The sequence below is a fragment of the Gilliamella sp. ESL0232 genome (assembly GCF_013346885.1).
Taxonomy (GTDB): Bacteria; Pseudomonadota; Gammaproteobacteria; order Enterobacterales; family Orbaceae; genus Gilliamella; species Gilliamella bombi.
The window spans coordinates 402939-459572 of record NZ_JAAEDW010000001.1 but is presented as its reverse complement, the minus strand read 5'-3'; the positions used below and the strand labels follow the sequence as shown (position 1 = coordinate 459572).

At 34.9% G+C, this 56634-nt stretch carries 69 protein-coding genes, 3 tRNA genes and 1 pseudogene (1 of these 73 cut by a window edge); 32 read left to right on the top strand and 41 right to left on the bottom strand.

The genetic code is table 11. The features are described 5' to 3' along the window. The 20 genes from GYW75_RS02260 to GYW75_RS02165 form a co-directional block, all read right to left on the bottom strand. Positions 1-64: the 5' portion of a phage tail protein gene (locus GYW75_RS02260; RefSeq protein WP_174798260.1), read on the bottom strand. It extends 266 nt beyond the left edge of the window; 64 of the gene's 330 nt are visible here — the first part of the coding sequence; its start codon is at positions 62-64; the stop codon falls past the left edge of the window. Between the two features lie 59 nt (positions 65-123). Beyond that, a complete protein-coding gene (locus GYW75_RS02255; protein ID WP_174798259.1) occupies positions 124-366 on the bottom strand; it encodes a hypothetical protein in 243 nt (80 codons plus the stop codon). A 39-nt stretch (positions 367-405) separates the two neighbouring features. After that, positions 406-1422 (bottom strand): hypothetical protein, encoded by a 1017-nt coding sequence (locus tag GYW75_RS02250; protein ID WP_174798258.1) that lies wholly within the window; start codon positions 1420-1422, stop codon positions 406-408. Positions 1423-1450: 28 nt separating this feature from the next. Continuing rightward, on the bottom strand, positions 1451-1867 hold the full coding sequence (locus tag GYW75_RS02245) for a hypothetical protein (RefSeq protein ID WP_174798257.1): 417 nt from the start codon (positions 1865-1867) through the stop codon (positions 1451-1453). Between the two features lie 57 nt (positions 1868-1924). Continuing rightward, positions 1925-5191: a tape measure protein gene (locus GYW75_RS02240; RefSeq protein ID WP_174798256.1), complete on the bottom strand. Its 3267-nt coding sequence runs from the start codon at positions 5189-5191 to the stop codon at positions 1925-1927. Between the two features lie 5 nt (positions 5192-5196). Beyond that, on the bottom strand, positions 5197-5475 hold the full coding sequence (locus GYW75_RS12680; RefSeq protein ID WP_174798337.1) for a phage tail assembly protein T: 279 nt from the start codon (positions 5473-5475) through the stop codon (positions 5197-5199). A gap of 14 nt (positions 5476-5489) precedes the next feature. Continuing rightward, a complete protein-coding gene (locus GYW75_RS02230; protein WP_174798255.1) occupies positions 5490-5861 on the bottom strand; it encodes a phage tail assembly chaperone in 372 nt (123 codons plus the stop codon). Next, on the bottom strand, positions 5861-6382 hold the full coding sequence (locus GYW75_RS02225) for a phage tail tube protein (RefSeq protein ID WP_174798254.1): 522 nt from the start codon (positions 6380-6382) through the stop codon (positions 5861-5863). Before GYW75_RS02225 ends, GYW75_RS02230 begins: the two co-directional genes overlap by 1 nt. Positions 6383-6400: 18 nt before the next feature. Beyond that, entirely contained in the window at positions 6401-6727 is a 327-nt protein-coding gene (locus tag GYW75_RS02220) for a DUF3168 domain-containing protein (protein ID WP_065606395.1), read from the bottom strand. Next, entirely contained in the window at positions 6724-7152 is a 429-nt protein-coding gene (locus GYW75_RS02215; protein WP_065606393.1) for an HK97-gp10 family putative phage morphogenesis protein, read from the bottom strand. Before GYW75_RS02215 ends, GYW75_RS02220 begins: the two co-directional genes overlap by 4 nt. Next, positions 7118-7468, bottom strand: coding sequence for a phage head closure protein (locus GYW75_RS02210; RefSeq protein WP_174798253.1), 351 nt, complete (start codon positions 7466-7468; stop codon positions 7118-7120). Before GYW75_RS02210 ends, GYW75_RS02215 begins: the two co-directional genes overlap by 35 nt. A 2-nt stretch (positions 7469-7470) precedes the next feature. Further along, a complete protein-coding gene (locus tag GYW75_RS02205) occupies positions 7471-7797 on the bottom strand; it encodes a head-tail connector protein (protein ID WP_174798252.1) in 327 nt (108 codons plus the stop codon). 7 nt (positions 7798-7804) lie between these two features. After that, the gene (locus GYW75_RS02200) at positions 7805-8014 is read right to left on the bottom strand and encodes a DUF7210 family protein (RefSeq protein WP_174798251.1); all 210 of its coding nucleotides are present in this window, start codon (positions 8012-8014) and stop codon (positions 7805-7807) included. 16 nt (positions 8015-8030) lie between these two features. Then, positions 8031-9242: a phage major capsid protein gene (locus tag GYW75_RS02195; protein ID WP_174798250.1), complete on the bottom strand. Its 1212-nt coding sequence runs from the start codon at positions 9240-9242 to the stop codon at positions 8031-8033. Next, on the bottom strand, positions 9242-10069 hold the full coding sequence (locus GYW75_RS02190; protein WP_174798249.1) for a head maturation protease, ClpP-related: 828 nt from the start codon (positions 10067-10069) through the stop codon (positions 9242-9244). The genes GYW75_RS02195 and GYW75_RS02190 overlap by 1 nt, the downstream gene beginning before the upstream one ends. A 2-nt stretch (positions 10070-10071) precedes the next feature. After that, complete coding sequence (locus tag GYW75_RS02185) at positions 10072-11295, bottom strand: phage portal protein (RefSeq protein ID WP_174798248.1); 1224 nt, start codon at positions 11293-11295, stop codon at positions 10072-10074. Next, entirely contained in the window at positions 11295-12806 is a 1512-nt protein-coding gene (locus GYW75_RS02180) for a terminase large subunit (protein WP_174798247.1), read from the bottom strand. The genes GYW75_RS02185 and GYW75_RS02180 overlap by 1 nt, the downstream gene beginning before the upstream one ends. Before the next feature lie 8 nt (positions 12807-12814). Then, positions 12815-13291 (bottom strand): terminase, encoded by a 477-nt coding sequence (locus GYW75_RS02175; protein WP_174798246.1) that lies wholly within the window; start codon positions 13289-13291, stop codon positions 12815-12817. A 72-nt stretch (positions 13292-13363) separates the two neighbouring features. Continuing rightward, positions 13364-13600, bottom strand: a complete 237-nt coding sequence (locus GYW75_RS02170; protein WP_174798245.1) for a hypothetical protein — start codon at positions 13598-13600, stop codon at positions 13364-13366. Beyond that, positions 13597-13932: an HNH endonuclease signature motif containing protein gene (locus GYW75_RS02165; RefSeq protein ID WP_174798244.1), complete on the bottom strand. Its 336-nt coding sequence runs from the start codon at positions 13930-13932 to the stop codon at positions 13597-13599. Before GYW75_RS02165 ends, GYW75_RS02170 begins: the two co-directional genes overlap by 4 nt. A gap of 124 nt (positions 13933-14056) precedes the next feature. Here GYW75_RS02165 and GYW75_RS02160 point away from each other — a divergent pair, with 124 nt between their 5' ends. Continuing rightward, entirely contained in the window at positions 14057-14305 is a 249-nt protein-coding gene (locus GYW75_RS02160) for a hypothetical protein (RefSeq protein ID WP_174798243.1), read from the top strand. A 47-nt stretch (positions 14306-14352) separates the two neighbouring features. Here the strand turns inward: GYW75_RS02160 and lysC are convergent, their stop codons facing one another. Genes lysC through GYW75_RS02145 form a run of 4 tightly spaced genes read right to left on the bottom strand, consistent with a single transcriptional unit; the run spans position 14353 to position 15508 of the window. Then, a complete protein-coding gene (gene lysC / locus GYW75_RS12675) occupies positions 14353-14571 on the bottom strand; it encodes an Rz1-like lysis system protein LysC (protein WP_446719035.1) in 219 nt (72 codons plus the stop codon). Continuing rightward, positions 14480-14839 carry a hypothetical protein gene (locus GYW75_RS02155; protein WP_174798242.1) on the bottom strand — a complete coding sequence of 120 codons (360 nt, stop codon included), beginning with the start codon at positions 14837-14839 and terminating at the stop codon, positions 14480-14482. Before GYW75_RS02155 ends, lysC begins: the two co-directional genes overlap by 92 nt. Beyond that, positions 14832-15212 (bottom strand): DUF5675 family protein, encoded by a 381-nt coding sequence (locus GYW75_RS02150; RefSeq protein ID WP_174798241.1) that lies wholly within the window; start codon positions 15210-15212, stop codon positions 14832-14834. Before GYW75_RS02150 ends, GYW75_RS02155 begins: the two co-directional genes overlap by 8 nt. Next, a complete protein-coding gene (locus GYW75_RS02145) occupies positions 15209-15508 on the bottom strand; it encodes a hypothetical protein (RefSeq protein WP_174798240.1) in 300 nt (99 codons plus the stop codon). The genes GYW75_RS02150 and GYW75_RS02145 overlap by 4 nt, the downstream gene beginning before the upstream one ends. Positions 15509-15963: 455 nt before the next feature. Between GYW75_RS02145 and GYW75_RS02140 the strand changes: the two genes are divergently transcribed. Further along, entirely contained in the window at positions 15964-16152 is a 189-nt protein-coding gene (locus tag GYW75_RS02140) for a ribbon-helix-helix protein, CopG family (protein ID WP_160413105.1), read from the top strand. A gap of 121 nt (positions 16153-16273) precedes the next feature. Here the strand turns inward: GYW75_RS02140 and GYW75_RS02135 are convergent, their stop codons facing one another. From GYW75_RS02135 to GYW75_RS02105, 7 genes are all read right to left on the bottom strand, one after another. Beyond that, positions 16274-17386, bottom strand: coding sequence for a DUF1133 family protein (locus GYW75_RS02135; protein ID WP_174798239.1), 1113 nt, complete (start codon positions 17384-17386; stop codon positions 16274-16276). A 4-nt stretch (positions 17387-17390) separates the two neighbouring features. Next, entirely contained in the window at positions 17391-17618 is a 228-nt protein-coding gene (locus tag GYW75_RS02130) for a hypothetical protein (protein WP_174798238.1), read from the bottom strand. A gap of 122 nt (positions 17619-17740) precedes the next feature. Continuing rightward, a complete protein-coding gene (locus GYW75_RS02125) occupies positions 17741-18715 on the bottom strand; it encodes a DUF7146 domain-containing protein (protein ID WP_174798237.1) in 975 nt (324 codons plus the stop codon). Then, positions 18712-20277: a DEAD/DEAH box helicase gene (locus GYW75_RS02120; protein ID WP_174798236.1), complete on the bottom strand. Its 1566-nt coding sequence runs from the start codon at positions 20275-20277 to the stop codon at positions 18712-18714. The genes GYW75_RS02125 and GYW75_RS02120 overlap by 4 nt, the downstream gene beginning before the upstream one ends. A gap of 2 nt (positions 20278-20279) precedes the next feature. Beyond that, positions 20280-20627, bottom strand: a complete 348-nt coding sequence (locus GYW75_RS02115) for a hypothetical protein (RefSeq protein WP_160425574.1) — start codon at positions 20625-20627, stop codon at positions 20280-20282. Positions 20628-20799: 172 nt separating this feature from the next. Beyond that, positions 20800-21072 (bottom strand): hypothetical protein, encoded by a 273-nt coding sequence (locus GYW75_RS02110; RefSeq protein WP_174798235.1) that lies wholly within the window; start codon positions 21070-21072, stop codon positions 20800-20802. Positions 21073-21077: 5 nt separating this feature from the next. After that, on the bottom strand, positions 21078-21299 hold the full coding sequence (locus GYW75_RS02105) for a helix-turn-helix domain-containing protein (protein WP_091123774.1): 222 nt from the start codon (positions 21297-21299) through the stop codon (positions 21078-21080). 148 nt (positions 21300-21447) lie between these two features. On the opposite strand from GYW75_RS02105, the gene GYW75_RS02100 reads away from it, so the two are divergent. From GYW75_RS02100 to GYW75_RS02050, 11 genes are all read left to right on the top strand, one after another. Beyond that, the gene (locus GYW75_RS02100; protein ID WP_202113764.1) at positions 21448-22149 is read left to right on the top strand and encodes an XRE family transcriptional regulator; all 702 of its coding nucleotides are present in this window, start codon (positions 21448-21450) and stop codon (positions 22147-22149) included. Between the two features lie 20 nt (positions 22150-22169). Continuing rightward, positions 22170-22814, top strand: a complete 645-nt coding sequence (locus GYW75_RS02095; protein ID WP_174798336.1) for a LexA family protein — start codon at positions 22170-22172, stop codon at positions 22812-22814. A gap of 305 nt (positions 22815-23119) precedes the next feature. Further along, complete coding sequence (locus GYW75_RS02090) at positions 23120-23326, top strand: hypothetical protein (RefSeq protein ID WP_091123782.1); 207 nt, start codon at positions 23120-23122, stop codon at positions 23324-23326. 8 nt (positions 23327-23334) lie between these two features. Then, the gene (locus GYW75_RS02085; protein WP_065590907.1) at positions 23335-23562 is read left to right on the top strand and encodes a hypothetical protein; all 228 of its coding nucleotides are present in this window, start codon (positions 23335-23337) and stop codon (positions 23560-23562) included. 2 nt (positions 23563-23564) lie between these two features. Next, complete coding sequence (locus tag GYW75_RS02080) at positions 23565-23888, top strand: hypothetical protein (protein WP_174798234.1); 324 nt, start codon at positions 23565-23567, stop codon at positions 23886-23888. Further along, positions 23885-24631: a KilA-N domain-containing protein gene (locus GYW75_RS02075; protein ID WP_091123789.1), complete on the top strand. Its 747-nt coding sequence runs from the start codon at positions 23885-23887 to the stop codon at positions 24629-24631. Before GYW75_RS02080 ends, GYW75_RS02075 begins: the two co-directional genes overlap by 4 nt. Positions 24632-24634: 3 nt before the next feature. Beyond that, a complete protein-coding gene (locus GYW75_RS02070) occupies positions 24635-24865 on the top strand; it encodes a hypothetical protein (protein ID WP_174798233.1) in 231 nt (76 codons plus the stop codon). Continuing rightward, positions 24858-25061, top strand: coding sequence for a hypothetical protein (locus GYW75_RS02065; RefSeq protein WP_174798232.1), 204 nt, complete (start codon positions 24858-24860; stop codon positions 25059-25061). The genes GYW75_RS02070 and GYW75_RS02065 overlap by 8 nt, the downstream gene beginning before the upstream one ends. Beyond that, positions 25061-25345 carry a hypothetical protein gene (locus tag GYW75_RS02060; RefSeq protein WP_065575172.1) on the top strand — a complete coding sequence of 95 codons (285 nt, stop codon included), beginning with the start codon at positions 25061-25063 and terminating at the stop codon, positions 25343-25345. The genes GYW75_RS02065 and GYW75_RS02060 overlap by 1 nt, the downstream gene beginning before the upstream one ends. Beyond that, a complete protein-coding gene (locus GYW75_RS02055; RefSeq protein WP_174798231.1) occupies positions 25332-25727 on the top strand; it encodes a hypothetical protein in 396 nt (131 codons plus the stop codon). Before GYW75_RS02060 ends, GYW75_RS02055 begins: the two co-directional genes overlap by 14 nt. A 93-nt stretch (positions 25728-25820) precedes the next feature. Beyond that, positions 25821-26003 (top strand): helix-turn-helix transcriptional regulator, encoded by a 183-nt coding sequence (locus GYW75_RS02050; RefSeq protein ID WP_160425596.1) that lies wholly within the window; start codon positions 25821-25823, stop codon positions 26001-26003. On the opposite strand, the gene GYW75_RS02045 is transcribed toward GYW75_RS02050, so the two are convergent. Beyond that, complete coding sequence (locus GYW75_RS02045; protein ID WP_065575174.1) at positions 25987-27156, bottom strand: tyrosine-type recombinase/integrase; 1170 nt, start codon at positions 27154-27156, stop codon at positions 25987-25989. The genes GYW75_RS02050 and GYW75_RS02045 overlap by 17 nt on opposite strands. Positions 27157-27332: 176 nt before the next feature. Between GYW75_RS02045 and sbcB the strand changes: the two genes are divergently transcribed. From sbcB to GYW75_RS01985, 12 genes and pseudogenes are all read left to right on the top strand, one after another. Further along, positions 27333-28778, top strand: a complete 1446-nt coding sequence (gene sbcB, locus GYW75_RS02040) for an exodeoxyribonuclease I (RefSeq protein ID WP_174798230.1) — start codon at positions 27333-27335, stop codon at positions 28776-28778. Between the two features lie 88 nt (positions 28779-28866). After that, complete coding sequence (locus tag GYW75_RS02035) at positions 28867-29322, top strand: CidA/LrgA family protein (protein WP_174798229.1); 456 nt, start codon at positions 28867-28869, stop codon at positions 29320-29322. After that, positions 29319-30008, top strand: coding sequence for a CidB/LrgB family autolysis modulator (locus GYW75_RS02030; protein WP_174798228.1), 690 nt, complete (start codon positions 29319-29321; stop codon positions 30006-30008). Before GYW75_RS02035 ends, GYW75_RS02030 begins: the two co-directional genes overlap by 4 nt. A 1-nt stretch (position 30009) precedes the next feature. Continuing rightward, positions 30010-30639, top strand: a pseudogene (locus GYW75_RS02025) (ElyC/SanA/YdcF family protein); the annotation flags it as partial. A 180-nt stretch (positions 30640-30819) separates the two neighbouring features. Beyond that, positions 30820-31548: an arginine ABC transporter ATP-binding protein ArtP gene (gene artP, locus GYW75_RS02020; RefSeq protein ID WP_065560281.1), complete on the top strand. Its 729-nt coding sequence runs from the start codon at positions 30820-30822 to the stop codon at positions 31546-31548. Positions 31549-31571: 23 nt separating this feature from the next. Beyond that, positions 31572-32306: a transporter substrate-binding domain-containing protein gene (locus GYW75_RS02015; RefSeq protein WP_065560282.1), complete on the top strand. Its 735-nt coding sequence runs from the start codon at positions 31572-31574 to the stop codon at positions 32304-32306. 132 nt (positions 32307-32438) lie between these two features. After that, entirely contained in the window at positions 32439-33167 is a 729-nt protein-coding gene (gene artQ / locus GYW75_RS02010) for an arginine ABC transporter permease ArtQ (RefSeq protein WP_034913174.1), read from the top strand. Positions 33168-33179: 12 nt separating this feature from the next. Then, on the top strand, positions 33180-33857 hold the full coding sequence (artM, locus tag GYW75_RS02005; protein WP_174798226.1) for an arginine ABC transporter permease ArtM: 678 nt from the start codon (positions 33180-33182) through the stop codon (positions 33855-33857). A gap of 1 nt (position 33858) precedes the next feature. Next, a complete protein-coding gene (gene uvrC / locus GYW75_RS02000) occupies positions 33859-35694 on the top strand; it encodes an excinuclease ABC subunit UvrC (protein WP_065575175.1) in 1836 nt (611 codons plus the stop codon). A 108-nt stretch (positions 35695-35802) separates the two neighbouring features. Continuing rightward, a complete protein-coding gene (pgsA, locus tag GYW75_RS01995) occupies positions 35803-36354 on the top strand; it encodes a CDP-diacylglycerol--glycerol-3-phosphate 3-phosphatidyltransferase (RefSeq protein ID WP_034913104.1) in 552 nt (183 codons plus the stop codon). A gap of 239 nt (positions 36355-36593) precedes the next feature. Further along, positions 36594-36681, top strand: a tRNA-Leu gene (locus GYW75_RS01990). 12 nt (positions 36682-36693) lie between these two features. Beyond that, a tRNA-Gly gene (locus GYW75_RS01985) sits at positions 36694-36769 on the top strand. Between the two features lie 194 nt (positions 36770-36963). Here the strand turns inward: GYW75_RS01985 and GYW75_RS01980 are convergent. After that, positions 36964-37851 carry a LysR family transcriptional regulator gene (locus tag GYW75_RS01980; protein ID WP_081296763.1) on the bottom strand — a complete coding sequence of 296 codons (888 nt, stop codon included), beginning with the start codon at positions 37849-37851 and terminating at the stop codon, positions 36964-36966. Between the two features lie 189 nt (positions 37852-38040). On the opposite strand from GYW75_RS01980, the gene GYW75_RS01975 reads away from it, so the two are divergent. The 3 genes from GYW75_RS01975 (at position 38041) to GYW75_RS01965 (ending at position 41015) form a co-directional block, all read left to right on the top strand. Further along, positions 38041-39132 (top strand): alpha/beta hydrolase, encoded by a 1092-nt coding sequence (locus GYW75_RS01975; RefSeq protein WP_174798335.1) that lies wholly within the window; start codon positions 38041-38043, stop codon positions 39130-39132. 185 nt (positions 39133-39317) lie between these two features. Continuing rightward, positions 39318-40511, top strand: a complete 1194-nt coding sequence (locus tag GYW75_RS01970; protein WP_174798225.1) for an MFS transporter — start codon at positions 39318-39320, stop codon at positions 40509-40511. Positions 40512-40938: 427 nt separating this feature from the next. Next, positions 40939-41015 (top strand) — tRNA-Arg (locus GYW75_RS01965). A gap of 547 nt (positions 41016-41562) precedes the next feature. Here the strand turns inward: GYW75_RS01965 and guaA are convergent. Beyond that, positions 41563-43146 (bottom strand): glutamine-hydrolyzing GMP synthase, encoded by a 1584-nt coding sequence (guaA, locus tag GYW75_RS01960; RefSeq protein WP_174798224.1) that lies wholly within the window; start codon positions 43144-43146, stop codon positions 41563-41565. A 258-nt stretch (positions 43147-43404) separates the two neighbouring features. Here guaA and GYW75_RS01955 point away from each other — a divergent pair, with 258 nt between their 5' ends. Then, a complete protein-coding gene (locus tag GYW75_RS01955; protein WP_174798223.1) occupies positions 43405-43836 on the top strand; it encodes a hypothetical protein in 432 nt (143 codons plus the stop codon). 3 nt (positions 43837-43839) lie between these two features. After that, the gene (locus GYW75_RS01950; protein WP_065589137.1) at positions 43840-44307 is read left to right on the top strand and encodes a MarR family winged helix-turn-helix transcriptional regulator; all 468 of its coding nucleotides are present in this window, start codon (positions 43840-43842) and stop codon (positions 44305-44307) included. A gap of 223 nt (positions 44308-44530) precedes the next feature. On the opposite strand, the gene pta is transcribed toward GYW75_RS01950, so the two are convergent. Together pta and GYW75_RS01940 are read right to left on the bottom strand one after the other, a co-directional pair. After that, positions 44531-46681, bottom strand: a complete 2151-nt coding sequence (gene pta / locus GYW75_RS01945; protein WP_065589138.1) for a phosphate acetyltransferase — start codon at positions 46679-46681, stop codon at positions 44531-44533. 66 nt (positions 46682-46747) lie between these two features. Further along, a complete protein-coding gene (locus tag GYW75_RS01940) occupies positions 46748-47953 on the bottom strand; it encodes an acetate kinase (RefSeq protein ID WP_174798222.1) in 1206 nt (401 codons plus the stop codon). A gap of 195 nt (positions 47954-48148) precedes the next feature. Here GYW75_RS01940 and yfbV point away from each other — a divergent pair, with 195 nt between their 5' ends. Together yfbV and priC are read left to right on the top strand one after the other, a co-directional pair. Continuing rightward, on the top strand, positions 48149-48613 hold the full coding sequence (yfbV, locus tag GYW75_RS01935; RefSeq protein ID WP_167370046.1) for a terminus macrodomain insulation protein YfbV: 465 nt from the start codon (positions 48149-48151) through the stop codon (positions 48611-48613). A 5-nt stretch (positions 48614-48618) separates the two neighbouring features. Continuing rightward, the gene (gene priC, locus GYW75_RS01930) at positions 48619-49122 is read left to right on the top strand and encodes a primosomal replication protein PriC (protein ID WP_065589141.1); all 504 of its coding nucleotides are present in this window, start codon (positions 48619-48621) and stop codon (positions 49120-49122) included. Between the two features lie 91 nt (positions 49123-49213). Here the strand turns inward: priC and GYW75_RS01925 are convergent, their stop codons facing one another. From GYW75_RS01925 to GYW75_RS01905, 5 genes are all read right to left on the bottom strand, one after another. After that, positions 49214-49546, bottom strand: a complete 333-nt coding sequence (locus GYW75_RS01925) for a DMT family transporter (protein WP_034910602.1) — start codon at positions 49544-49546, stop codon at positions 49214-49216. A gap of 367 nt (positions 49547-49913) precedes the next feature. Continuing rightward, entirely contained in the window at positions 49914-50297 is a 384-nt protein-coding gene (locus tag GYW75_RS01920; protein WP_174798221.1) for a hypothetical protein, read from the bottom strand. A gap of 393 nt (positions 50298-50690) precedes the next feature. Further along, positions 50691-52151 (bottom strand): DASS family sodium-coupled anion symporter, encoded by a 1461-nt coding sequence (locus GYW75_RS01915; protein WP_174798220.1) that lies wholly within the window; start codon positions 52149-52151, stop codon positions 50691-50693. 255 nt (positions 52152-52406) lie between these two features. Further along, positions 52407-53324, bottom strand: a complete 918-nt coding sequence (locus tag GYW75_RS01910) for an FAD:protein FMN transferase (RefSeq protein WP_202983900.1) — start codon at positions 53322-53324, stop codon at positions 52407-52409. A gap of 77 nt (positions 53325-53401) precedes the next feature. Further along, complete coding sequence (locus tag GYW75_RS01905; protein WP_174798219.1) at positions 53402-56173, bottom strand: flavocytochrome c; 2772 nt, start codon at positions 56171-56173, stop codon at positions 53402-53404. Positions 56174-56634: the final 461 nt, after the last annotated feature.

The following is a 56634-nucleotide window of genomic DNA, read 5'->3' as shown; positions in this document are numbered from 1 at the left end:
TTTTTATCCTCGGCTCAGCTTTTTCACTCATATTCGGCGAAACTTGCCAGTGAAATGTTTCCATAGTTTTCTCCAGACATAAAAAAACCGCAATTAAGCGGTCTTGTTTATTAATTTTTATGTTTAATTCTTTTTAAATACAATAACGAATTTAATGCAATTTAAATCATAATCTGATGTTATTTTTTCTGCTAATTCAAAATTCATATTAACAATGCTATCAAGATCAGCATCAACATAGATATAAAAAGCATGTATTTCGTTAGCAGATGATTCGGTTTCTGTTCGTACTGGTGTTGCTTGATGCGATCTGCATATATTAACAAACAAATTAAATAACTTATCGAATTGTATTTGTGACAGCATATTTTCTCCAGATAATAAAAATTACACTAACGGTAAATATTATTTATAGTATTTTTCTAAAATCTCATACAACCGAATAACTTTTTTCATTCTATTAATCTTTTTGGAATCTACCGTCTTATCGCTATAGCTGTTTTCACCATAAAATCGTATTAAAGTATCATCTGTATCAGTAAGGCTTTTTATATAATCCACATAATTATTATTTGCTTTAAAATGGTAATATTCCTTTACTCCATATTTAACTTCACGATTAAAATCAATATTACTTTTTATGAATTTTTTATCATTTTGATAAATTAAAAATTTTTTAGAAAAAAGCCAATCTTTTCCTGTATACAAAACTCTTGTTATTAAAAGTAATTCTTTTCCATCTATGATTTTTACAAACATAGAAATAGGTGGTGAATTTACATCCATTGTTAAGAAAAACGTGTTTTCAATCTTATCATATGAGAGAAATATATCATCTGTATTTAATATATTCAAAACCTCATCTTTATCATTTTCATCTGTAATTTTTGATAATAGCATCTGTGCATCTTCTAAACTATTTCCAAAATATTTAGCGCCATTAGATAGAACTACGCTAAATATTTTATCTCCTTCGGTTAGCACTTTATCAACTTTTATTGTATTAGATAATTTTATATTAGAGATTTCTGAAATTTTGCCTTTAAGATTTTTATATACTTCATACTTTGTTATAAACCTATTTAAAGATCCACCAACCTTTTCGGACTCACTAGGAAGTTGCCAGATATAATAATTTTCTCCATTTTGTAAATGCAATTGATAATATATCCAAGGATCACCCTTTATTTCTTTTTGTATATAACTCCGCATACCTTTATATTTATCATAAGGTAGTTTGACTGAAGACTTTGGTTTTGTACTTTTGTTTAGATCCATATAACCATTATTTGCAATTGCATTAGCATTATTTTCATCAAAAATATATTCTTCTTTGCCGTTTGGATTGTAATCTTGAATTTTTGCGTTTGAAAAATTAATACTAGTTATAAAAACTATCAAAATAATGCACAAATTTTTCACACCATTCTCCTATAAATGATTAGTCTATTTAGAACGCCGTTCTATAAATACCATATCCACCATTTAAGGAATGAGCAATCCTATATGTTAAAACTTGACTTTTCTCAACATCCCCTTCAACTTCAACCATTCCTCCGCCACAAACTCCATTTGCCACCATGCTAAAAATTCGTTTCCCTAATAGCGGGTAGATAACAACTTTTTCCGCAGGATTTAAATCAGCAATCTTAACTCCGTCAACAAAAAGAGAATCAGAGCAAGCGCTACTTACAAATCCTTTATCTCTTTTTATAATAACCATTCCTGAATTTTCTTTTTTTACAAAAATATCTTGGTTATATATCCGCTGCACAGGAACGTTTACGGCCGCGTCATTTGACACTGGTGACGATGAGCACCCTATCAACGTAAAACCAATTAACCCCAAAAATACAATTTTTTTCATACCATTCTCCTTAAATAGTTAATTTTCAGTAAATGGTATGAAATTTAAGTTATTAAATCAACGATGATTTATTTTTCCGCCTGGTCGGACTTCTTTTTTGAGAATCTCATAAACAGATGTTTGTATCAAGCCCCCAATCTTATTGATATCATCCTCTGTCCATCCAGAATCCCCAACATTCACAGGCACGTTTACAGTTATATTACCTCCTGATTTATTTGATGTTTGCAAAAAGTCTTTTAAATCAGCATTGGTTCTATCATCTATTACCCGCTCTCCTTTTCTTAGCAGCCAAGTGCCATCTTCGGGAATATGATCAATACCGCTATGCGCCATACCCGTTAGCGTTTGAGCTGCGATCATGCCTACCGACGCATAACCAAGACCTCTAATTAACGACGCAGCAGGAACGCCCATTATTGGACCTAATTCAAGTGCTTTTGCGGCAGCAACTTCTGTGCTAATCATTGCTTGTGCAATAGCAGATGCTTTACTAGCAAGAAACATTACTTTGTATGCAGCAGATGATTCGCCAGCGGTTTCCTTGAACATATCAGCAATCGAGCCTGTTAATGATGAGAATGTGCCGAGTGTTGCGAGTGTATATGCAGACTGAATATCCTTTTGCTTTTGTTGCATAGTTTCTTCAATTTTTACGACGGCATCAGCATATTCTTGCTGACTAATTAGCTTTTGTGCTAATAAGTCGTTTTGAATTTGTAGCTGTTGCTCATTCCAGTCTCGCAGCTTTTTATCATCCTCCGCTACATTCAGTAAATCACTACCTAAACCGTTGTAAGAGTTGTGATAGCTGAATGTTGGTGCTGATTCAGCGGCTTTTTTAGCCATTCTATTAAGCAGTTCTTCACGTTCTTTTAATGACAGATTTGCTTTTTCGATAATCGATAAATGTTGCTTGTAAGTGTCTAGTTGTTGCTCAGCAGGAGTGCGCAAAGAATCCATAATTGATTTATATTCTTTTTGCGCATTTAGCTTATCTAACTCGATAGCTTTTGATTCTAATGCTTTCTTTTGAATATCAGTTAGCTTACTTAATTCCCCTTCCGCTAATTGCCTGCGGATTTTTTGTAGCTCAGTGATATCAGTGTAAGCGTTGATCTGACTATTTAGTTTGTCTAACTGCGACTTATACAGCTCTGCTGCGCTCTTGATCGTTTTTGAGTGTTTGAAGCCCTCTTGTAGCTTGAAGCTTTCACGTAGATTTTTTGTATATAATCTAAGCTTTTCAGTAAGTTCTTCTGACATTTTGCCAGTTAACTCTTGTCCTTTTGCTAATGCAATTAAATCAGCAGCGTGTTCAATAGCTGCATCTCCGGCAGCACGTTGTAAACCAGCAAGCACAAATGCCGCCTCTGCTCCACTTTCTGACTTAACTTTGTTTACATCAAGTTGCTGACTAAGTACGCCAAGTTGATTTTCTAAATTTGGAAAATCAGCTACATCAAGCAACTTTATTTCTGTTGCTGTTTCAGCCGAGGCTTTGCCCACCGCGTCCATTTTTTCTTTGCTTTCTGCCAAAGCATCTATTGATGAATGCACAGCCGATGTCATACTTCCCAATACTGTTTTAAATTCCTGCCCTTTTCCAACCGCATCTGCAAATTTTTCATTAAGCTCACCGACCTTGTTACCAAAATCATGCTTACTTATAGCTCCTTCGTCATATGATTTTTTTAGCGCTTTAAATTGATCAATATAGTCATGTATGGCAGATTGGTCTTCCTTTGTAACAATCCGTTGAACTGAATAATTGCCGTTAGCTTTCCAGGCCGTTTTAAATTTTTTTTCAAGTTGTTTTTGCAGGTTATCTATTTCATCATCAACTCTTTTAGAGTCTGCATCAACTTTTAATGTCAATTCTGATGTTATTGATTGTTGCTTACCTTTATCTAATTCTTTAAATTTAGCGAGAAGTTCGTCAACAGGCAATTGTAATTCTTCAAGCGGCTTTTTGGCTTTTTCTGCGCCGTCGCCCATTGCAAAAAATGCCGCACCGACTGATACCGCTGTAGTCAGCAATCCAACAGGCCCACCGAGTAGACCTAATAAACCACTGCCAGCTCGCGATAACAAATTAAATTTACTAGTTAGTACATTTACTTTTGTTTGTGCGGCAGCTAGCGCATTATTTGCTTGTGTTTGACGATTAATAGCTGCTGTTAAATTATTTTGCGCAACAAGACTGGCTTTTAAACCAACAGCACGTTGCGCTTCAAATCTTGCGGCATTTACTTCGGCAACCGCTTTTAATTGCAAGCTTTTAACTGCTTCTAGTTGTGCTTGAGCTTGAGATATTTGTGCTGTTCGGTTTGCTAGTGTTGTTTTTGTAGCATTGAAAATAGATAGCGAAAGTCCGCTGAAATATCGAGATAGACCAATGCTAACAAGAATTGTGCCAGCACCAGTTATTAAATGAATATTATCTGCAACGAATTTCAAGCCGCTTGCGATATTTTGAGTAACACCGGTACTGCTATTTAGTTCGCCAATTAACGACTTAAAGCTGTTTGATATCTGAGTAAAACCGTCTTTTACGGTATTACCCATGCCATCAGCCATTTCGCCCGTTTCATCTTTAACTTTGATCATGGCATCAGCAAGCTGTCGCATTGATATTTGACCGCTCATACCAAGTTGTTTTATGACCTTTTCGGCTTTACCTGTTGAGTTTGCCAGAGCGGTAACAACATTTGGCGTTGATGCCATGATCGACTTCCAGTCGTTACTACTAACTTTCCCTGTGATCATCGATTTAGTGATTGCGTTAATGCTTGTTGATACTTTATCTGCAGAAGTCGCATTTATGGTATAGCTGTTTGACATTGATTCGATAAAGTCGATCGTGTCATTTGTGCTATAACCCAGATCACGCATTGATGATGCTGTGGCGACGTACAGCTCTTGCGAATCTTCAATCGCTTTAGCATTACGATTACTAATTTCAAGCAAGCGACCTTGCACCTGCTCATAATTATCTGCTGAACCCTCGACAGATGTAATAGCCATTCTAATACGAGCAGCCATTTGCCCCCAGTCGTCCGCCATGTTTACAATGCTAGTAAATGCAAAACCACCTGCAAATGCTGTAGCTACACTTAAAGCCGATGATTTTAGCTGTGTTAATTGCATGTTCATTGCTTGAACTGAGCGATTATTGCTAGCAATGTATGCATCAAACCGCTTTGAGCGATCTTCCATCGTTTTGTAATAATCTGTACCAAGTCGTGATGCGCGGCTCATTTCTCGTTGATATGATGATGAGTCGGCTGTAACTCGGATTGCCAATTCTCGCAATGTTGCCATTTTATTTATTTCCCAAGTAAATTTGATAGCGCGTCAAATATGCTGACAGGCTCTTTCTTTTCTTCTTTGAATTTAAGTAAACAGTCCTCAAACTCGACTTTTGCACCTTGTGACCGATAGATAGCTGATGCGACTTGTGCGGCGTGCCAATCGTGTCTTTCATCACCAATCGGGTTTAATTTGTCGAATGCGACCCAGTAGTAAAATTCCCTTGCTGATAGCGTTTGTTCAAGCTCGGCAAGAGTTTTACCGAGCCTTAATGCAAGCTTTAACTTAAAAAACAGCTCAGGATCGCTTTCTACTTTTTTTCAGCTTCTTTTATCGGCTCGCTTTTCAAGCCAAGCAGATTAAAAGCCTCATTGACTAATCGAGTATGAACAGGACCATAACTTTTTACTAAATCATCAATATCATTGCTGAAAACAAAATCACCGTTATCATCAAGCAAAACCGTTGCAAATAGCGTTGCTTCCGCTTTAATGTTTAGTAAATCTTTTTCGTGATCAGTTAGTTTTTCATTATCTGTGATATCTTTGATTGTCTTAATATACCGATTAAAATCAGTGTGCAAAGGCTCACGAATAGTAACCGCAACGCCCCATTTTTCAACCCGAATCTTTTTTGTACGAAAGCCTGAATTTTTTGCTGTAATAATTTGTTTTAAATTCATTATTTTTGTCCTTGATTAACAGACGGAGCATTAAACACAAATTTCCCTTTCACTTTGAATGAGAAAGAACCTGTTACGACACCATTTTTCGCGCCTTTGAACTCGTAGCTAGTTACACGCGCAATCCAGTCGATTGAACTACCGTCTTCATATTTGATCTGGAATGCGTAGTTATCCCCAGTATCGTACGATTTACGTAATACTTGCTGTGCAGCATTGCCGATCACAAAGTTTGCATTCATTGAAACAGTCGCTTCCGCTGGTAAGCCGCTGATAGTTTCTTTTGTGATTGATGAAAGTGTCGATACGTCAATTTCTTCACCCTCAGGCGCTGTCATTGAGTAATCTGTCACAGTGCATTCTAAGCTGAGTTTTGCTGTTGCTGATACGATAAATTTAAGAGATGGATCTTTACTAACAAAAACACCGACATCCCTTGTTTTTGTGTATTCACTTTGTACTTGTTGAACTTCTGGCATATTAATATCTCCAAAAATAAAAAAACCGCAGTTAAGCGGCATAAATGGTTAAATGGGTTATTATTGAATGTAAAATTCTAACGTTGAGCGATAAAGCTCGGTTTCGGTTTCATAGTCTTGGCGACTAGTGATATTGAATGGTTTTAACAGTTTCAGTTTTTCGTATGACTGTTGTTTAATGGTTTCAGCTTCGAGCAGTGTTTTTGCGTAGATATCAACTTGAAAACAATACTCAACGGATGATTGTCCGCCCATAACATCGTCATAAACTTCTGAAACTTTTGTGTAACACATATATGGCGGACTAGTCCCATACGGTGCAACTAGTGGACTAACACGACCGTCGCACAATGTTTTTAGTGTGTTGTTAATTTTAGCTTCTATCATTTTAAGAAAATCTCATCGATATCTTTTAAATACTGTTTAAATGCTGCATCTTCTGCCTTTTTTACATTTGCATCAAAAGCAGGGCGGACAAAAGGACGTGCTGACATTTTTGACGTTCCGTTTTCGATCATCCACCAGTAAAATGGCAAAGTTTTTTTACTTTTACCTTTTTTTGATTTCTTTGTAACTCGAATTTTTTTAAACTTCACGCCAGCAGTTAGCGAACCTCTTGCTGTATCCACAGAAATAGACCGCCTCAATCGTCCAGTTCGAACAGGCGCACTTGCACGAATAGCGTCACGAAAAACCACTGCTCCAGCACGAACCGCTTTTTTTGATACTTTGCGTTGTTCCGACTTTGAAAGCAACTTAAAATCAGCTTCAAGCTCTTTAAATCCCGCTATTGATAACGAGGGTTTCATCATAACGTACACCCTTTTGACATGGTAATTCAAGCCTTGTCCTTTTTACGTCTTCAAGCACCGCTTTAATGTCGTAATAAGTTCCATTACACAGCGCACGCATATCAGCAGTAATATCGTTTCTATACCGAATTAAGATTTTACAATCTGTTTGCACCTGTTCAGCTTGTGAGCTTTGATACTCTTTCCCCGACACGTCCCGAATTTCTGCTCGTACAGTGCACACATCGACCCATTCATTAACTAGTTGTCCCAGTTCGTCTTTCCGGCTAACTTGCTTTTGAATGGTTATCCGATTTCTTAATCGACCAGCTTTCATATTCAAACACCATAAATTATATAGGGTTGCAACAGGCTATTTGTAGTGATTGGTATTTCTGATGTGATATTACCAATATTAATAGTTTCCCTGTTCTCGTACCAATGCCCTATTAACTGTAGCATCGCACCCGTGATTAATTCATCGATTAATAACGGTCTTGGATCATTTTTGTATTCATCACTATCAGCAGATTGATACAAAGTTCTCCTGGTTACGTTGCTGACATATTGAGCGGCCATTTTCATATAAATATTAAGTAAATTATCATCTTCATTGAAATCAGGCTCTATATTGCAATGTTGCTTGATTGTTACCAAATCAATCATAAATTACCTACTTTTTCTTTTTAGATGAGTTTTTTACCACTTTATCAGAGTCTGTTTCATCTTTATCATTTATTACAAGCGCATAACCTTTACTGATAAGTTCTCGTCCGTGTAAGTCTGACGTTTCAAATACTTCACCGTCAAGGACGACATGATTGTTCAAATACAACGGCTTTAGTAACTTAATTTTCATGTTAACCCCCGTTAAAAGCGGCATTTCTGCCGCATTGAATTTAAGATGAAATCGCAGTTCCAAATGACCCAAAAATAAATGCTTCAGGACGTTTTACAGCAAGGGCTAAACGTTCCTCACAACGAATTGAAATCATATTTTTTTCAAAATCATCAGAGTTTTCGGTTGAAATGACCACATTGGTGTCTTCACGGTCAAAAATTTGTGCACCCGTCGAGAAAGCACCCGTTAAGAATTTACCAACAAATGCAGCAAGCTCTGTTGCAATTACTGGCAATCCCCAAAGTGTAGGACCAATTAATCCTGTTGGGTTTGCTAAAATGTAACCACCATTTGAATCCTTGGTTAACTCTATTTTAGCCCAATCAGAGAAGTGTAAAACATGCCCCGAAGCCGGTAATCTTGCAAGTTGAGCTTGAAGCATCGCAAGACGTAAGTCATCAATTGGTGTGCGTTTTTCTGGAGCAAATGATGGCGCAAAAGCAGATGCTTGCGGGACAATACCGTGCAGATGCGCACCTGTTCCGTCCCCGAACAAAATCTCTTGTTCCTCAACATATTTCAAACCGTAGCGCATTTCGGCATCAATCGTGGATTGCAATTGTGCAAAGTCATCAAGGATTTGTTTGGACGCCTTAAACATGTGTGCCACAGTTGTGACTGGTGTCACTTTTGTGCCGAAGCTAATATCGCTGTACGGCTTTGTTGTGTTTTCAGGTACAACCGCCGCATTATTCGTAAATCCAGTTTGCTGAACCCAAAAAATTGCTGGTGATTTAGTTTTACCGGAAGCGATCAAGTCACGAATAAATAACCGCTGTTTTGGTAAAGTATCGATACCTGATAATCGTTGATGTTCAACAACCCCGCTTGGTACATCGATTGACGTTAATGCTGCTTGAACCGGAATGCTAACACGTTTGCCACCCTCAACACTTGAAGCAAATAGTTTTACATTTTCAGATGATGTAACAATTTGACCTGCGCTTAAAGCTACTTTTTTGGCAGTAGTTAATGGCATTGTTGCAATTTCTTGCTTAACTTCGCCAACTGAAGCTTTTATTGTTTTCTCCGCTTCACGCAGTGCGTTAATCTCAACAAAAGCCTTGTCTACACTGTTTTTGGTTTCTAATGAAAGCTCTCCAGCGGCTTTAGCTTCTTTTAGTGCATTTTCTGCGGTTACATCAAGTTTATTGGATGCTTTTTCAATACTCTCTTGTAACCCTTTGATCATATCTAATATTTCAGACATTATAGTTCTCCAGTTAATTTTTTTATTGATTTTTGAATATCGGCTAAAGCCGTGATGACAGCGTTCTGCGTGTCTGAATCGGTAGCGTTTTGCGTACCCTTAATTTGATTAAAAAGGACTCTCCTCTCACTTCGCGTCATTCCTGACCTTGCAAGTAATGTATCAAGTTGCTTTAGCATTGATTTTGTTTTATTGTCAGTTTGCTGAATTTCATCTGATAAAAGATAACCATCTGCAAAGCCTTGTTCTATAGCTGATGAGCCATTAATATATGTCTCTTCATCCATCATTTTGAGTATTTCGCCAGTATTTTTGCCAGTTTTATCACTATAGATACTTGCCATAGCTTCATCAAAAGGCTTTAATTGGTTAGCTGTATCAGCCAAAATATTGCGGTTACCAGCCACAACAACACTGCAATTATGAATCATTAAAAATGCAGATTTGGCAATTTTTATCTCATCTCCAGCCATTGCTATAATTGATGCGGCAGATGCAGCGATACCAACAATATTAATCGTAACCTTCCCTGCGTGCTGCTTAAGCATGTTATAAATTGATATCCCCTCAAACATATCACCACCGGGGGAGTTAATATTGACAATCACATCTTGGTTATTAAGGTTTTTTAAGATCCCAGCTATTGTTTTAGCTGTTATACCGTCACAACTCCACGGATTCTCACCAATTACATCATAAATTGATATTGTATTGTCCGTTGTCTTGGCTTGGATATTTGGATTCCATCTATTTAGTGCGCTTTGTGTTATTTTGTATTCTGCGCAGGGCTTATTTTCCAAAATGCTTGGATTCAATTGAAAAGGCATAATTATTCCTCGGATTGTCCGACCTTATCCAAGGTCGTCATATTTAATTGAATTGTGAATTTTTCTCCGCCGTCGATAGGTGGAAGATTTTCTTTTGCCCGAACCTCATTTCGGTTCATCCACCCATCTTGAAGAGCTTGTTTATAATAATTGGCTCTCGCATTACTATCAGCTCGTAACAACCCTTCAACAGAAAACTCAGCAAAATAACGATCATCACTATCTAGCAAACATCGCCAAATTTCTTGCTCGATATTAACCAGAGTTGGTCTTAATCCTGTTATCAAAAACTGAGTATAAAGAGCTTCAACACTTGACGCCCAAGAACTTTGTTTTTCCATATGCCCAACTAGCACAGGCGGAACACCAAACCATCGGCATATTTCTTCAATGCCGAAAGCTCTACTTTGCAGTAATTGCGCTGTTTCTGGGTTGATTGTGATCGCTTTATAGTCGAATCCCCCCTCAAGAACCATTAACTTACCTGCGTTTTTAGAGCCTGCGAACTGCTGAACATTTTCACGGATAGCATGGCGTTGCTCTGAATTTAACGGCAGTGTTGATGTAATAAAACCAGAGTTTTGAAGCCCATTTTTAAATACATTTGATGCGGCTTCGTTGGTTGCTAACGCAGATCCAATAATATCTGCCCCAACTTGTATTGGTGTTAACCCTACCGCACCATCCAATCCAAACCCTCGAATGTGCATTATTAGATCACGTGGTATATTCCTCTCTGTATTAGTAACAGGATCTGAATATGTATATGTTATTCTTCCAGAATCATCACTACCGACTTTCATGTACTGCGGTAACAAGGGACGTATACCAACAAGCTCTTTTTTAAACATTAATTTTTCAGAAAATGAATTACCCCGTAAACAAATGCTAGCGGGGATCATTTGCATAAATCTTGCTGGTGTTAAGTCTATAGCAGGTTGTTTGCAAAGAATTCGATATACTGGGTGATTAATGGCAAGTTGTTTTGAACCGTCGTTATTTCGCTCATAAATTTTTAAAGGTAGCGTCGATATCGTTTCCGATACCAATTTTACACACGCCCACACCGCGGATAACTGCAATGAACTATCAACGCTAACATTTTGTCCGCTTCTGGAATTTCCTGAATAATCAGACCATGCCGTTTTTACTGTCATTTCCGGCGTAACGCCAAGCCATTTTAATAATGCGGCCTTAATAAAGCCTTTTTCGTTTTTATTTCTCATTAAAGCACCATGATCGGGTCATTAATAAAAGAAGATATGTCCGTACTATCATCTTCTTTATTTGTTACACCAAAAGCCATAGCTAACGCTTGCATTCCGTCTATCCGCCCTGTTGCTTTGTGCTTATCGAACTTCCTATTGTCCGCTTCATCCCTTGTAACAACAGCATTAGCGGCACACATAGTTAATATTGGATGGTTACCGTGTCTGATAGTTCCATTTAAAAGCTCATCTTCTAAAATCGACAAAGCAGGCGTCATATCTTTAAAACCTTGCCCAAACTTAACTAACGGTGGGCTGGCATTAATTCGCTCAAATTCCTTGATTAAAAAGTCAATGTGATATCGGTCAAAGGCGATAGCAGAAATGTTATATTCTTGGATGATTTCATCTAGTTCTTTAACGAGATACTCATAATCAATAGATGCCCGTGGCGTTGTTCTTAAGTAACCTTGTTTAGCCCACACATCGTATGGCACTCTGTCCCGTTTTGAACGATCATGTATGCCAGCTTCTGTTGCCCAAAAATACGGGTGAACGTTCCAATGCCCATCACTTGTTTTTGATATAACAACGAATGCGGTTAGGTCATTCTTTTGTGATAAATCAAGTCCCGCAAAACTAATGATATCTTCTGACGTTGGTTTGGCTGAGCAAGATTCCCAAACATTGCGAGATACAAAAGGACTAACAACGGATACTCTTTGATTTAAGTTTAAATTTCTGAACTTGTTTTCTTCGCTCGGCATTCGATTAGCGGCATTAGCAAGCCGCTTCAAATCGTCATAGGAACGAAACAGACCAAGGGCTGGGTTTGCTGCTTTCCAAGCTTCTTCATCCAACACATCAGCATTTTTTTCAGCAGAATAAACATGGGAAACAATATGCGGATCGTTAGAGTTTTTTGCATCATCAAGCCACACACTAAATAAATCTGCATCGTTAGCCGCTTGTGTGCTAATTGCAATGAGTAATGGTGCTTTATGTGCACCCTGCGATGTTGTAATTGCATCAACAAAATCGCTTCTTGGCCCAACTATTTGCCCTACCTCATCCAAGATAGCAAGAATTGGCGATAGTCCATGTGCCGTTTTTCCTTCAGCGGCTAACGCTTTATATTCAACGTTGCAAAGTAAACCATAGAGCCTTTTCCCACTTGGTACAACCCTTACAATTCTTTGTAGTTCAGGGTTTAAATTCACAATTTTAACGGCTAAATCAAAGACTATTGCAGCCTGCTCTCGGCTCATTGCTCCACTTACGATTTGCGAATTCTGTACAGCTTCGGGACCAACCAAGTGCGCCAACAACAACCCAGCAATTAAACCAGTCTTACCGTTCTTTCTAGCGATACTAAGATACGCCGAATGCGTACCGTGCGGATTATCATAAATATCTAAAATGAACCTTTTCTGAAAATCAGCTAATTGCATCGGCTCGCCAAGGTGTTCGCCGTCGGGGACTCGGCAATATCGCTCAATAAAGGCTATTACTTTTTCACCTCTCGTCATATTCCACCTTAATGTATGGGAGTGGCAAGCAAGCCATCATCATGTTTACCCAAATATCTTCTAGCTTCTTGCTCGTTTTTATTATGATTAACTTGATCTCGTGATTCGCCGTTTGTTGCATGAGAGTGTATTTGCAGATTTCTTTTTTGTGCGGCAACTAACCGACCCAAATCAGTAATCTGCTTATCAATTCGCTTTATCTCGTTAGAGTTTCGTTCTTCGCCAATTTTTTTATTCTCCTTAGCTAGCTCTTTCCGTAATTCGAGAATTCTTAATTGGTTATTACATAAATCAGCACATTCGATAAGGTCGGTATCTGTCCATAAATCTAACGATTTCGATTTGATGTTAGCATCCCAAAAAGGGCGAGCTTTAGCCACTAGCCCTGCGTATTCAGGAGGTTCAATTGTGTTTTTAGCGGCATTATCCATTGCCCTGATAACCGCCGTAGTGCTATCTGAGCGTGTTTTCTTTTTTACGTCCATAATCAATCCTAAAAAAACTAAAAAAATCGGGTTAGCGTTAAAATGAAAGGAGGCGGGTGGTTTTCAAAGCATTTAGCTGGAGGAATTACCTACCCCCTCCCTATTACTTTTCTTACTCAATTCAATATCAACCGGGTTGCTAACCGCTTTACTATCCAATTTAAAATCAACATGTATACTTGCTAGTTGATTGGGTTTTGTCTCGATATTAACAGCTACTTGATTAGTTAAAAGCTGTCCATCTACTGCAATACCGTAGCCATAAAATTCACCATTCTTATATAAATGAGCTAATTGAATTTGTTTCATTTTTCTTTACTCCAATGTCCGCCATAGGGCATACCATTAACATCGCATCCTATTTCTGTACCCTTATTCTCAATACGTTGTTTAGTGCTTGAGTGATGAGTACTACATAAGCCCTGATAGTTTGATGAATCCCAAAATAATTTCTGGGCTTTCTTTATCTTTATCGGGTCTTTAGATATTAATGCTTGTTCGAGTTTGTGGGGTATAATGTGGTCTACTGCTGTAGCAGGTTCGTATCTGCCTTGCTTCCTACACATAACACAAAATGGGTTACGTTGTAGATATGTTAATCGGGCTTTACGCCATCTGGCGTTGTTGTATACGTTTATCATGGTGTTAAGGAGATATCTAAAAATTATTAAAGCTAAATCACAAAATTCATTAATTAAGCTATACACCTCTAACTAACCCGTATAATATATAATCACCTAAAAATTATTTACTACGAGGTTTACAATGTCTACTGATAATACACAAGTCAACTTTAGTGAATTTTATGAAATAAGAGATTGGTTAGTTAGAAATGGTTATAGCGGTACCAAAAAAAATTGGAAACATATGCTGACATTAGCTCCCTCAATAAAAAAATATTTTAATAAAGGCAGTTCAGCGCATTTAACGTGGCAAGAACTTGATGAATATCACGCAAAATTCCTATTAGAGTTTATAGATTTAGAGTTTTTTGAAGAACTAGATAACAAATAAAAATAGATCATCAAATGTGTTGGTTAAAATTTATAATGTAGCTAAATTCATTTGATGATTTCCCTTATTGCTTTTTTATCCGCATTACACTTCTCAATAATATTTAGCAAATGCTCGTTATATCTGAGGCTATCGCCGAAAGTCATTGATTTCGGCGGTAAATTTGGTAGGCAGTCACTTAATAGATTGGCTGGTATCTGCCGATTGACGTAAACCTTTCGCTCTGTTGTACAAGCTGTTAGAGATAACACTAGGAACACGCTCATTAGCACAGCCATTATTTTTGAGTTGCTCATTGATTTGCTCCTGCCGTTCTAGTGATTGGTTTTCTAGCTCGCGTTTGCTTTGCTCGTTATCAGCTATGATTTGATTGTTTTTAGCAATATCCCGGTTCAACTGTTCGATTTTTCCGAACAGTTCAGCTTTATCTTTTTGTAGCTGCTTTTTCTCTTGATAATTGCTGTAACCGAAATAGACAGTAAAGACAAAAACAGCAATGGTTAATGCGATGCTTGTTATATTTGCCTTATTCATAAGCTTCTATAACTTCCAACTTAAATGACTGTCCATTAAGTTCGTTCATCAGCAAATTTAACGCCTTTCTGCTTTCAAATAACTGGGTGTCGTTATTGCTCATGCCGACTAAAATACAGCCTTGTGTATCTTTGGTCCAATTACCTGCATGGATTAAAATATGAGAGCGATTAGGAACGTCTTTAACTTGATATACTCGACCAAACTTTGGTGAGTTAACAATATCGCATTGATATATAGCAGATGGAATACATGAAATTTGACGTTGATTATTTAGCCAAGGTAGTTCTAAGGTTGATAAAACCGTACCCGACGGTAGCTGTAGTTTACCAAACGTACCACGCTCACTTGTTTTTAATCTTGTTAGCTTCATGAGTTCCCTCCTGTTTTATCTTTGAATCTATCAGCAATATTCTTTATCATTTCAGCACCTAGCCAGCTTGCAATGCTTATAGCGCAATACTTTTCTTCATCTATCCAGTGCCTACTTGTAGCTATCCAAGCCATTAGCTGCCCTGCATATAATGCGACTATCACTTGACAAATGACTACTTTTAGCGTGAATGATTTACCGCTTAAAATATCAAACGCTATTTTTGCAATAGAGCCGACAACAGCAGCTATTAACTGGTATAGCCAATCATAATTATTAGGATCTTTGATTGGCATAATTAAATCTTCTTGTTAGTTAATGATGTGACAGCGTACTAGCTAAATGTTAGTTATGTGTGTGTCTAGCTTTGCTGTCGATTCTGTAGATGTTGACGACATCAATGTCGCCGACATGCATGAAATTTGGACATGAAAAAACCGCAATTAAGCGGCTTCATTTAATAATTCTATTCGGTAATAAATATATAAAAAAACAATATTTTTTGATAAATAGTGTTGACTTTTACTGTAGGATACCTTACAATAATAACCATCACGTAAGGGACTTGATAAGGTAAACCCCCGACCTAAGACGAGGGCTTAAGGAGAAGTAAAATGAAGTTCAAAATACTCATTTTAATTCTGCTACTTTTGATTAGCTCGCCAGCATTCTAAAGTAGTTCAAAGGAGAGGGAAACCTCTCCGATGACCTTAAATATATCAACTATTATTTAATAAATCAAGGTGGTTATATGGCATTAACAAGAGCCGAAATTAACGAACGAAGCAATGAAAAACGAGGCATTAAAAATAAAGCCTTTAAATTAAATATAGACGATATCGCAATGATTAAACAAACGGCTTTAGACTTAAATATATCAGAAGCCAAACTTGTGGTAGAAGCAATTAAATTCTACAGAGAAAACAAAAAAGCCTCTTAATTGAGGCTATTTATAATAGGTAATAAAAAAGCCCTGTTATCTCTAACAAGGCTTACATCCAACTATTCGCGTCGAATATAACACATTTATATCATGCGCCACATATAATTTCAAGCATTTTTTACGATTTTTCTCCCCAAAATTGATAAGCTCGATAAAATCTCGTTTTAAGGTAATCTAAGCACCAATTAACTCTATTTCTTGCTTGATAGTTAGTTAGTCTATAATCTGTTATTTTCTCGAGATAATTAGCTATATCTGACATAGCGTGACCATAAACATAATAGCTAACCGCAATTTTGATAATAGGGCTGTTTCTGCCGAATGTTCCAATTAAAAGCTTGTCCACCTTTAAAGCTTCATCATCAGCTAATTGTTCGGCGTGGCGGTGCCTTAATGAAGCAATAATATCACTAGCTTTTTCGAATAACTCTTTACCCTTATATCCTTGGCTATATAAACCATCAATAATATCAACTAACGCAGTATTGCTAATATCGGATGATGATAGCATCATTTTAGCAATCACATTCTCATTACTTTCTTTTATTTCTTGATATGCCCACGCCCCCCAACCTGTAAGAATATTTTCAATAAATAAGCGTTGGTAAGCTGTCAGTGACATACTAGTACCAAGTTGCTTTTTATTCTTCAATTGTGCCAATACATTGTATGCACTCTCGTTTTTTAACGCATCTTCATTCAGATTTTTGGTAAACCTTGCAACCGCTTTTATTGCCGCTTTTTCACTGGTATAACGTCCCAAATTGTAGTGTTGCCGATTACGATAAACTATAGCAACCCATTTATTATCTGATGCTGAATAATGCACGCCCTCTGATAATGTTACCTTGGGTATCTTCCTTTCAATTGCACGAACTTCTTCTAGATTATCAAAGCGATTATCTGCAATATTGCCATTTTTGTGCTGGATTTTACGTTTTGGCCATTCGCTAGTAACTAAAAACCACGCCAGTCGTTCTGCAGCGTATTTACGGCTATTTACAACAATAAATAACCGCCCTTGCTTGTCATGTATGCCTTTAACATGGATACCCTCTTTATAAGTAGACGTAAAAATACCTGTATTCTGGTCATAATGCACAGCATCTTTTAAAAACTGATGACGCTTATTTTCTCCAATACGCCTAGCTGTTCGACCTAACCGACGAATTGAATGAGCTGATTGCGCTGATTTGTGAGTTAATTCTTGTAGAATTTTTTCAGCTGTCATTAAATTACTCCTCTGCGCAACTATCACAATATATAAAATGACCTAATAAAGTTAAGGTTAAATGCCTAACTATCATCATCCCAAAACAAGTCATTTCCTCTGATGTAACATCTTGTAAAAGACCGTCCTCAACTAATTTTTTGGCTAGCTTTGATTCGCTTTGAAAATAAGTTCCTGTTAATCCTGCCATAAATGCTTTTTCTAATATTTTTAATTCTGCTTTAGTCACCACGTTTCACTACCTCGCACCCAAAAATAACGCAATCACAATGACAGCAACTAAAAACTTAGTGACTGAATAGAATTCTTTGATATATTTTTTATGCTTTGCATTTGTTATTTTATAAGTCACGCCTACTCCCCTTTTTTCTCTTTTAAACTCGCCCATTCATAAACTTTTAGCCCCTGGATCAGCGCATCATTAAAATCACCTTTTTCTGGCCATCTAATCGTTACCTTTTCAACATCGTTATGTATTGATAAAAGGTTATTCTTAGCGCACTTAAATGCGGCTGATTGTCCTGTTAAATTCCAATCAGTATCAGCAAAAATCATCAGATGCTTAACGCCAAGCGGTGCTATAAATTTTTCTAAAAATGCCGCATTGATAGTAGACCATGTATTACATTTATAAATTTGATAGCATGACAAAGCTGTTTCTATCCCCTCAGCAATGCCAAGCGTTGACGAAACGGGAAATAATCGAATCGCTACCGACTTTGCATAAGTCAGATAATTTTCATCTTGTAAGCTATTTAGCTTCTTAGGTGTGGTAATATTGGCTTTACTGTCTCCATTTAATAACGTGCGATGCAGATAACACAGGTTTCCGTTAAGATCCGTTGCTAATGCATAAATAGCACTTAATGCAGTATTTCCCTTTCCCTCGCTTGGTGAATACTTTATGTTGCATACATTAGCTGGTAGCGTAATATGGCGATTATTGAGGTATTTTTCTGCCTGAGTTCCTTTTAGTGATTCAAGATTATTAAATTTCTTAATAACCTTGTTCCTAAGCTCATTTATATTGCTTCTTAGCGGTTTAGGTTGATTATTATTAGTGTATGAATTGCCGATCAGCAGATCGATTTCTTTCGCTAACGTTCTAAAATCTTTTTGCTGGGTTGTTTGCAATAGCTTCCAAATATCACCATTGCCACAACTACAAATCCAAGTCCCCTTATTATCTCTGTTATCCATGCGGTAATGATTTTTCTTACCGCACATAGGGCATTCACCACGATAATGCTTACCTCCAGTGATTGGAGGCAAATTATAATGCGCTAAAACAGCAGGAATGTGATACTTGATTGCGTCCACGGTTCTCATACTTGACCGCCTAATAATACTTCATCAGTTGCTAACGATAAGTCTTGCTGTGTTTTTTGTGTTGATACCCCACGGCTTTTAGCGTATGCAATTTGTTTACTTAAAATAAAATTTCTCACCTCAGGACCAATTTCTTTTAAGCAATAATTCAACTTTCTTGGCCACACGCCAAACTTGCTTCGGTAAACATGAGCGCACCATCCATCGCTTAATGATTTATTTTTAGTTTGTGCTACTTGATGCTGATAAAACAAAATTTGAGACCACCAAGATTGCTTTTCTGATTGGCTATACTCAGTACGCTTACCTTTGTTAATTTTTTGAATGTTACGGGTTTCGTCTGTTTCAATATCTTCATTAGCTAATGGCTCATAACCGCATTTAGGGCATGTATAAACACCAATAGGCTTCATAAATTTACAAGACGGGCATTCCTTTGGCTTTTTCTCGGTAATTTGGCGTTCTTGGATTTTATTATCCTTCATACCATCATCCTTTGACGGTAATTTGTCATACTCAATATCATCAGGAAAACCTAAACGGTGAACCGTTCCGCTATGGTCAAAAATAACGCATTTATCTTTTCCCTCTGCTGTCCTTAGTCCCCTACCAATACACTGAACCCATCTGATTTCTGACTTCGTTGGACGGGCATAAATAACACATCGAACATCACTATCAAAACCAGCAACAAGCACACCTACATTGATGAGGATTTTAGTAATGCCCAACTCAAACCGTTCAATAATTAATTTACGCTCATCTTGTGGAGTGCTTGCCGTCATAACCTCAGCGTTGATCCCCGATTTTTTAAACTGGATAGTGACATAATTTGCGTGCTTAACATTGACGCAAAAGCAAACTGTTGGTAAGTCATTGCCGTGTTCTAGCCAGTTTTGCACTAAATCCCCCACCAAATCAGCTCCGCACATAATTTCGCCTAGCTCATCTTCGTTGTAATCATTTCCCATTGCTGTGTTATGAGATTTAACACCTTTTAAGTTGGGTTTAGTTGGTGCATAGAATTCATAAGGGCTTAACTCGCCAAGTTGTATTAATTCTTTCATACTGGTTGGCTTTATAAGTTTTTCGTAATATTGCCCTAGGAATGTTGCAAAAGGTGTTCCTGATAACCCGATAACCTTTGCTGATGTTTCTTTGATGTATGCTAGTAACTTTTTACGTTTTAAATGAGCTTCATCAATGATAATCAGATCGACATCAGCAGGAAGTTCACGGCGAATCAAAGTATCGGCACTGGCTATCTGAATCGGCTTTCTTGGGTCATATAGTTCGTGCTTTTGCCAAATCACAGAAATAAGATTTTCATCGATCCCATATTGAACAAAACGAGCCATTGTTTGTTCAATCAAAACGGTGTACGGAGCGATAAATAACACGCGCATATTGTTATTAATAAAACCGTCAGTAATGAATGCGGCAAGCCCAGTTTTACCGCTCCCTGTTGGGCTACTAACCATGAATGTGCGGTGTTCCTTCCAGTTTTGACGAAGTTCGGCAAGTCCCTTTTTTTGAGCGTGATTTGGAGTGATATTAAGCATGATTACCTTCTCGCTGAAACCACATCAATGCCTAACGTTTTGTGCTGAGATAAAAAACTATTTCTCAACAAAATAAAACCTTGCTCACCATGTTCACCTAGTGACTGAATACGCTCCAGTGAGCGAATACGAGGGCTTTTGTTATCAAGCTCAATCCAGCAAGACTTACCGCTCTTACTAACCTTAAGGTTGATCTTTGCATTTTCCAAGAAAGGATGCTTCGCCTCCTTCTCAACCACATAGCCGTTTAGGTTCAACTTAGCAATCAATGCCGACATAAAAAACCGCTTATCCGATACCGTCGTCTTGTCAAACTGCTTGGATAGTATTGCTATAATCTCAGCTTTCATTCATGCCCCTATATATAATAATTAAGATCTATATAAATAATTCTTTCTTTGGAATAGTAATAAAATATATATACTCAGTAGTATTATTAAACTACCAAGCACCCCCGCCCTTACCCATCAAAAGCCGCTTCTCTCTCTTGATGAGTACCTCAAAACATGTTGAGGATTTTCGTTACAGCGTAACTATTGGCGGCTCACAGACCTGACAAATCATTACACTTGAATAACGTTTTACATATTTACGAAGCCTTGTATTGGCTTCTCTACGAGCTTTATTCTCCTTTTTGTGCGCTATTGGCTCTTTTTTATATTCGGCTACAAATACATCTGTATATAACGCAGATACCCTTTTCCTAACTCGCTTAGGTAGTTTTGATAACATTTCGATGATCCACTTTTCATCATCTTTGCAATAAGTTTCTGGTAAGCAATAGATTGATGTCATGAGAATCATTCCGGCGGAAATAACTCTGGCAAATCAGGGCGCAACTCACACGCTTTAACTACGCCATTTGTTGCTTTAACAATTAACGGTACATAGTCAGCTTTAACTTTTTGCTTGTTATGTAACCATTTCCAAACATTTGGCTGAGTTGTTCCTGTTATTTCTCCTAATTTTTTTTGCCCTCCAAGAATTTCAATTGCTAACTGAATGCTTCTATTTTTATTCATCAATATTCTCAAAGTTATAAAATTAATATTTAATAATAACTAAATATAACTTAAATAATAACTCAAATCAATAACTTTTGTGTTGTCTTAAAATAACTATAGTTATATGATGTATTCAATAAATCATATTCATTAAATAAGGTCTGAAATGGAGCAAAGTAACTTTAACGAGCGTGTAAAATTAGCGTTCAAGATGTCAGGACTATCGCAGCACCAACTAGCAGAAAAAGTAGGAATTAGTCAGCCTGCAATTCAGAAAATACTATCAGGACGATCTAACTCATCCAGAAAATTAGTTGAAATAGCTAATGCGTTAGACGTTGATCTGTTTTGGTTAACAACTGGTTCAGGAGAAATGAAAAAAGGTAACATAAATTCTAATGCAAAAATTTTAGGAACAATAGACGATTGGGATAGTAATACACCGCTTGATGATGATGAGGTAGAAGTGCCGTTTTATAAGGATATACGATTATCAGCTGGCAATGGATTTGCTGACGACATAGAAGATTACAACGGTTGCAAGCTTAGATTATCTAAATCAACAATGAGAAGATATGGAATTGATAAAAATTGCACTGTTTGCTTAACCGTTTACGGAGACAGTATGGAACCTGTTTTTAGAGATGGAGCAACAGTTGCAATTGATCGGGCTGATAGACATATCCGAGATGGGAAAATTTATGCAATCAATCATGATGGTTTATTAAGAATAAAAATTTTAGAAAAATTGCCAGGCAATCAAATTAAAATTAAAAGTTACAACTCAGGCTATGATGATGAAATAGTGCTTCAAGATGAGATAACTATTTTAGGGCGTGTTTGGTGGCAATCATCGATACTAGACTAAAACTAAAAGAGATTTTTAAAATGAATAATCTTGGTCAACGAATCAGAGCACGACGAGAAGAATTGAACTTAACGCAGGAACAAGTAGCTTCACAAGTTGGAATAAAACAACAATCTTATCAAGCAATTGAAAGTGGAGAAGTAAAAAAACCTCGCTATTTATATGAAATATCTGTTGCTCTTAAATGCGATATGGCGTGGCTATTAAGCGGAAAAGAGAAAGAAGTAAAGAATGTAGAACCCATAGCGCTAAAAGCTCGCCAAGTGCCTTTAATTAGTTATGTTCAAGCAGGAGTTTGGACTGAATCATGCGAATTAAGAGATTCAACAGGATTTGAATACATTATGACTTCATTGGAACTATCAGATAAAGCATTTGCATTACAAATAAAAGGCGACTCAATGGAGCCAGAATTTAAAGAAGGTGATGTTGTTATCATAGATCCAGCCGTTAAACCTATTCCTGGTGAATTTGTTGTTGCAATGAACGGCGAATCAGAAGCTACGTTCAAGAAATATCGAGAGTTAGGATATGATGAGCATGAAAGAATTCAGTTTGAGCTAATTCCGCTAAATCCTGATTACACAACAATGAGTGCATTAACTCAGCAAATAAGAATAGTTGGCACCATGGTTGAACACAGAATATTCAGACGTAAAAGATAATAGTTCCAAATAGAACACATAGAACCGCTTCGGCGGTTTTTCTGTGCTCTACTTGTAGTAGCTCTACTTACATCCAAATCAAATAAACTTAATGCAAGCTGTCTTATTATAACCACAATATTAATCCCAAAATTAAAACTTTTTAATCAAATAGTTTTAACTGCCCACAAAAAAATATAACTATTTATAACTTTAATATTGACTAAATTTATAACTATAGTTATTATTGGTTTTAAGAGATCTTTTTAGATCCTTTAGTAAGTTATCAGTGAGATAACAAAATTTAACATCAATAGGGGCTACTAATGAATATTTATTTATTAAACCACAACTCACGGGAAAAAATAGAAGAAACGTTAATTCAAATGAAAGCGGTGGCAATGTTAATCAATGAAACAACATCCCCAGATTCCGATAATAGAAACGACCACGTTAACACTTGCGCTTGGATGATAGCAGATCGGTTAGAAGAGACATTAGAAGCTTTAGATAACTTGCCAAGACAAAAATGAGGTAAAAAATGGACGACAAGAATGTATGTACTCAATTAACCGCTGATGAGCATGAAGAAATTGATTGCCAATTATTACAGTTAAAAGGCGTTGTCGGGTTAATTCTAACAGTAACAAAACCAGACGGAGATTATGCTAATAATCAAATTAATAGCTCGGCGTGGTTGGTTGCTGATGTTATTGAAAACATAAGAAGTAAATTAGAAAAATTATCAAAACCTGTTGGGTGGGAGTAAAAATGAGTAATTTCAGCTTAGGATATTTTTTAGATGAGCCACTTATATCCCTTTTTATTCGTGAAGGGAAAAAGCCATTATTTAGTGCTCTTTTCTCAGCAAAAGAAATCCCTAATGTGATAAAGCAGTTAAATAATCGATGCATAAATGCTATCGAACCTTTAACCAAGATTCATAATCGATTTTTAGAAACTGGTGATCTCAATTGCATATATGAAGTATTTCCACAAATACTTATGGAAATCAGTAAAAAGGCAAAAAGTGGATCCCCTAAGACCGCCATCAAAGGGGAAAATCAAACCAACAACTTAGGAATGAAAGCGTGAAAAATAGTATCAAAAACAATTTATCTTGTCCAGTAATAGCTGGAATCTCTATCACAACTGATAAAGAAGGTCGATATAATCTTAATGCTTTGCATAAAGCTAGTGGGGGCAAAGATGCTAAAAGACCTAAAGCATGGTTAGCCACAAAGTCTACTCAAGAACTTATTGAAGAGCTAAGGCAGAATTCTGCCTTCGGTCAAGAAATAATCACTGTCACAAAAGGCGGTATTAATCAAGGTACTTTCGCCCATGAACTTTTGGCCATTTCTTATGCCGGTTGGATCAGTCCAAAATTTCAGTTGACGGTTAACCAAGTATTTTTGGATTACAAAAAAGGCGAGCTTACACCTACACCAAAAATTGATAACTCAGGGTTACCAGAGTTAAGAAAAGCAAGAGCGATAAAAGAAGTTTATAACGTTGCTGAAAAATTATGTGGACACCTATCTAATTTGAGTTCGCCATCAAAACAAGCTATCTATGCTAAGTTAATTAATCCAATCGCAGGTTCTGTTGTCCCCTATCCTATTCTAGATGGTCAAACTTATTCAGCAAAAGAAGTCGGCGCACAACTGGGAATATCAGGTCACAAGGTGGGACTAATTGCTAATAAGTACAATTTGAAGACAGCGGAAAATGGCATCTTTGTGCTAGATAAAGCTGAACATTCAGATAAGCAAGTCACTAACTTTCGTTACAACGAAAATGGAATAAAAGCCATTAAATCACATATGGAGGTATAACCCATGTATAACCCAGTTAATTATTTATTATCAACATCAGCCTCTAAAGAAGAATTAAGAGAAGTGCTTAGTATCGCAAATGACGGTATCGGTGCTATTGCTGACACGCTTCGTTGTGCCGATTTAACTACTATGGATGATGAAATCATGAATCAATTCGGTTCTGCGTTACTGATATTAAAAGGTGTTATAGAAAATGCTTTTATAAAAATGGAGGAATCAACCAATGAATAATCTTATGTTTACTGTTCACACTTGTTTTGAAAAATTTGTTGTTAAAAATAAGCTAGATTTTTCACTGGTGCGTGACCCAAATATTAAAGCTTTAAACAACTATATTGAAAACGATACAGCACAAATCTTTGATGTATTTGCACAAGGATTCCGTTCTGCTATTGAGTATCAACTAACACAAGGTAAAAGTGGCTAATGGAAAGATACAAACTAACAAAAGTTGATGCGGATAAGGCAGGAAAAAAGTTTTACGGTGAATTTTACCGTTGCTTCCATGTTGATCGTGAATTACTCAAACTAAATAAAAAAATATTGAACCTTGAAGCTAGATTAAGCAAAAAGCACCCAACATTCAGTGTTCAAGATTTCAGAGATTACGTTTTGAGTGGTGGCTGTTCTAATAAAAATGTAAAAGTTTATATATTAAATTTGATTGATGCGTACATGTTAAATAGGAGGCATAAAGATGAGCTTAACTAAAATGATTATTAACAGTGAATTAAATGAAGTTGCGGCAAATGCGGTAAGACAGCAATTTATAGTGTTAGCAAAAAAGCATAACCCAAATGCTGATTTTTCAGTTACAAATGATTCTAATTTACTTAATAACTTTTCTAATGAAGATATACGCAATCAATTCAGCTCATTTATAGCTGGTGCACTTTTAAATCAGTCAGCTTTAGCCGCTAACGCATTCGGCATTATTGCAGACGAGGTGCATACTGCACTTGATAGCTGGGATGAAGAAAGACTTGGTATGGCTAACGAAATGCTCTTTTTTATTAATGATCTTTATATTAAGTATTTCGGTGTTGGATTTATGAAGATTGTTGAGAAGAAACCATCAGAGTTAAATAAATAAACAATATCCCCCAATGGGGGAATACCCCTTTAATGAATTAACGCCAAATTTGGCGAAAAATACAGTATAAGTAAAAGTCTGGAGAAAAATAAAATGTATGACTTAATCGAAGAAAAAGAAATCATGCAAAAGTTTGGCATCAAAAGCAGGACAACAATTTATAATTTGACAAAAAATAAAGGTTTTCCTGCTGCTGTATTGAATTATCCAAAGCGATACAATAAAAAAGCGGTAATTGACTGGTTTAATAATGGCGGAATTAATCAACGTGCTTGATGTGCCAAAGGATCTTATCAGCATATAATTCATATGCCTTTCTTTGATCTTCTAACCAATCATGTTTATTGTAAACAGCCATAACACCACCAAGTTCATGCCCTAACATCCTTTCTGTGATATGGGGCATAACTCCCTCCTCTGATAATCTAGTTGATAATGTCCTTCTAAAATCATGGGAGCTCCATTCTGGCATATCTAATTTTTCACGCAATCGTCTTACATACCTATTAGCTGCTGAAATTGTAATAGAGGTATTTAACGATGTTCCTGGAAACATTTTATCATTAAACATATTTTGTAATTTTTCAACCATTGGTCTAATCTGTTCAAAAATAGGTCTTCTTATTACGTTACCCATTTTGCTATGTTCCTTTGGAACTGTCCAAATCAATTCACCCATATCAAATTCATCAACAGAAGCAAGTCGTAATTCTGAATTTCTAGCCCCCCATAACATTAGCATTTGATGTAGAAGCTTATTTATTGTTGATGCCCTGCTATTTTCAATTGCTAGCCATATTTTTGCCAACTCTTTATATGTTAATACCCTATCACCAATTTCAGTTTTAACGCCTATATTTTTAGGGCTTAATTTCATTAACTCACATGAGTCTATAACTTGACGACTAATACACCAATTTATTGCAGATTTAGCCTGTACTAGTATTGTTCTGGCTCTTTTAAGATTAATTTGTTCTTGCTTTTCAAAAAAAGTGACCCAGTCACGCACAGGTATCTCATTAACTGGTATATCAGGAAATTGATTATAAAGATTTTTGCATACAACGGCTTGATATAGTGTGGCAGTTTTATCTCTAAGCGTTGATACATATTTTTCCATCCAATAATCAAGGCAAGCATTCAAAGTCATACCTGTATTGTTTGCTTGATTATGCTTTTTTGGGTCGATTCCTTTATTATATAAGTCTCTCAGCTCACCGACCAAAATCCTAGCATCTTTAAGCGATAATGATGGGTAACGTCCTATTGTCATTCTTTGAGCTTTTCCGTTCCATCTATAACGAAATTGAAACGCAATTGTTCCTTTTTGTGATATTCTTACTCCCAAACCATCACCATCGGTTAACTCAGGTAACCCTGTGTAAGGTTTATTTAATATTGATTTTAATTTTGTATCACTTAATGCCATTTTATTTTCTACATTCTGTACACATATAAAAATGTAATTATGTACTCAATCTGTACACATTTGCAAGTGAACAAATAAAAAAACGCTTAAATAGCTAAAAACAAAAATGAACAAAAATTTATTATATATTATTGAATTTAAATAAATAAAAGAACAATTATGAGCAAAGAAGAACAATGAAAAATAACCAAGAACAGCCAAGTTTTTACTTCCATGATTATGAAACATTTGGAACTCATCCTGCATTAGATCGCCCTGCTCAATTTGCTGGAATTCGAACTGATGAGAATTTTAATATTATTGAAAATCCTTTGGTTATATATTGTTGTCAAACTCAAGATTATCTACCCAATCCAGAAGCGGTACTAATTACTGGCATAACACCTCAAGAAGCTAATAACAAAGGAGTTTGTGAAGCTGAATTTATTCGACAAATTCATCAAGCTTTTAGCAAACCTAATACTTGTATTTTAGGCTATAACAATATTCGTTTTGATGATGAAGTAACGCGTAATCTTTTATATCGTAATTTTTATGACTCTTATACTTATTGTTGGCAACACAACAATTCAAGATGGGATCTACTTGATGTAGTTCGTGCTTGTTATGCGCTAAGACCAGAAGGAATTAATTGGCCAACTAATGATGAAGGTCTACCAAGTTTTCGTTTAGAACATCTAACAAAAGCAAATAACATTAAGCATGAACATGCACATGATGCAATGTCTGATGTTTATGCAACTATAGCAATGGCTAAATTAATAAAAGAAAAACAACCTAAACTGTTTAATTATTTTTTCTCATTACGTAAGAAAAATAAAGTTGCTGAACTTATTGATGTAGTTAATATGACACCAATAGTTCATGTATCAGGTATGTTAGGCAGCCATCGTGGTAATCTATCTTTAGTTTCACCTATAATTTGGCATCCAGTACAAAATAGTGCCGCTGTTATTTGCGATTTAACTGGAGATATAGATCTCTTAATCGATCTACCTGTTGAGCAAATAAAGGAAAGGCTCTACACCAAAACTAAAGATCTACAATTAGGTGAATCACGAATACCTTTAAAATTGGTTCATACCAATAAATGTCCTGTTATTGCACCATTAAAAACATTATTACCTGAAAATGCTGAACGGTTTAACATTGATATAGAGCAATGTTTAATAAACCAACATAAATTGTTAGAAAATCAAAATTTATTACAAAATAAAATGCAGACGTTATTTAATATTGATAATAATAGTCCTATTAATACTATTAACGCTGATGTTGATGCTCAAATTTATGGAAAATTTCTAAATAACCAAGATAAGTTACGCTGCGAGACTATTCGAACAACTCCAATTCATCTATTAGATAGTTTATCATTAACGTTTGATGATCCTCGTTTACCAACACTATTTTTTCGTTATAAAGCGCGAAATTACCCACAAACATTAACAGAGCATGAACAGATTATTTGGAAAGATTATTGTCGCGATAAACTCAACACCCCAAAAATTCAAGATTACTTATTAATATTAGAACAATATGCTGAAACTTATATTCAGCAACCAGAAAAACTAGCAATAATTAAACAACTTTATCATTACTGCCATTATTTAGTTGGTAATTAATTTTGACGAGCGTATCATATAGACAAATAACTTTATGTCACTCTAGCATCCGTCATAATTTATAATTAAGATTAATAGCATTTACGTTATGAAACATTTTCTAGCTAAGCACGCCACCATCAGACATAGACTATATTCTTTATACTATACTCTTTTTAGTTATGGTCGTGGATTGGTCATATTAACTCTTTGTTTATGGGTAGGTAATATTATTTCTAAAATATTACCTATAATGATTCCTGGCAGTATTATTGGTTTATTGATCCTGTTCTTCTTACTTGCATTTCAGTTAATTCCCACTTGCTGGATCAAAAATAGCTGTAATCTATTCATGCGTTACATGACATTGTTATTTATTCCTGCAGCAATGGGGATTATGGATAATTATTCACTTTTATTACAAAATTGGGTTCCGATTATATTTGGCTGTGTAGGTGGTTCTCTTATTGTATTGATTCTAACTGCATTTTTGACGGAACAATGTCATAAAGTCGCAGCAAAAAATACAATTTCATCACCAAAAGGTGAGGTCAATCAGCTATGATATGGATGCTATCATTAACGCTTTTTATTTTCTTCATTATTAGAAAAATATCATTTAAAATAAAAAATCCGTTATTTAATCCCCTAGTGATTACGGTCATAGTATTAATTCCAATTTTACTGATAACAAACACCAGTTATACACAATACGTTGACAACGTACAAATCATTAATAACCTATTGCCTTATTCTGTTGTTGCTCTCGCCTATCCTTTATATGAACTTATCCCCCAAATTAAAGCGCGTTGGAAGTCAATAATGATTATTACTTTTACCGCATCGCTTGCTTCAATGATAACCGGTGTTTGTATTGTATTTTGGTTAGGTGGAAGTATCGAGATTGCTGCATCTGTGCTACCTAAATCTGTTACTACTGCCATTGCAGTAACAATTGCAAGTAATCAAGATGGTGTACCGTCAATAGCTGCATTATGCGTGATATTAGTTGGAACATTAGGCGGTATATTTGGACATCAAATATTAAATTTAGTAAGAATAAAATCAGCACCAGCAAGAGGATTAGCTATCGGTGCTGTTTCACATGCTGTCGGCACTGCCCGTTGTATTGAAGTTGATTATAACGAAGGTGCGTATAGTTCGTTATCATTAGTTTTATGTGGTGTTATGACCTCATTGACAGCACCTTTTTTATTTCCAATAATGGTATTTATTTTTAACTGGTTTTAGCATGAAATTAAAAAAGCTTATTGCTTATATTGCTAGTTTCTGCTTGATTTCAATAACTGCTATTGTGGTTTTAGATTATTGGGTCAGCTATAAAACAGCTCCTTATATTTATCATGATGAAAACAAACTTCCTTACCGAACTATTGGTGTTGTACTTGGAACATCGAAATATGTTCGAGGAGGAGGTTTAAATGATTTTTATCGTAATCGTATTGATGGAGCAATTGATCTTTATTGGCAAAACAAAGTTGATTATTTATTATTAAGTGGTGATAACGCTCTTTTAAGCTACAACGAACCAATTACTATGAAGAAGGATTTGATAAAAGCTGGAATTCCTAGCAATGTGATCGTTTTGGATTATGCAGGTTTTAGAACTTTTGATTCGGTGGTTCGTGCCAATAAAGTATTTGATGCAAATAATTTTACTATTATCACTCAAGAGTTTCATTGCGAACGAGCTATTTTTATTGCCCTTGCACAAGACATACAAGCACAATGTTTTGCTGTACCCTCCCCTAAAAATATGAAGTTAGTCCGTATCCGCGAAATGTTTGCGCGCGTTAGTGCATTTATTGATCTTTATATTCTAAAAAAAGAACCTAGATATCTTGGCCCTGTAATTCCTATTTTATCTAATGCTCAATAACCATCCTAAATAACAAAAGATTGTAAAAACTTTCAAGAAAGTGCATCTTTAAGTATAAAAACCAGACAAAAGAGGACTTGTCTAATAAATTAGATTGCATTTTTATGCAGAAAAAAGTAATATTTAATCAAATTTAGCATCAAGAAAAATGTATAACTAACAATGAATATTGAATTAAACCATATTAACTGTTTTTATGGTAAACATCAGGCCTTAAATGATGTTTCACTCTGCTATCCACTTGGTGAAACCATTGTATTACTTGGTCAAAGTGGAGCAGGAAAAAGCTCTTTATTAAAAGTATTTAATTTACTTGAAATACCTAAATCAGGGCAGATGACTATTGCTAACACCCATTTTGATTTTTCTGAAAAAATCAGTGAATCAACAATTAGACATCTCCGTAAAAATGTAGGCATGGTATTTCAAAACTATAATTTATGGCCGCATTTGACGGTACTAGAAAATTTGATTGAAGCACCTTGCCAAGTATTAAAGTTATCTAAAAAAGAAGCTTGCGATAAAGCAATGGCGATATTACAAAGATTGCAAATTGATGATATGGCACAACGCTACCCGCTTCACCTCTCAGGTGGACAACAGCAACGTGTCGCTATTGCTAGAGCGTTAATGATGGAACCTCAAATATTATTATTCGATGAACCTACAGCAGCATTAGATCCAGCAATTACATCGCAAATTGCCGAAATTATCAATGAGCTATCTCAAACAGGTATTACACAAATTATAGTTACGCATGAAGTTGATTTTGCACGCAAAATTGCTTCACAAGTAATTTATATGGAGCAAGGTAAAATTATTGAGCGAGGACAACTCGAATGTTTTGCTCATCCTAAAACTGAAGAGTTTAAAGCTTATTTGTCACATTAATTAAAATAAAATTAGGTGGATATATGAAAAAAACGTTACTAGCCATTTGTCTTGCAGGAACTGCTTTTGTAGCTCAAGCAGCAGACACCTTAACAATCGGAACAGAAGCAACTTATGCGCCTTTTGAATTTACTAATGAAAAAAATGAAATCATCGGCTTTGATATTGATGTGATTAATAAGATTTGTGATGAAATAAAAGTTTCATGCAAAATTGTCAATCAATCATTTGATGGTTTAATTCCTAGCTTAAAAACTCGTCGAATTGATGCCGCTATAGCCGGAATTGATATTACGCCAGAACGACAAAAACAAGTTGATTTTACTAAAATTTATTATGATGATAGCTCAATCCAATTTGTTACATTGAAAGATACATTGACTAGTCTCGATCAACTAAAAGGTAAACGAGTTGGTCTACAAAAAGGAACAACTTATCCTAAATATTTAAGTGATAAATTCCCAGATATGAAAGCGGTTAGCTATGATAGTTATCAGTACGCTATTTTAGATTTAAAAGCGAAGAGAATTGATGCAATAGTTTCAAGCTCAATCGTAGCTGGCGAATGGCTAGGCAAAGAGGCAGATATTGTTGCTTTAAGCGATAAAATCACTGACCACGACTATTTTGGTGAAGGTTTAGGAATTGCTATCCGTAAGGGGAACGAAAAATTACTTAACCAATTCGATCAAGCAATAGATAAATTAAAAGCTAACGGTGAGTTAGATGCTATCTATAAAAAATGGTTTAATAAATAAACTATATTTTTAAATAAATATAACAATGATAATCTCGCCGCATTATCTTGCGGCGAATTTATTTTTTAAATTAACCTTGGTTTTTTTATGTTTGATTTTTTTGCAAATAAAATGATATGGATCTCATCGTTAATGGATGGGTATATTTTGCCGCTTATACAAGCAACAGGTATCACATTATCATTGGCCTTTGTATCATTAATTATCGGAATTGTTTTCGCTTTAATTTTCTCAATACTAGAATCTGTTCCATTTAAACCCGTTGCGTGGACAATGTCCTTATTTAACTTAACAATTCGCGCGTTACCTGAATTATTAATTGTGGTAGCTATTTATAACGGATTACCACTATTATTAATATTATTAAATGATGGTTTCACAATCGATCTTTATTATTTGTCGTTGACGATACAATTAGATATTCAAGATTTTAATATTAGTCCTTTTTTATGCGGTGTTGCAGCACTATCACTTTTATACGCTGTTTATGCCTCTCAAACGTTACGCGGTGCATTTAAAGCAATTTCTAACGGACAAAAACAAGCAGCTCAAGTACTTGGGTTAAGTAAATCACGCACGTTTCTTCGTATTATAATGCCACAAATGTGGCGTCATGCCTTGCCTGGATTAAGTAATCAGTGGTTAATTTTGTTAAAAGACACCGCATTAGTTTCAGCAATTGCAATTGATGATTTAATGATGCAAACCAAAACTATCATCGCGCGAACCAACCAACCTTTTTTATGGTATTTTGTTGCAATGATCATTTATCTAATTATCTCAATTTTAAGTCAAAAGGTTATAACGCGTATTGAAAAACGCTCAACCTATTTTGAACAACCTACATCAGCGAAAAGTTAGTAAGGCCGTATTATGTCTGATAATTTTATTCATTACCTTAACATCATTGCCCAAGGTTTACCCGATACATTAAGTTTAGGTATTTTGGGTATTTTATCTGCTGGATTGATTGCTGCTTGTCTATCATGCATATTGTCATTAAATAACTTTATATTAAATAAAGTTATACGCACATATATCATTATATTTACAGGTACACCTTTACTAGTACAACTTTTACTAATTTATTATGGGCCATCACAATTTAGAGATATTTTAATCAAAATACCGACGTTTTATAACATTATTTCTTCGCCTTGGTTTTGTGCCTATTTAACATTAACACTCAATAGTGCCGCCTATACAACTCAAATTTTTTATGGTTCATTAAAAGCCTTACCTAAAGGACAGTGGCAAGCTTGTGAAGCACTTGGCATGAATAAAAAACAAACTTTAAAAGTTGTTTTGCCTTATGCATTAAAAAGAGCCCTTTCGACTTATTCAAATGAAGTTGTCTTTGTAGTAAAAGGCACAGCATTAGCATCAATGATTCCTGTTATGGATGTTATGGGCTACAGCAATGAATTGAATGCGGATTATTATGATTTCACTATTTTTATTGCTGCTGGGTTAATATATCTCTTGATAAATGGTTTACTTAGCACCATTATGAGGATTATAGAGAAAAAAGCCCTCAAATTTGAAAACTAATATGAGCCAATTTGATTCAGCATCTTTTTTAAAAACAGTTCCACATAAGCCAGGAATTTATCAAATGTTTAATGATAAACAGACGATTATTTATGTGGGAAAGGCTAAAGATCTTAATAATCGCTTAAAAAGTTACTTTAATAATAGTAAAAAAACGCTAAAAACGGATATGCTCGTTAGTCATATCCATCATATTGAATTTACAATTACCAATACCGAAACCGAAGCCTTACTGCTTGAACAGACTTATATTAAAAAGTATCAACCCCGATACAATGTACTGTTAAAAGATGACAAAAGTTACCCTTTTATAAAGTTAAGCAAAGAACAACATCCGCAATTGTCTCTTTATCGTGGTGCGGTCAATCGAAAAAAAGATGAATTTTTTGGCCCTTATCCAAGTGGATATGCAGTAAAGCAAATATTAGCTTTATTACAAAAAACATTTCCAATAAGACAGTGTTTAAATTCAACCTATCGCAACCGAACTCGCCCCTGCCTACAATATCAAATTAAACGTTGCTTAGGGCCTTGTGTGTCTGGATTAGTCAGTGATGAAGATTACCTAGAACAAGTTAACTATGTTAGATTATTTTTATCTGGTCAATCAGATCAGATAATACAAAAAATAACTGAAGATATGCAAAAAGCTAGTAGCGAACTCAACTTTGAAAAAGCAGCGGTTTTGCGTGATCAACTTCAAGCAATAAAACACATTAATGAAAAACAAGCAATATACAATAATAATGATAATCTTGATGTTATTGGATTCCATTATGAATTAGGATTAGCTTGTATCTATGTACTGTTTATTCGGAATGGGCAAACTTTTGGTCATCGATCATACTTTCCTAAAGTACCATCAAATACAGAACTAGAAGAAGTTATAGAAACTTTTTTAGGACAATTTTATCTACAAGGTAACCAGAATAGAAATATTCCGAGAAAAATTTTACTCAATTTTTCATTATCAGATAAACAACCAATGGAAGAGACACTGTCACTTATTGCAGAGCATCAAGTTAAACTCATTGATGAACCTAAAGGAGATAATCTTAAATTACTCAATATTGCAACAGTAAACGCTCAAACTGAAGTTAAAAATAAGCTATTAGAAAATTCCACAATAAAACAACGATATGACGCATTAAAATCTTTTTTGGGAATCGATAAAATTAACCGAATGGAATGTTTTGATATCAGCCACTTTATGGGTAAAAACACGATTGCATCTTGTGTTGTATTTGATGATAAAGGACCTGTTAAATCTGAATTCCGTCGTTATAATATTACTGGTATCACACCTGGCGATGATTATGCGGCAATGGAACAAGTCTTAACGCGCCGTTACAGTAAAAAAGAACTACCCGATGAAAAAGTTCCTGATATTATTTTTATTGACGGTGGTAAAGGGCAACTTAATCAAGCTCTAAAGGTATTTGAACAATTAGAGGTAAATTGGAACAAAAATCATCCTATACTAATTGGTGTTGCTAAAGGAGCTGATCGTAAAGAAGGATTAGAAACCCTCTTTTTTGAAGCTCATGGTACAGGACATTATCTTGATGATCATTCCCCTGCACTATTACTCATTCAGCAAATAAGAAATGCATCACATGATCATGCTATTGTTGGTCAACGTAAAAAAGGGACAAAACAATTAACCGACAGCGCCTTAGAACATATTGAAGGTATTGGCGCTAAAAGGCGTCAAGCACTACTGAAACATTTTGGTGGATTAAGAGAGTTAAAAAATGCCAGTATTGATGAAATAGCGCAAGTACAAGGTATATCAAAACAATTAGCTGAAAAAATTTATCTAAATTTACAACAATAACCCATTGAAAAAATAACATATTTCAGGCAACATAATCATTAAGAAAATACTGTTTTTTATTAATCTATAATGCATTGATTAATAAAATAAAAAAAGAGCTTTTGTCACATGAAAATTAATTTTCCAACATTTTTAACACTATTTCGAGTTATTTTAATTCCTTTTTTTGTGCTGGCATTTTATTTGTTCCCTCATGAATGGTCTGGTTTTTTCTCTGCATTAATTTTTTTAATTGCGGCCGTGACTGATGTATTAGATGGTTATCTTGCTCGCCGCCTAGGACAGACAACCAAGTTTGGCGCATTTTTAGATCCAGTCGCCGACAAAATCATAGTAACAATAGCGCTTGTTTTAATTACACAATATTATCAATCATGGTGGATCTCAATCCCTGCAATTATTATTGTTTCACGAGAAATTATAATATCGGCCTTACGGGAATGGATGGCTGAAATTGGTAAACGTAACAATGTAGCTGTTTCGTCAATTGGGAAAATCAAAACGATAGCACAAATGACAGCATTAACTTGGCTACTTTGGCGTCCTTGTGACATTGTTATTTACGCAGGTCTTGCAGCATTGTTTATTGCAACAGTATTAACGCTATTATCAATGTTGCAATATTTATGGATAGCACATAGCGATTTATTAGAAGAATAATAACTTTTAGTTAATATTTCTACCTAAGCATGTTTTTATTCGAGTAATTTTGTTGATAAATTCTAGTAAACAAAATTACTCATCCCCTTCAAAACCAACCAATAACTTCTATTTAAATTGTTAATCAGTCAAACATTGAGCAATTAAACGATTTATTTAAAATTTTTATTGACTGAAACCATAAGATCGGTAAAATGCACAGCATTCAAAACAAATTACTTTTTAGTAATTAATTTTGAGCCCGGGTGGTGAAATCGGTAGACACAAGGGATTTAAAATCCCTCGGCCTTTTTGGCCGTGCGAGTTCAAGTCTCGCCCCGGGCACCACTTCTTACCTATGCGGGAATAGCTCAGTTGGTAGAGCACGACCTTGCCAAGGTCGGGGTCGCGAGTTCGAACCTCGTTTCCCGCTCCAATTAAAAAGTAATAATTAAGACAAGAGTTAGTGGCAATAATTTTATTTTTAAAGTCCTAATTTAGGTTTAATGATTTTTGTTGTTTGATTCATTTCTAGCATCCCCTTTTGCGTTATAAAATAACTCAAATATCAAATTAAATAAGGACTATTACAAATTACAAATAATCAAATGTAGACAATTTAATCTCTCTTTAAATTTTCAATGCGTCAATAACAGCTCGTAGCGCAGGAGATATATTTCTATTAGGGTAATAGATATACGATGCTTCGAGCTTAAGACTAAAACGCTGTAGCACTCTAATGAAAACGCCTTTTTCTATATCATCCGCTACCAATTCTTCTGGTACATAGGCTAACCCCAATCCCAAGCGAGCAGCTTTAGCTTCCAAATAACTATCAGCAAAAACCCATTTTCCCTCAGGTCGGTGGGTAATTTTTTCGCCATCTTGATAAAGCTCCCACGAGTACAAACTTCCGTCACCAAGCTGATATGCAATGCAAGGATGTGCCACTAAATCTGCTGGTATTTGTGGAAATCCATAGCGACGAAAGTGGTCGGGAGTGCCAACAATTGCCATTTCCATATCTGGGTAAATACGTACAGCAACCATGCCATCGTTAATTTCTGGACCTAGGCGCACACCTGCATCAAATCGCTCAGAAATAATATCAACAAACCTGCTTTCATTAATAAGTTCCAATCGGATATCAGGATAAAGTTGTTGAAATACCGCTAACTTAGGTAATAGCACTTTATCTATAACATGCTGGCTAGCATTGATGCGAACAGTACCTGATGGAGTATTACGATAATAAGCTAGAGAGGTTAGTCCGTCATTTAATGCATCAAATCCAGACAGTACTTTTTGATAAAATTGTCCACCCGCCTGCGTCAGAGATAATTTGCGCGTTGTGCGAACCAAAAGCTGTAAACCAAGGCGCTTTTCAAGCTCACGGATAGAACGACTTATCCCTGATTGTGCAAGCCCAAGCCGTTTTGCTGCAGCGGTAAAGCTTCCTTCCTGTACAACAATCATAAACAGGTAAAGATCATTGTAGTTTTCTCGCTTAGTTAGCAAAGTATTTTTTTACTCTTATTTATAACAATTTAGTATTAATCTTAGCATTTTTTCCCCACTAATCAATACTATTAATATTAATTATAATAATTACTAATGCAATTTCTGCTGTGTTATCTAAATATAACCTAAATCAGTAAAAGAAATGATTAACAAGAGCTTTTAGCAAAATTTGTTCCACCTACTACTATACTATTCACACTAATAAGTGGGGTTATAACTATGAGTACTGATAAGATAAATCAAATTTCACCTTTATCACTGTTCGAAAAATGGGACAAGACCTTTCCTAAAAGTAAAAAAGTTAATCACCGTAAAGTCGCCTTTCAGAACCGTTATGGAATTATATTAGTCGGCGATCTTTATATTCCCAAAAATCAAAATGAATGCAAATTAGCTGCAATCGCAATCAGCGGCCCTTTTGGTGCAGTAAAAGAACAAGCGAGCGGGCTATACGCTCAAACACTAGCCGAACAAGGTTTTATTACGTTGGCTTTTGATCCATCTTATACCGGAGAAAGTGGTGGCTACCCACGTAATGTTGCTTCTCCCGATATCAATACCGAGGATTTTAGTGCTGCAGTTGATTTTCTTGGTCTACAAAAAGAGGTGGATCGTAATCGTATTGGACTGCTCGGCATTTGTGGCTGGGGCGGTATGGCATTAAACAATGCAGCAATGGATACTCGTGTAAAGGCTGTTGCAACGAGTGTAATGTACGATATGAGTCGTGCAATGGGGCATGGAGTTGGTGATAGGAAAGATCGTTATTCAACAGCTGATCGACATTCTGTTTTACAATATCTGAACGAACAACGTTGGGAAGATGCTAAAACAGGTATTCCTACATTAGGTGGACATGATATTTATGTCGATGAAAAAGGTAAAGTCAGTGCTTCTAAACGTATTTTGCCAGAAACATTACCAGAAAATCCGCCTCCAGTGTTGAAAGAGTTTTATAATTACTACCGAATGCCTCGTGGTTTTCATCCTCGTTCTATTAATTCGGTTGGAGCGTGGAATGCAACAATGCCTCTTTCATTTATGAATATGCCGCTACTAAGCTATGCAAATGAAATTACTATTCCCACATTAATTGTTACTGGTGAAAAGGCTCATTCTCGTTATTTTGCTGAGGATGCTTATAAAATGGTCGGTGGCAAGAAAAAAGAATTGGTAATTGTTTCTGAAGCAAATCATGTCGATTTATATGACAATACCACAGGAAAAATACCATTTACTAAATTTGAACAGTTCTTTAAGACCTGCTTAAAATCATAAGGTATATATATTAGCCATCCCAACAAAAATAACTGTATTTACTGATGGCTATTATCATTATATAAATGACAAAAATGTTATTTCTAATATTTTGTTTTTATTAACTTTATAACTACTATATACAGAAACAACATTTGCCCTTAATGCAACTCGGCCGGTCAAAAAGGTATGAGGATAAAGCTATAATGTCTAAAAAAAATCTCAATATACCAAACAATAAAACATACACACACTGGAGCGGTATATTTTCTATGACGCTATGCGTTTTTGTATTAATTGCTTCAGAATTTTTACCTGTAAGCCTACTTACACCTATTGCTAGAGATTTACAAATTACCGATGGACAAGCGGGTCAAGGTATTGCTATATCAGGTATACTAGCAGTACTAACTAGTCTGACAATTCATAAACTTACAGGAAACTTAGATCGAAAACTACTGTTACTATTTCTTACGTTTTTAATGGCTTTATCCGGGCTAGTTATCGCTATCGCATCCTATTACTTGGTTTATATTCTGGGAAGAGCACTAATTGGTATTGCTATCGGTGGATTCTGGTCAATGTCAGCTGCAACGGCTATTCGTTTGGTGCCACAGCATCAAGTACCTAAGGCTCTAGCTATTTTCAATGGCGGTAATGCTCTTGCGACAATTATAGCCGCACCACTGGGAAGCTACTTAGGAGAAACAATAGGCTGGCGTGGAGCATTTATTTGTATCATTCCCCTTGCTATTTTTGCATTTATTTGGCAATGCATTAGCCTGCCTACTATGAAAACCTATAAAGAAAATCAACCTAACAAGCCTATGCTTCAACTGCTAAAAAAACCAATTCTATCTATAGGCTTACTGGCATGTGGATTATTTTTCATGGGACAGTTTACTTTATTCACCTATGTGCGCCCTTTTCTAGAAACAGTGGCTAAGGTAGATAATTTTAATCTATCTTTAATTTTACTTGCTATAGGTATCGCTGGTTTTATTGGAACAATGGTAATTGCAACCTTTCTGAAAACTAAACTCTATCAAACATTAATGATGATTTCTTTAATAATGACTGTCATTATCATAGGTTTATTTTTAACTAGTAGTCACATCTGGACTGTAGCTACTTTATTCAGTTTATGGGGATTGTTTGCTACGGCCGCACCAACTGGGTGGTGGGCATGGATAGCACAAACATTACCCAAAGATGCAGAAATTGGTGGAGGACTAATGGTTGCAGTAATTCAATCATCAATTGCGATAGGTTCAACGATAGGCGGATTGTTTTTTGATTATCTGGGATGGCAAAGCAATTTTGTATTAAGTGGTATATTATTAATTGGTTCGGTAATAGCAACGTCTATTGTATTTTATAAAAATAAAACAAAAAGTTAAAAAAATTATTTCTCTAATAATCTTTTAGGCTCTATTTTCATCTTTCAGTTGATAAAAGATACCTTAAAGGACAATTTGGGAGTCATAATAACTGTCTACTGGAAAAGATTGCTAAAAAAGCATTATAAGTCATCATTTAACTAAATCATAGCTAGATATTACTATACCAAAATTAATTACTAGAATGTATAAAAACTGAATATTATTAACAACAATATTCGACATTTAATTACATAGGCCTATTATATAATTTGCTAATAGTTAAAAATGTAAAGAAATTTTATGATTAATACAAAACATCAACGACTCTAATAAAAAACCAAATTGATGATATTTTATCAATCCGATATAATAGGCCATTAAAAATCATTGACGTATCGAAATAGCTTTATATAATACACAACATCTAAATAAAAAACCTATCTAAGTCTCCTTAGCTCAGCTGGATAGAGCAACGGCCTTCTAAGCCGTAGGTCACAGGTTCGAATCCTGTAGGGGACGCCATTACAAGCAAGATTCAAACTAATTAAGTTTGGTATGATACATTATGGTGTATGTGTTGATTCTAAAGAAATATCTTACGATTTAAGCTATATTGTAACAGGACTTTGTAAGCTATTAATTTGCGGTAGTTCAAACTTAATCAGATATTTTGCCTAATCAGTCACCGTTATTTTTTCTTTGTGATATAAGCACCATATCTCTTGTCTGTGATAAGGCGTTAGTTTTGTTTTTTTATGTATATTTATTACAGTAGTTTCTCAAATTATTGTAAATAATTCTAGTAAATAATGCGCTTATCAAATACCTAATTTGAAAAAGGGTTTATCCCAATTTTAGAAAATGCAACATACAATCAAAATGGAATTTTTATTTTTTCCTTTTGTTTTACTAATTTAAACTTAGTTTTTGTTAGTGTATTTATTCCGGATTAAAGATACCTCTAAAAAAGTTGAGTCTAAGTGGGATTAAATGAGGTTAAAAAGCCTTGACAAACAAGGCTTAAAATAACAAAAAAAGACAATATGAGATTACGTGATATTAAATACAATTATTCCCATTCAATAGTCGCTGGCGGTTTTCCGCTTATATCATATACGACACGAGAAATACCATTAACTTCGTTGATAATTCGATTTGAAACTCGTCCTAGGAAATCATAAGGTAACTGAGCCCAATGAGCCGTCATAAAATCGATGGTTTCAACTGCACGCAAGGATACAACCCAATCATATTTACGACCATCCCCCATTACACCTACTGAACGAACAGGTAAGAACACAGTAAAGGCTTGACTTACTTTGTTGTATAGATTAGCTTTATAAAGTTCTTCAATAAAAATAGCATCAGCTTGACGTAACAAGTCGCAATACTCTTTTTTAACCTCACCAAGTACACGCACGCCAAGACCTGGACCAGGAAATGGATGACGGTAAAGCATGTCATAAGGTAATCCAAGTTCTAAACCCACTTTACGGACTTCATCTTTAAATAATTCGCGCAGTGGCTCAACTAAGCCCATTTTCATATCTTCTGGTAATCCGCCTACATTATGATGTGATTTAATTACATGGGCTTTGCCAGTATCAGCAGCAGCCGATTCAATAACATCTGGATAGATAGTACCTTGAGCTAACCATTTTACATCTTTTAATTTTGCCGCCTCTTCATCAAATACAGCAACAAATTCACGCCCGATAATTTTACGTTTTGCTTCAGGATCTGCTTCACCTTTTAGTGCAGCTAAAAAGCGATCTTCAGCATTTACAGCTATGATATTTAAGCCAAATTTATTACCAAACATATCCATAACTTGTTGAGCTTCGTTCAAACGTAACAAACCATGATCAACAAATACACAAGTTAATTGATCTCCGATAGCTTGGTGTAATAACAATGCTGTAACAGAAGAATCAACCCCTCCTGATAAGCCAAGTAATACTTTGTCATTGCCAACCTGTTCTTTAATTCGAGCAATAGCATCGGTAATAATTGAAGATGGTGTCCAAAGTTTTTCGCAGTGACAGATATCAATCACAAAACGTTGCAATAACTCGAAACCTTTAACAGTGTGAGTCACTTCTGGGTGGAATTGAACACCATAAAATTGTTTTTCGTCATTAGCCATAATAGCAAATGGACAAGTTTCAGTACGACCAATTAGTGTAAAACAATCAGGCAAGGTTGTTACTTTGTCACCGTGGCTCATCCAGACATCAAGTTGATTAATGCCTTGTTCGCTTGTACTATCCAAAATACCATCAGTTAATTTTGACGATCCAATAAGATCCACTTTAGCATAACCAAATTCACGTTGGTTAGAGCCAGTGACTTGACCGCCTTTACCAACTTGAATTGCCATAGTCTGCATGCCATAACAAATACCCAAAACAGGTACGCCAGCATTAAAAACATACTCGGGAGCACGAGGACTATTATCATCGGTGGTACTTTCAGGACCACCTGATAAAATAATACCTTTAGGATTAAATTGTTTGATTTTCTCTTCTGATACATCCCACGGCCAAAGTTCACAGTACACACCAATTTCACGAATACGTCGAGCAATTAATTGAGTAACTTGTGAACCAAAATCGAGGATTAATATGCGCTGTTGGTGGATGTCTTTTTTCATCAATTTTATTCCTAAACTATGAACTAATACAAAATCAGGCTGATATTGTACCATTTACCAATTAAATTGAGAGCATTAATTAAAAACAATTATAAATATTTTATATTATTAATAATTTCGAAATCATCTTATTACAGAATTCAATATCATGGTCATCAAATTAACCTTGTAATAGGTCAACAAATCAAAAAAATTGAATTCTCTTTACTTAATTAATAAGTGGACTTATAATAAGTTAACTTATCAAAAGGAGACGCTATGAATACCATTTCAATTTCTTTCATATTACCAACCAAAGCTAAACCAACTCAAATTTGGCAATACTATACTGATCTTAATTTAAGAAAATTATGGGAAACTGATCTTGAAGACTTTCGTATATTTGGTGACTTAAAAACAGGGTCTAAAGGTATTTTCAAATTACAAAATATACCGGAAATGGAAGTGACTTTATCAAAGATTATTGATAATCAAGAATTTACAGAGCAATTTGATATGCCTGAAATAGGTTTACTGTTTTTCTCACATCAAATTATTGAAATATCGCATAATCAATATGCATTAAAATCAGAAATTTCTCTAAAACCGGATCCAAAAATGGATACTAAAGCATCCTATGATTTTATAATACAGATTTCAGATGATATTATAGATAAAACTTACAAATTAAATGGCTTAGTTGAAGGGTAAATTATGACAAAGGACAATAAGTTTTTGACTCAATTCCAAACTGATTCTGAATCTATTGGTTTTATTTTTATGAAAACTTATTCGTCCTGGCATACGAATATCAAAAATTGCTTGAAAAAACAGTCTATCACTCATCCTCAATTTATAGTGCTTGCAACGCTTGCTTATCTATCACAGCGACTAGATGAAATAACACAAATTATTTTATCAAATAAAACAAATATCGATGTGATGACAATTTCCCAAATATTAGAGAATTTAGAAAAAAAGGATTATATAAAACGCTCTTGCTCAATTAAAGATAGTCGAGCAAAATCCATTCAATTAACACAAAAAGGATTGAATAAAGCAAATGAAACTGTACCTTTAGTTGAACAAATAGATAAAGATTTTTTTTCAACATTACAAGGTGATAAAGAACAATTTATGGAAATGTTATTAACACTATTAAAAACCAACATGAAGGGATAACATCATTTATAAATTTTTATTATTTATTATTTTTATCAACGTTGAATGCATGGAATTGACTTAAAATAAGTTTTTGAAGACCTTGTCTCAAATTTCTAGAACAAAATACTTTAAAACTGAATCTTTATAACTCAAGCTTTTAAAACTCATTACTTGGTTAAATTTAATTAAAAAAGGTGATATTGCATCACCTTTTATAAATCGTTAAAACGTTTTGCTAAACTTATTTTGTAGCATTTTGTTCTTGTGCTGATTGAATTGCGGTTAATGCAATAGTGTAGACAATATCGTCAACTAATGCACCACGAGACAAATCATTCACAGGTTTACGCATGCCCTGTAGCATAGGACCAATCGAAACAAGATCAGCTGAACGTTGTACTGCTTTATATGTAGTATTACCTGTATTAAGATCAGGGAAAATAAATACAGTAGCTTTACCTGCAACTTGTGAATTAGGCGCCTTTGATTTAGCTACATCAGGCATTACCGCTGCATCATATTGTAATGGGCCGTCAATCATTAGATCAGGACGTTTTTCTTGAGCAATGCGAGTTGCTTCTTTCACTTTTTCAACATCAGCACCTTGACCAGAACTACCTGTTGAGTATGAGATCATCGCAACGCGAGGTTCAATACCAAAGGCGATTGCTGTATCAGCCGACTGAATGGCAATTTCGGCTAACTCTTGTGCATTTGGATCTGGGTTAATTGCACAGTCACCATAAATATATACTTGATCAGGCATTAACATAAAGAACACCGATGAAACAAGAGAACTGCCTGGTGCAGTTTTAATTAATTGTAACGGTGGACGAATAGTATTAGCGGTTGTATGTACAGCACCTGAAACTAAACCATCAACTTCATTAGCTTCAAGCATCATGGTACCCAATACGACATTATCAGCCAATTGCTCACGAGCAATAACTTCAGTCATCCCTTTGTTTTTACGTAATTCAACTAGGCGAGGAACATATTTTTCACGGATATTTTCAGGATCAACGATCTCTACTCCTTGACCTAAAGTCACGCCTTGTGAAGCGGCAACTTTACGCACTTCGTCAGGATTACCAATAAGAACACATTTTGCAATGTTACGTTCAGCACAAATTGCAGCTGCTTTAACTGTTCTTGGTTCGTCACCTTCTGGTAATACCACTACTTTTTTCGCATTACGTGCAAGTTCAGTTAATTGATAACGAAATGCAGGAGGAGACAAGCGACGTGCAGAATTCACTACTTCATTTAATGATTTAATCCATTTAGCATCAATATGATCAGCTACATAATTTTGGGTGTTTTCCATACGTTCTTTATCGTCAGCAGGAATTTCTAAATTAAATTGTTGTAGACTAATTGATGTCTGGAAAGTGTTGGTTTTAACCGTAAATACAGGTAAACCAGTATCAAATGCTGGTTGGCATAATTTTGCAATTTTATCGTCGATTTCATAACCACCAGTTAGGAGTACACCACCAATTGCCACACCATTCATTGCTGCTAAACTGATAGTAACTAACACATCAGCACGATCAGCAGAAGTCACTAAAAGTGCATTTGGTTGTAGGTGGTTAATAATATTTGGTACGCTGCGAGAGCAGAAAGACACATGTTTAATACGACGATTTTTAATACAACCTTCGTTAATGATTTTTGCATCAAAATGCTTAGCAATATCTATAGCACGACAAGCACTTAGATCAATATTCCAAGGAATACAACCAAGAACAGGCAATGGACTGTGTGCATTTAAATCATCGATAGTAATTTTCTTATCATCAAATTTAGGGGTATGATAAATTTCAGCAACATCAGGACGAGCAAGATTTTGCTCTTCAACTGGCGCATTAACTTTATTAACAATCACACCGACGATTTTATCATTTTTAATACCACCAAAGTTAGAACGAGCAATTTCAATACGATCTCTAAGTTGTTCTGGCGTATCTTTGCCCATATTAACTACAAAAATAATTTCGGCGCCAAGGGTTTTAGCAATATTATTATTAAGTTCATTAGCAAAAGGATAATCAGATGTTGGCACAATACCTTCAACTAAAACAACATCAGCTCCTTTAGTATTTTCGGCATAAAGGGCAACGATTTCTTCCATTAACACATCTTGTTGATTTAAACCTAATAGGTTTTCAACATGGCTCATTTTAAGCGGTTTTAGTGTTGGAATTGATGTATTGTTGCTCACTAGAGTTGTGGTATTATCTGGCGCATCGCCACCAGCTCTTGGTTGCGCGACAGGTTTAAACACATTTAAATTAATACCTTGACGCTCCATAGCTCGAATAACGCCCAGACTCACACCTGTTAACCCGACATTAGTGCCAGTTGGGATGAGCATAATTGTACGAGACATAATTATTACCTCTTAAATCTTTATTGTATAAAAACAAACCGCCATTTAGGCGGTTTTGAATATTTATTAAGCAGTTAGACGCGCAGCATCTTGAGCAATGACAAGTTCTTCATTGGTTGGAATAACCATCGCAATAGCTGAACCATCTTTAGTAATTTTGCCACCCTTACCAAAACGAGCTGCAAGGTTACGTTCTTGATCAAGTTCAAAACCAAGAATACCTAATTTTTGTAATGCCATACGACGCACTTCTTCTGAGTTTTCACCGATACCTCCAGTAAACACGATAGCATCTAAACGACCATCTAAAAGCATAGCATAGCCGCCGATATATTTTACTAAGCGATGAACAAACACATCTAAAGCGTTTTTAGCGTTTTCATCTGTTTCGTAATTATCGGTTACATAACGGCAATCACTGCTCACACCAGTCAAACCTAATAAACCAGATTTTTTGTTTAAAAGGTTATTAATATCAGCAACAGACATTTTTAAGTTATCATGTAAGAAGAACATAATCGCTGGATCGATATCACCACTACGTGTACCCATCACCAAGCCTTCAAGCGGAGTTAAACCCATTGAAGTTTCAACACATTTACCATTTTTAACAGCTGTAATTGATGCGCCATTACCTAAATGACAAGTAATAACATTAGTTTGGTCAACTGGTTTATTTAATAATTTAGCAGCTTCGCGACTAACATAATAATGGCTAGTGCCATGCGCACCATAACGACGAACACTGTGTTTAGTATAAAGTTCGTTTGGAAGAGCATATAGATAAGCTTCTTTTGGCATTGTTGTATGGAATGCAGTATCAAACACTGCAACGTTTTTAGTTTTTAGGTGTGGGAACGCAGCAAATGCTTCACGAATACCGATTAAATGTGCAGGATTATGTAACGGCGCAAAAGCAGATGCTTCTTCAATTCCTTTTAATACTGAATCATCAATAACAACTGACTGGGTATATTTTTCGCCACCATGAACAATACGGTGACCAATCGATTTAATGCTATCTAATAATTCTGGCTTTTGTGGAAAGATGCTATTAACAATAAAACGAATTGCTTCACTGTGTGCTGCACCAGCGCCTAAAGAAGCTTCGTTCTTAACACCATCAAGCTTCCACTTAATACGAGCATCAGGAAGATGAAAACATTCAGCTAAACCAGATAAAAACTCATCACCATTTTCAGGGTTTATAATGGCAAATTTTAATGATGAACTTCCGCAATTAAGAACAAGAGCGTTATTACTTGATGACATAGTAATTCCTATAAATTGAATAATAAAGACATATACCAATCAAAATTGGTAACTCAACACATGATTTAAAATCAATGTGACTACGCTAAGGTGACTTCTGATATCTTGTTTTTTGAGATAAAATAGAGAGAGTCCCCAATTTGAATGGCACTATTTTAAGACAATAAGAAGTGAATGTCGAGGAATCACAATAATATGAATTTAATAACCACATTTAAAGCTGGTCAAAGGTATATGAAGCTTTGCCCAGTAGACAAACAATTAACACATTCATTTCCTGAATTAAAAATTATTAACTACATAAAAACCGCAAATAAATACTTGCCTCCTATCATTATTGGCTTACTCTTTTGGCAGTATTTCATGCCGGCACAAATTGCTGTAACAATAATAACCATACTATTCACCTTAAGCATGCCTTTGCAAGGAATATTTTGGCTAGGAAAACGTGCTCTATCGCCCTTACCACTTAATTTAATTGACTGTTATAACCAATTAAAAATAAAATTAATTGCTAAAAAAATTATTGCCGAAAAAAATAGTTTAGATGACAATAAATTAACATTTGAAGCATTTATGAAAATTATCAACCTAGCCAAATTACATTTAGGTGATTATTTCGGTCAAGACAATGATAGCTCAACTTATTATAAAGAATAATCACAATGGCAAATTTACTCACTATACTACAAAAACAAATTGACAAATTAGAACAGCAAATTAATTTAGCAAACGAGCAACTATTTCAAGAACCTTATTTTGACGAGCAACTATTTCAAACTAATAAAGTTGTAACAGATAAAACGTTTTACCTTGAAAAAATCAAACAAACTTATCAAGTATTAGTTGCTAACATAAAATTAGAAAAAGTTGAACAAATAACTTTTTTATCTGACAAGTTAGTTAACCAAATTGCAGCCCTAACGCGTGAACTAGCAACCCAAAACCTACGCAAAAAAGGGTTCCAAAATATTATTGCAGAAACCTTAGCCCAAAAACATATGCGTCACCTAGATTACTTGCGCCGACTACAAAATATGAAATACGAACTAGAGCTATCGCCCGAAATTATCAATCAAAGTAAAATCGCCGCAATTGATAACCGAATTTACCGCTGTGAACAAGCAATTAAAAAGATTGAATTTGAAATTGAGAATGATATCAATTAATAAATTTCATACTTTCCTAATTTTAATCTGATCTCATTCATTTGATTGAACAGTTTTATTTGGATTTATCCTATAGTTAATTTACGATTAATCAATGCCCTGATACTTTTGAAAATAAATTAATAATCACAACACCAAACATAATAAACCCCATACCAACTAAAGCTGCAAAATCTAAAGTTTGTTTTAGAAAAACCCATGCAATTAAGCTTATTAATACAATTCCAATTCCAGACCAGATAGCATAAGCAATACCTACGGGAATAGTTTTTAGTGCTAATGAGAGTAAATAAAACGAAGCGCTATAGCCCACAATGGTAATGATGGAATAGATAAGATTGGTAAATCCATCAGATAGTTTTAATGAAGAAGTTGCAACAACTTCACAAATAATTGCAAAAAAAAGTAATAAATATGAATTCATCTTAATACCTATAGTCGTTAAATAAAAAGCCGATTACCTAAAATTAATGTTGAAATCTTATAACAATCAATATCTAATTAACTGTTAAACATTGATAGATGAAAAATATAGTTTTGCTTTGTTTTAATATCATTAATTGTGATGAAGAGGTAAAGATAGATAGCTATTAACGCTTGAAAAGGAAAAGCTTTATGATAGCTTAGGTTTCCATTTTAAAAAATAAATTATTAATTATTAATTATTAATTATTAATAAAAATGCATATCAAACCAACTCCACTATTCTATATAATAGCCATTATTATACCTAAAAATGAGGCGCTTTGTAGTGCCAATAAATTTTATACTGCACAAAAAATTTAGTAATTCTATAAATAATTTTGATATTTTAATTTTCTTATTATAGGTGTTAATGTAAAACAATCTGTTAATGGTGCACTATCTAATGCCCAGTAATTAATTAAATCCTCATAATTCTTATAATTGTTAAAAAGAATATTTAAAACCTTTTGAATAACTTTATCATTAGGGTTTAATCCCGAAGAAATTAAATCGTTACAAACATCAAGAGATAAAATCATTAATTCTTTTTTTTCTATTGAAGAATATCCATTATATAAATATGCAAAAATATATTTATTTAACCAATATTTTGTTCTATATTGATCTGGTAAATCATAAGCCCAATCCTGAGTAAATCGATCGCCATATGGCAAATTAAGGTCATCACATAATTTTTTAATTATTTGCATGTTATCCTCAAATTTTCAATTTAAAAATGATGAATTAAATGGAGTTGATATTCGTACTGATGCATCAAATTTCACAACTGTTCTTGCCATATCAAGGGAAATATTATCTCACTAAGTAAATAGTCTCTTTTTTCTCTACTCATATTTTTACTAGATGACCATGATATTTAGTCAGCTTATCCAAATAGCGGATAATTATTGGTAAGCTGACCGCAATATCAATACCTAACACTTCACAATTAAAGCCATTTTATTACATTGAATGTTCTGAAATGACGTTAATTTCTACTACCATCACTTATAAAATTCATTGATTAACATTCACAGTACCTATAACTTTTTTAATGATTCAAGGTGGAATATGTATTATTTTAGAGGATAGTTACATAACAATTAATCCAGACCTATTATCTTCCACCATAAAATTCCAACAGTAAATACGATAATTAGATTTACAACACTACAAATAAACCCAACTTTCCACCAAGTTTTTACTGGTACAAAACCTTCGGCAAATAATAGTGGATTTCGAGCATTGGCAAACTGTGTAATTGATCCAAAGTAGTTAGTACAAATAACCAACGCAAAAATTGCAGTTAGAGTTGGTACACCTAAGGCAATAGCGATCGATAGGAAAACGGGAAATAATGCAGCAATATGAGCATTTCCACTTGCAAAGAAATAATGTAAATAAACATAGGCAACACACAAAATAACTAATACTAATACCCAACTGCTTTCACCTAAATGACCTTGTACAGCTCCACCTATTGTGTCCCCTAACCATTTTGTTACACCAAGTTTATTAACTTGCCCCGCCATCATAAGTAATGCCGCAAACCAAATTAATGTGTCCCAGGCAGCTTTTTCTCCTTTTATATCATCCCAGCTTAATACACCAGTTAAGATCAAAATAGTTAAGCCAATAAACGCAGTAGTTGTTGAATCAATACCGAAATTTTTACCAAAAATCCAAAGCGCTAACAAAAGTACAACAGTAACGCCCATAATGATTTCTTTAACAGTAATTACCCCCATTTTCTTTAATTCTTCAGCCGCTAATTCTGGCGCTTCTGGTGTTCTTTTTAATTCTGGATTAGTCAGAAAGTAAATCACCAAAGGTATCACAACGAATGAAACTAAACATGGCGCAATTGCTGCAACAAACCATTGGCCCCACCCTAATGTAATACTTAATGATGTTGTAACTAATTTAGCTGCTAATAAATTTCCTGTAAATGCCGTTAGAAACATTGCCGAGGTGATATCATTTACATGGCTAATAGTTAGCATTAAAAAAGTACCTATGCGATTTCTTGATTCATCCTTGGGATTGGATTTAAAATTGATTGCTAGTGCTTCCGCTATTGGATAAATAACGCCGCCAGCACGTGCTGTTGTACTTGGAATAGCTGGTGCCAATGCAATATCAGTAACGGATAAACCATAAGCAAGTCCTAAGGTATTTTTACCCAAAATTTTAACAAGATAATAGGCTATTCGTTTACTTAAACCTGTTTTGATAAAACCACGAGCGATCATAAAGGCAATAACAATTAACCAAATAAGACTACTATTTAATTCGCTTAACGAGATTTTTATTGACTCAGTCGCTGTTGTTGCACCAGATGGTCTCAATACAGCAAAAACAGTAATTGCTAATAGACCAATTGCGCCAATTGGCATTATTTCGGCAACAATACTGGCAATTGTTGCAACAAAAATGATGCTGGTTTGCCAACCCTCTTGACTAATACCTTCAGGTGGAGATACAAACAACCAAAATATCGCTGAAATTACCACAATAATGATAAGTGGCAACCATTTTACTGGTGGTTTCTTTACTACGCTCATAATATTTTCCTTTTTAACTTAAATATTATTTAATTTATAAGATTTAATTCAGTTACAATAATACTATTCTTTGTTTGGCTATTATTTATAATTGCTCATGTTTGTATAATCAAAAAAAATAAATAAAATCAACAATCTACCTGAATGTTTTTTGTGAAAAGACCTATATATTAAGCCATTTACACAAAAAAAAATTCATAAAAAATAATAAAATTATATCGTTAACTAAAATCGCATTTATTGCAAATTGAATAATTAATCTATTTTTATAGTGTATTGAGTATCGGTTTTTTGAAAACTAAAGTTATCAGGATTTATTAATGCTATAGTTTTATTTTTTAGCAAAAATATGGCTGATAAATTTTGATTCTTTCGCAAATACGCCTTACTTTTCTCAATCCCCCATCCATAAAAAACAGTCGAATAAATATCGCCTTCTAATGAAGAATCTGAAATTATTGTCACACTTTCAAGTTCGTTGTCCAACGGATAGCCTGTTTTGGGATTAAATATGTGATGATAAAGTTTATTATTTTGCATAAAAAAGCGCTCATAAATTCCCGATGTGACAACTGATTTATTTTTAACTTTAATAACGCCAGACAGCTCATCACTAATTGAAAACGGTTTTCTTAATCCTATATTCCAATAACCACTTTGTTCTGTTAAACACTCACCTAAAGTTAATACATTTCCACCTAAGTTAATAATACCTTGATACACTTGATTTTCGAGTAAAACCAATTTGACGATATCAGCAATATACCCTTTAGCAATTGCACCTAAATCAATTTCCATTCCAGTTTTTTTTAAAAAAACGGAATGTGTGTTTGTATCAAGTTCGACATTTTTAGGATCAATTAACAATAGTTGTTGTTTTATTAATTCAGCAGATGGTACTTGATAACCTTGGAAACCAATCTTCCAAAGCTTAACTAATGGGCCAATAGCAAAATTAAAGCAACTATTGAAATAAAGACTGACTTTTTGAGCTTGTTCAATTAGGGAAAAAATAGGTTGACTCACTGTCACTGGGTGTTTACCCGCAGCTAAATTAATTGACATAACTTCTGAAAATAGCCGGTTAACAGTCAATTTATCCTCAAGCATTTTAATAATTTGAAAAACAGTGTGTGCAATGGCTTCATTTGGCTCTAAAAGCGTTAATGACACCGTTGTTCCCATTAAAGTTTGAGAATATTCATATCTCGAACACACCATATTAAACAAGCTCAGCTAGTTGTAATAATTTAATTTTTAATATAATCAGCAGCTTTTTTACCCGCTTGTCTACCAAAAATAATGATATCAGCAACAGCATTGCCACCAATACGGTTAGCACCATGTACACCGCCAACAACTTCGCCTGCGGCAAAGACCCCTTGGATGATATTTTTATTAGCATCTAGGACTTGTGTTTGGGTGTTGATTGTCACTCCCCCCATGGTATGGTGAACGCCCGGTGCGATCTTTATTGCATAGAAAGGACCTTTTTCTATTGGATGACGTATACCTGTTGTTCGGCCAAAATCCTCGTCTTGTTTGGTAATAGCAAACTGATTATAACGCTTTACTGTTTTAGTTAATTTATTAGTATCAATTGATAATTTTTGTGCTAATTCTTCAATGGTATTTGCTTGTGATACAAGTTCATTTGAAACATATTCTTCCACTGCTTTGTTTTCATTACGGACTTGTTGATCAAATAAGATATAAGCATAGTGCTCAGGTAATTTTATAATCTCAGCTGAAACTTTATCCCTTGTATCAAGTTCATTAACGAATCGTTGACCATTTTGTGATACAAGTATTGCGCCTTCACCTCGAATCGATTCAGATATTAAATAAGATGTTGTTTGTTCAACCGTTGGGTGGATTTGAATCTCTCCCATATCAACGGTTCCTGCACCAAGTTTTTCCAATAACATAATGCCTGAACCAGTAGCACCTTTGTGATTAGTGGTGACAAAACCTTTAAGATCGGGTCGATATTTTTCAACCATTGTGGTATTGGCACTAAACCCACCAGTTGCAATAATAACTACTTTTGTTTTTATTACGTGATTTGAGCCATCTTCTTCTGAAACTTTAACACCAACCACTTTATTATTTTCTGTCATAATTTCAGTAACTACAGTATCAAGCATAACATCAATACCACGCTTATTGATGTTTTTAACTAGGCCACTAATTAAAAAACCACCTACTGCAGCACCACTTTCAGGGCGGTGAGTTCGATCAATACTCATTCCACCAGTTGTTGTAATACCACTTAATTCAATACCATTTTCATCTAACCAATCAATGGCATTTGGTGCATTTTCAACAAAATAATGTAATAAATCAGGGTTATTTTTATTTTTTCCGCCTATCATCGTTTCGTTATAAAAGAGTTCTTTACTATCTGTAATACCTTTGAGTTTTTGGAATTTGGTTTCTGCCGCATTCATACCAGCTGAAGCTTTATTGGTATTACCGCCAATTACAGACATTTGTTCAACAATAACCACATTTGCACCAAGATCATGAGCTTGGATCGCAGCAGTAAGCCCTGCTCCACCACTACCAACAACCACAACATCAAAGGATTGGTCATTTGGATCACCACCTTCCGCAATAATTGCTTCTTTATTAGATTTTGCCATCGCTTTAGTTACAGCTTTTTTAAATACTTCACATTGTGTCGTTGCGCCAGAAATAGCATCAACATGTGGACTGTTAGAGTCAATAATTCGATGCTTAATTTCAGTAAAATTATTTAATACTTCGCTATCAAAGTTGTTAGCATTAACGAGTTGTATATCTTTGATAAAATCATTTCCTAATTCAACATTAATCAAAAACTCATAAGATTCATCATTAACTTTTTCTTGATAATTACCAGGTTTGAATTTTTTAACATTAAGGTTCACATCCCGAATCAAACTTTCAACAAGCGAAAAATGCCATAGAGGTTCAGGGATATTCAGATCTTCACGTTTATCACTATTGATAAATAGCTCTAGTTTTTCACCTTTCTTTATTCGACTAACCCAATCAGGATAAGCAATGCTAGCTCGACCAACCGCAACTAAATCATAGCCATTGTCGATGGCACTATCCAAATCACTTTGATTAACAACATTACCGACACCTACAACAGGAATTTTTGATAAAATTGGTGAACGCATCGCAACAAATTTTTTAATTAATGGAGTTGGATCTTGAGTATCAACAATCGACGATCTAAGCGTTGTTCCCATTGAGAAATGGACATAATCAAGCCCTTTTAGGGCCAATTTTTCAAGCAAATACATTGTGTCATCAAAACGAATGCCTGGGATTTCTAATTCTTCTGGAGAAAAACGATAACCAACGATAAACTCTGGGGATGCATATTGTTTTGCCATACTATGAGTGATATCTAAGACGGCTAAAGGGAATTGAGTACGATTATCACGACTTCCCCCCCACTTATCATCTCGTTGATTTGAATTTGGTGAATAGAATTGCTGAATAAGGTAAGTATTTGCACCATGAATTTCAACACCATCAAATCCAGCTTGGATAGCGCGTCGCACTGCTTGGCCAAATTTTTCGATCATTTCATCGACTTCATCAGCGCTTAGTGCTACTGGTATTGCTGCACCAGGGCGTGGTGCTGCAATTGCACTTGGCCCCACAGGCGATTGTCCACCAATTAATTTTGGCTCAACCATTCGCCCTCCATGGTAAACTTGAATTACTGCTTTGGAGCCTTTTTCTTTGATTGCCTTCGCAATCTTTGCTAATCCTTCAATTTTGTCATCACTATCTAAACCAATTGCACCAGGAAAAGCTAATCCTTTATTATCAACAAATCCACATTCAACAATAATTGTTCCTATTTCACCAGATCGTACACGATAATATTCAATTAGATCTTGAGTAACTGAACCATCATAAAAACCAGAACAAGTTGTCATTGGGGCCATCATTATACGATTTTTTAGTTCAACGCCATTAGGTAGAGTTATCGGACTAAAAATATGTTCATTTTTCATTTTTATATACCTACTCACTAGTATTTAAGCTTTTTAATTATGATAACATTAACAATAGTTACTCTCCACATGGATTATCTACATTAATAACAACAAGTATCATTTTTTAGACATAAATTTTTTTAGTGTTATTAAGCAATTATAAAATTATCACGATAAATAGGATAAGATCATGCTTATTTTGGGTATTTTAGAGAGATTATATTGTCGAATTTATGATTTAAAATCTAGAAAAAAATACTATAACCTTTTCATTTAGTTAAATATTTTTATGATTTTCATATTGAACTTTAATTTTATTCAGATAAAATGTGTACAAATTTATACAATAGAGAATAACTTAATGTCTTTAATTCCAATTAGCAGTTCTGAATCTACCCCATCTTTCTACTCTCTATTGTTCCTATTTCTTAATCCTCCTTATGGAGGATTTTTTTTGGCTATAAAACCTTATTCATTTT

Bases quoted from the DNA above. Each gene is read 5' to 3' on its own strand.
- GYW75_RS02175 (WP_174798246.1), bottom strand. From the start codon at position 13,291: ATGGACGTAAAAAAGAAAACACGCTCAGATAGCACTACGGCGGTTATC.
- GYW75_RS01940 (WP_174798222.1), bottom strand. From the start codon at position 47,953: ATGTCATCAAGTAATAACGCTCTTGTTCTTAATTGCGGAAGTTCATCA.
- uvrC (WP_065575175.1), top strand. From the start codon at position 33,859: ATGAGCCAATTTGATTCAGCATCTTTTTTAAAAACAGTTCCACATAAG.
- GYW75_RS02220 (WP_065606395.1), bottom strand. From the start codon at position 6,727: ATGATAGAAGCTAAAATTAACAACACACTAAAAACATTGTGCGACGGT.
- GYW75_RS02100 (WP_202113764.1), top strand. From the start codon at position 21,448: ATGGAGCAAAGTAACTTTAACGAGCGTGTAAAATTAGCGTTCAAGATG.
- GYW75_RS02165 (WP_174798244.1), bottom strand. From the start codon at position 13,932: ATGATAAACGTATACAACAACGCCAGATGGCGTAAAGCCCGATTAACA.
- GYW75_RS02210 (WP_174798253.1), bottom strand. From the start codon at position 7,468: ATGAAAGCTGGTCGATTAAGAAATCGGATAACCATTCAAAAGCAAGTT.
- GYW75_RS02180 (WP_174798247.1), bottom strand. From the start codon at position 12,806: ATGACGAGAGGTGAAAAAGTAATAGCCTTTATTGAGCGATATTGCCGA.
- GYW75_RS02205 (WP_174798252.1), bottom strand. From the start codon at position 7,797: ATGATTGATTTGGTAACAATCAAGCAACATTGCAATATAGAGCCTGAT.
- GYW75_RS02240 (WP_174798256.1), bottom strand. From the start codon at position 5,191: ATGGCAACATTGCGAGAATTGGCAATCCGAGTTACAGCCGACTCATCA.
- GYW75_RS01970 (WP_174798225.1), top strand. From the start codon at position 39,318: ATGTCTAAAAAAAATCTCAATATACCAAACAATAAAACATACACACAC.
- GYW75_RS02170 (WP_174798245.1), bottom strand. From the start codon at position 13,600: ATGAAACAAATTCAATTAGCTCATTTATATAAGAATGGTGAATTTTAT.
- GYW75_RS01925 (WP_034910602.1), bottom strand. From the start codon at position 49,546: ATGAATTCATATTTATTACTTTTTTTTGCAATTATTTGTGAAGTTGTT.
- GYW75_RS02160 (WP_174798243.1), top strand. From the start codon at position 14,057: ATGTCTACTGATAATACACAAGTCAACTTTAGTGAATTTTATGAAATA.
- GYW75_RS02245 (WP_174798257.1), bottom strand. From the start codon at position 1,867: ATGAAAAAAATTGTATTTTTGGGGTTAATTGGTTTTACGTTGATAGGG.
- GYW75_RS01915 (WP_174798220.1), bottom strand. From the start codon at position 52,151: ATGAGCGTAGTAAAGAAACCACCAGTAAAATGGTTGCCACTTATCATT.
- GYW75_RS02105 (WP_091123774.1), bottom strand. From the start codon at position 21,299: ATGAATAAAAATAGAAGCATTCAGTTAGCAATTGAAATTCTTGGAGGG.
- sbcB (WP_174798230.1), top strand. From the start codon at position 27,333: ATGAAAAATAACCAAGAACAGCCAAGTTTTTACTTCCATGATTATGAA.
- GYW75_RS01950 (WP_065589137.1), top strand. From the start codon at position 43,840: ATGACAAAGGACAATAAGTTTTTGACTCAATTCCAAACTGATTCTGAA.
- pta (WP_065589138.1), bottom strand. From the start codon at position 46,681: ATGTCTCGTACAATTATGCTCATCCCAACTGGCACTAATGTCGGGTTA.
- GYW75_RS01920 (WP_174798221.1), bottom strand. From the start codon at position 50,297: ATGCAAATAATTAAAAAATTATGTGATGACCTTAATTTGCCATATGGC.
- artP (WP_065560281.1), top strand. From the start codon at position 30,820: ATGAATATTGAATTAAACCATATTAACTGTTTTTATGGTAAACATCAG.
- GYW75_RS02255 (WP_174798259.1), bottom strand. From the start codon at position 366: ATGCTGTCACAAATACAATTCGATAAGTTATTTAATTTGTTTGTTAAT.
- GYW75_RS02200 (WP_174798251.1), bottom strand. From the start codon at position 8,014: ATGCCGCTTTTAACGGGGGTTAACATGAAAATTAAGTTACTAAAGCCG.
- GYW75_RS02060 (WP_065575172.1), top strand. From the start codon at position 25,061: ATGGAAAGATACAAACTAACAAAAGTTGATGCGGATAAGGCAGGAAAA.
- GYW75_RS02125 (WP_174798237.1), bottom strand. From the start codon at position 18,715: ATGAGAACCGTGGACGCAATCAAGTATCACATTCCTGCTGTTTTAGCG.
- GYW75_RS01955 (WP_174798223.1), top strand. From the start codon at position 43,405: ATGAATACCATTTCAATTTCTTTCATATTACCAACCAAAGCTAAACCA.
- artM (WP_174798226.1), top strand. From the start codon at position 33,180: ATGTCTGATAATTTTATTCATTACCTTAACATCATTGCCCAAGGTTTA.
- pgsA (WP_034913104.1), top strand. From the start codon at position 35,803: ATGAAAATTAATTTTCCAACATTTTTAACACTATTTCGAGTTATTTTA.
- GYW75_RS02120 (WP_174798236.1), bottom strand. From the start codon at position 20,277: ATGCTTAATATCACTCCAAATCACGCTCAAAAAAAGGGACTTGCCGAA.
- GYW75_RS02070 (WP_174798233.1), top strand. From the start codon at position 24,635: ATGTATAACCCAGTTAATTATTTATTATCAACATCAGCCTCTAAAGAA.
- GYW75_RS02185 (WP_174798248.1), bottom strand. From the start codon at position 11,295: ATGAGAAATAAAAACGAAAAAGGCTTTATTAAGGCCGCATTATTAAAA.
- GYW75_RS02150 (WP_174798241.1), bottom strand. From the start codon at position 15,212: ATGAAGCTAACAAGATTAAAAACAAGTGAGCGTGGTACGTTTGGTAAA.
- GYW75_RS02045 (WP_065575174.1), bottom strand. From the start codon at position 27,156: ATGGCATTAAGTGATACAAAATTAAAATCAATATTAAATAAACCTTAC.
- GYW75_RS02035 (WP_174798229.1), top strand. From the start codon at position 28,867: ATGAAACATTTTCTAGCTAAGCACGCCACCATCAGACATAGACTATAT.
- GYW75_RS02215 (WP_065606393.1), bottom strand. From the start codon at position 7,152: ATGATGAAACCCTCGTTATCAATAGCGGGATTTAAAGAGCTTGAAGCT.
- GYW75_RS02050 (WP_160425596.1), top strand. From the start codon at position 25,821: ATGTATGACTTAATCGAAGAAAAAGAAATCATGCAAAAGTTTGGCATC.
- GYW75_RS02135 (WP_174798239.1), bottom strand. From the start codon at position 17,386: ATGACAGCTGAAAAAATTCTACAAGAATTAACTCACAAATCAGCGCAA.
- GYW75_RS02195 (WP_174798250.1), bottom strand. From the start codon at position 9,242: ATGTCTGAAATATTAGATATGATCAAAGGGTTACAAGAGAGTATTGAA.
- GYW75_RS02115 (WP_160425574.1), bottom strand. From the start codon at position 20,627: ATGAAAGCTGAGATTATAGCAATACTATCCAAGCAGTTTGACAAGACG.
- GYW75_RS02080 (WP_174798234.1), top strand. From the start codon at position 23,565: ATGAGTAATTTCAGCTTAGGATATTTTTTAGATGAGCCACTTATATCC.
- GYW75_RS02110 (WP_174798235.1), bottom strand. From the start codon at position 21,072: ATGACATCAATCTATTGCTTACCAGAAACTTATTGCAAAGATGATGAA.
- GYW75_RS02225 (WP_174798254.1), bottom strand. From the start codon at position 6,382: ATGCCGCTTAACTGCGGTTTTTTTATTTTTGGAGATATTAATATGCCA.
- GYW75_RS02055 (WP_174798231.1), top strand. From the start codon at position 25,332: ATGAGCTTAACTAAAATGATTATTAACAGTGAATTAAATGAAGTTGCG.
- GYW75_RS01905 (WP_174798219.1), bottom strand. From the start codon at position 56,173: ATGAAAAATGAACATATTTTTAGTCCGATAACTCTACCTAATGGCGTT.
- lysC (WP_446719035.1), bottom strand. From the start codon at position 14,571: ATGAGCGTGTTCCTAGTGTTATCTCTAACAGCTTGTACAACAGAGCGA.
- GYW75_RS02155 (WP_174798242.1), bottom strand. From the start codon at position 14,839: ATGAATAAGGCAAATATAACAAGCATCGCATTAACCATTGCTGTTTTT.
- yfbV (WP_167370046.1), top strand. From the start codon at position 48,149: ATGAATTTAATAACCACATTTAAAGCTGGTCAAAGGTATATGAAGCTT.
- guaA (WP_174798224.1), bottom strand. From the start codon at position 43,146: ATGAAAAAAGACATCCACCAACAGCGCATATTAATCCTCGATTTTGGT.
- GYW75_RS02085 (WP_065590907.1), top strand. From the start codon at position 23,335: ATGGACGACAAGAATGTATGTACTCAATTAACCGCTGATGAGCATGAA.
- GYW75_RS02145 (WP_174798240.1), bottom strand. From the start codon at position 15,508: ATGCCAATCAAAGATCCTAATAATTATGATTGGCTATACCAGTTAATA.
- GYW75_RS02015 (WP_065560282.1), top strand. From the start codon at position 31,572: ATGAAAAAAACGTTACTAGCCATTTGTCTTGCAGGAACTGCTTTTGTA.
- artQ (WP_034913174.1), top strand. From the start codon at position 32,439: ATGGATGGGTATATTTTGCCGCTTATACAAGCAACAGGTATCACATTA.
- GYW75_RS02030 (WP_174798228.1), top strand. From the start codon at position 29,319: ATGATATGGATGCTATCATTAACGCTTTTTATTTTCTTCATTATTAGA.
- GYW75_RS02230 (WP_174798255.1), bottom strand. From the start codon at position 5,861: ATGAATTTAAAACAAATTATTACAGCAAAAAATTCAGGCTTTCGTACA.
- GYW75_RS02190 (WP_174798249.1), bottom strand. From the start codon at position 10,069: ATGCCTTTTCAATTGAATCCAAGCATTTTGGAAAATAAGCCCTGCGCA.
- GYW75_RS02140 (WP_160413105.1), top strand. From the start codon at position 15,964: ATGGCATTAACAAGAGCCGAAATTAACGAACGAAGCAATGAAAAACGA.
- GYW75_RS02090 (WP_091123782.1), top strand. From the start codon at position 23,120: ATGAATATTTATTTATTAAACCACAACTCACGGGAAAAAATAGAAGAA.
- GYW75_RS02095 (WP_174798336.1), top strand. From the start codon at position 22,170: ATGAATAATCTTGGTCAACGAATCAGAGCACGACGAGAAGAATTGAAC.
- GYW75_RS02065 (WP_174798232.1), top strand. From the start codon at position 24,858: ATGAATAATCTTATGTTTACTGTTCACACTTGTTTTGAAAAATTTGTT.
- priC (WP_065589141.1), top strand. From the start codon at position 48,619: ATGGCAAATTTACTCACTATACTACAAAAACAAATTGACAAATTAGAA.